The sequence below is a fragment of the Nocardioides sp. OK12 genome (assembly GCF_024341885.1).
In the GTDB taxonomy this organism is placed as follows: Bacteria; Actinomycetota; Actinomycetes; order Propionibacteriales; family Nocardioidaceae; genus Nocardioides; species Nocardioides marinisabuli.
Genome location: NZ_BNET01000001.1, coordinates 256,827 through 311,825, shown reverse-complemented (window position 1 = coordinate 311,825; position 54,999 = coordinate 256,827). Strand labels below are relative to the sequence as shown.

The window sequence follows — 54,999 nt, the reverse complement described above, 5'->3', positions numbered from 1 at the left end:
CACCTCCGGCACGTCGGCGAGCTGGGCGAGCAGCAGCGCGTTGTTGGCCGCGTCGTCCTTGCCCGGCCCGGCCCAGCGCGCCGAGAGCACACCCGGCATGCCGTTGAGGGCGTCGACGCACAGCCCCGAGTCGTCGGCCAGCGTCGGCAGGCCGGTGGCCTCGTGGCCGGCCCGGGCCTTGAGGAGCGCGTTGCCGACGAAGGTGGGCTGGTCCTCGACCGGCTCGTCGTACGCCGCCACGTCGTCGAGGCCGACGACCTCGAGGTCGGGCGCGTGCTCGCGCAGGATGCGCTGCATCTCGGCGATCTTCTTGGCGTTGCGCGAGGCGAGGTGGACCCGCTGCCGGCCGGCGCTCATCGAGCCAGCGCCTCCTGCTGCAGGCGGGTCAGGTCGACGCAGCCCTGGGCCGCCAGGTCGAGCAGGGCGTCGAGCTCGGCGCGGTCGAAGGCCGCCCCCTCGGCGGTGCCCTGCACCTCGACGAACGAGCCGGCGCCGGTCATCACGACGTTCATGTCGGTCTCGGCGCGCACGTCCTCGACGTAGGGCAGGTCCAGGCGCGGGGTGCCGTCGATGATGCCGACCGAGACGGCGGCGACCGACCCGGTCAGCGGCTCGCCCTTGAGCGCGCCGGTCGAGCGCAGGTGGGAGACGGCGTCGGCCAGGGCGACGTAGGCGCCGGTGATCGCGGCGGTGCGGGTGCCGCCGTCGGCCTGCAGCACGTCGCAGTCGAGCTGGATGGTGTTCTCGCCGAGCGCCTCGTAGTCGACGACCGCGCGCAGCGAGCGCCCGATGAGCCGGCTGATCTCGTGGGTGCGTCCGCCGATGCGGCCCTTGACCGACTCGCGGTCGGAGCGGGTGTTGGTCGAGGCCGGGAGCATGGCGTACTCCGCGGTCACCCACCCCAGGCCCGAGCCCTTGCGCCAGCGCGGCACGCCCTCGGAGGCCGAGGCGGCGCACAGCACCTTGGTGCGGCCGAACTCGACCAGCACCGACCCGGCGGCGTGGTCGAGCCAGTGGCGGGTGATGGTGATCGGGCGGAGCTCGTCGTCGGCGCGGCCGTCCTCGCGTGCAGTCATGGCCGCGAGGCTACTTCCCGGCACGCGCGGGCAGCGCCCGGGGCTCGGCGCGCCCGGCGGGCCGGCGGGGGGCGCGGGCCTCGTGCCAGGCCGTGCGCACCGCCCAGGGCCCCAGGTCGCGCGCGCGGCGTCCGATCCACGGCGCCCCCTCGGCCATGCACCAGCGCAGGTCGCTGCGCCACGAGCTCGCCAGCCCGCCCTCGGGCGTGGTCGCGACCGGGGCGAGGGTGAGCCCTTCGGCGAGAAGCAGCCGGGCGAAGCCGTGGGCGAGCACCCGGTGCCCCAGCTCGGAGGGGTGCAGCCGGTCCACCGACCAGAAGGACCGGTCAAGCACCTCCTGCTGCAGCCCCAGGTCGATGCGCAGGCCGCCGAACGTGGCGTGCACCTCGTCGTAGACCTCGTTGACCGCCTCGATGCGCGCCCCCAGCGGCCGCCGCAGCACCGCCGGGAGCCCGAGGACCCGCCCGTGGTCGTGGAAGCGGGCGCTCAGCAGCAGCGCGCCCGTGCCGTGCAGCGCCTCCGCGGTGCCCATCAGGTCCTCGCGCAGCCGCACCGGGTCCCAGGTCGAGCGCATCGTGTCGTTGACCCCGACGATGAGCGAGGCCACGTCGGGGCGGTGCGCCACCGCCTCGTCGAGCTGCCCGGCCACCACGCAGCCGGCGGTGGCGCCGGTGACGGCGAGGTTGCAGAAGCTGACGTCGTACGACGTCGCGAGGGCGTCGGCGAGCAGCCGGGCCCAGCCGCGCCAGCCGGTCGGCGAGACCGAGGTCGCGACGGGGTCGCCGAGCCCGACGGTGGTGCTGTCGCCGAGGGCGGCGAAGCGCAGGTAGCGGGTGCCGTGCCGGTCGGAGGACGGGGTGGGGAGCGCCACGGCCCCCACCCTCGCTGCGCGAGGAACGTGGGGGCCGCGGCTGGTCGACGTCGGGGCGACGACCGGGTGAAGACTTACTTCGGCTCGGCGCGCAGCAGGCGCAGCAGGCCCAGCACCAGCGGCAGCACCAGCCAGATCAGCCCGGAGGTGACGAGCTGGGCGGTCTCCTCGCCGGTGGGCACGTAGTCGCCCTCGAAGAGGGTGGCCTGCGCGGTGTTGAACTCGATCCACGGCGCGAGGTCGGCGAACCACTCCTGGAACGCGCCGAGGATGCCCACGGCGATGGGCAGCACCAGCGTGTAGATGAAGTAGGCGACGATCGCGGCCGGGGTGTTCATCAGCAGCATCGCGATCGCGAAGCCGAGCAGGATGCCGATCAGGTTGGCGACCACGAAGCCGTTGACCAGCAGACCGGTCTCGACGCTCCAGTCGGCGCCTGCGACCAGCACGCCGAGGGCGGCGACCACGGCGGCGAGCACGATCAGGCCCGCACCCAGCACCAGCGCGGCCAGGAACTTCGCGGCCACCACGCGCGGACGGTGCGGCTCGAGGGTGAAGGTCACCAGGCCGGTGCGCTGGCTCCACTCGCTGGTGACCATCAAGATGACGAGGATCGGCAGGAAGTAGCCCAGCACGCTGCCCGAGACGAGCAGGAAGTCGCCGTACGTCAGGCCGACCCCGTCGGCGATCAGCGCGAAGATCAGCACGATCGCCAGGCACAGCGCCACGATCGAGCCGGTGAACCAGCGCCCCGCACGGGTGTCGAGGCTCTTGCGCAGCTCGACCGAGACCAGGCGGCCGAGCGGGACCCGCGGGGTGGAGCTGGTGTCGATCATGCCGGGGGTGCCGGGGACGGGTGCGGTGGTGGCGCTCATGCGGGGGCTCCCTGCTGGGTCGGCTGGCTCTGCTGGGTGGCGGCGGCGGGGTGGCCCTCGCGCTGGGTGCCGGCGGTCAGCTCGAGGAACAGGTCCTCGAGCCCGGCCGAGCCGCTGCGCAGGTCGGTCAGGACGATGCCGTGCTCGGCCGCGGCGCGGCCGACGTCGACGGTGGCGCAGTCGGCCCGCAGCCCCTCCCCGGCCGTCGACACCGCGACGCCCTGGGCGCGCAGCACCTCGGCCAGCCGGGCGTTGTCGGTGGCGGTGACCATCGAGCTGGCCGCCTGGCCCTCGAGCAGGGTCTTCTTGTCGCCCTGGGCCACGACGCGGCCCCGCCCGATCAGGATCATCTCGTCGGCGATCTGCTCGACCTCGTGCAGCAGGTGGCTGGAGAGCAGCACCGTGCCGCCGCGGTCGGCGTACCCCTTGAGCAGGCCGCGCATCCAGCGGATGCCGGCGGGGTCGAGGCCGTTGGCGGGCTCGTCGAGGATCAGCACCGACGGGTCGCCGAGCAGCGCGTGGGCGATGCCGAGGCGCTGGCGCATGCCCAGGGAGTAGTTGCGGACCCGGCGCTTGGACTCCGGGCCGGTCAGCGAGACCAGCTCGAGCATCTCGTCGACCCGGCTGTCAGGCAGGCCCATGGTGCGCGCACCGATGGTCAGCACCTCGCGGCCGGTGCGGCCGGCGTGCTGGGCGGAGGCGTCGAGGAGCACCCCGACGTGACGCCCGGGGTTGGGGATGTCGCGGTAGGCGTGCCCACCGATGGTCACCGATCCGCTGGTGGCCGGGGTCAGCCCGACCATGACCCGCATGGTGGTGGTCTTGCCGGCGCCGTTGGGGCCGAGGAAGCCGGTGACCCGGCCCGGCTGCGCGGTGAAGCTGACGTCGTCGACGGCGGTGAAGCCGCCGTACTTCCTGGTGAGGTGATCCACGATGATCATGGCTCTCACCCTGCCCGAACCGGGGCCGGTCGCGCACCTCGACCCGGCGTGGCGCCGTGCATGAATCCCCGGTCGACCGGTGACTCATGCACTTGTCAGGGGTTGCAACACCTGACAAGTACAGGAGTCCCCGGCTGACCGGGGACTCATGCAGCGGCCTCAGAGCTCGTAGACCGCCCCGGGGGTGGCCAGGACGGTGGGGCCGTCGAAGACGGCGGTGGCCTCGGCGAGGGCGTCGGCGGGGTCGAACCAGGGCGGCACGTGGGTGAGCACCAGGCGTCCGACGCCGGCACGCCGGGCGACGTCGCCGCAGTCGGTGCCGGTCAGGTGGATGTGGGGCGGGTTGTCGTCACCCGCGCGGAACGACGCCTCGGCGAGCAGCAGGTCGACACCGTCGGCCACCTCGTCGAGGCCAGCGCAGGGGGCGGTGTCGCCGGAGTAGCCGATGGTGACGTCGCCGACGGTGATCCGCAGCCCGAAGGCGTCGACGGGGTGGTCGACCGGGACCGCACGCACGTGGAAGGGCCCGATCCGCACCGGCTCGCCCCAGACCCGGAAGTCGAACTCCTCGCGCATGCCGGGGTCGACCTCGAGGTCGTAGCCGCGCGCCAGGCGGTCGGCGGTGTCGGCGGGCCCGTGGACCGGGAGCAGGGGCTGCGGGCCGCTCGGGTGGTAGCGGCGCAGCACGTGGTAGCCGCACATGTCCAGGCAGTGGTCGGCGTGCAGGTGGCTCAGCAGCACCGCGTCGATGGCCAGCGGGTCGGCGTAGCGCTGCAGCGCCCCCAGGGCGCCGTTGCCGAGGTCGAGGACGACCCGCCAGGTGCGCGGGCCGCTGCCGTCGTCGTGCTCGGCCTCGAGCAGGTAGCACGAGGCGGGCGAGTCGGGGCCGGGGTAGGAGCCCGAGCAGCCCACGACGGTCAGGCGCACGCTGGGGCGAGGGCTGGGCGGGCCGCTGGGCCGGGTGCTCACGCCAGGCTCCCGGCGAGGCTGGTGGCCGCGGCCATCTCGGGGCCCAGGAAGCGCCGCCCGACGGCCGCGAACTCCTCCGGCTCCCCGGTCGTCAGGAAGGTGTGGCGCGGCTCGCCGCCCTCGCGCAGCAGGTCGTTGACCACGAGCATCTTGAAGACGTCCTTGGCGCACTCCTCGGCCGAGCTCACGAGGGTCACGCCGTCGCCCATCACGTAGGAGATGATGCCGGTCAGCAGCGGGTAGTGGGTGCACCCCAGGATCAGGGTGTCGACGCCGGCCTCGCTGAGCGGGTCGAGGTACTCGTGCGCGGCCTCCAGCAGCTCGTCGCCCGCAGTGACGCCGGCCTCGACGAAGTCGACGAAGCGGGGGCAGGCCCGGGTGCTGAGCTCGAGGTGCGGGGCGGCGGCGAACGCGTCGTCGTAGGCCATCGACTCGGCGGTCGCGCGGGTGCAGATCACGCCGATGCGTCCGTTGCGGCTGGCCGCCACCGCCCGACGGGTGGCGGGGTAGATCACCTCGACCACCGGCACGTCGTAGCGCTCGCGGGCGTCGCGCAGCATGGCGGCGCTGGCGGAGTTGCAGGCGATGACCAGGGCCTTGACCCCGGTCTCGACGAGGTGGTCCAGGCACTCCAGCGCGTACTCCCGCACCTGCCCGATCGGCCGGGGGCCGTAGGGCTGGCGGGCGGTGTCGCCGAGGTAGACCACCGACTCGTGGGGCAGCTGGTCGATCACCGAACGGGCCACGGTCAGCCCGCCGAACCCGGAGTCGAAGATCCCGATCGGGGCGTCCTTCGACGGCGGGGCGGACTCTGGCGGCACGGGTGAAGGGTAGGCGCAGATCCTCGCGTCCGCACGCAGGCGCGAGGCAGGTCACGTCGCCCGGCGGTCGCGGGAGACCGCGCACGGAGCCGAGCGGGTGCGCGGCGGGTACGGTCGCCGCGTGCTCGTACGCCGCCTCGTCGCGCCCGCCCTGGCCGTCCTGCTCGCCGTCGCCCCGGCCGCCGCCTGCTCCCGCTCGGACCCCGCGCCGCGCGTCGTCCCGGCCCCGTCGAGCGCCGAGATCCCCGAGCCGCGGGTGCTGGCGATCTCGGTCGACGGCCTGCGCCCCGACGTGGTCGAGCGGCTGGGCCCCGAGGGCACCCCGACGCTGCACCGGCTGCTCGCCGAGGGCGCGGGCACCCTCAACGCCCGCACCGCCCGCGAGCGCACCGAGACGCTGCCCGACCACACCACGCAGCTGACCGGGCGCCGGGTCGACGCCGCGCGCGGCGGCCACGGCGTGACCTGGAACGAGCACCGCCCCGGCAGCACCGTGCGGCGCGCCGCCGGGGGCCCGGTGCGCTCGGTCCTCAGCGAGGTGCACCGCGGCGGCGGCGAGGTGGCGGTCTTCGTCGCCAAGCAGAAGCTCACCCTCTTCGAGCGCTCCTGGTCGCGCGCCGTCGACCGGTTCGTGCTCGAGGCCGACCCGCCCAGGCTGGTGCGCCGGGCCGGGCGCGACCTCGCGCGCCAGGAGCGGGCGTTCACGTTCGTGCACCTGCCCGACCCCGACGCCGCCGGGCACACCCACGGCTTCGGGTCGGCGGCGTACGACGACGCGGTGCGCGAGGCCGACCGGCGGGTGGGCCGGCTGCTGGCCCGGGTGGAGTCGGAGCCGCGGCTGGCGAGCAGCGTGCGGGTGGTGCTGACCTCCGACCACGGCGGCACCGGCCTGCGGCACGCCGACGCCCGGCGGGCGGTGAACTACACGGTGCCGTTCGTGGTCTGGGGGCCGGGCGTGGCGGCGGGCGACCTCTACGACCTCAACCCCGACTACCGCGACCCGGGCGACGGGCGCCCCGGCTACGGCCGGGCCCGCCAGCCGGTGCGCAACGGCGACCTGGCCAACCTCTCGCTCGACCTGCTGGGGCTGGGCCCGGTGCCGGGCTCGCAGATGAACGACGAGCAGGACCTCGACGTCGCTGCCTCCTGAGGCACCACCCGGGACTCAGACCCGGTCGCGCTCGCCCGCCAGCGGCCAGGGGTTGAAGCGGCAGCCGCCCAGGCCCTTCGACTGCTGCTGCATCACCGGCGCCGGCTGCCCGGCGCCGGGGCAGGAGCCGTGCCCGAGGCCGAGCCAGTGGCCGGTCTCGTGGTTGACGACCATGTGGCGGTAGTCGCGCAGGCTGCCGCCGGCGGCGTTCCACGGCGCGGTGGCGGTGCGCCAGCGGTCCTGGTTGATGACGACGTAGCGCCCCACCCGGCAGCTGTACTGCGTCGAGCAGACCGGGTGGAACGACGGCATGGTCGAAGCCTGGGCCAGCACCAGCGTGAAGGCCCCGCCCTCGGCCACCCGCCGGAACCCGACCCCGGCGCCGCGCCAGCCGCGCGGGTCGTCGAAGGTCTGCCGGGCCAGGCGCGCGAAGTCGCGCACCGGCGTGGTGGTGCGCCCGCGGGTCGCGATGCTGTAGGCCACGGTGCGGCGCAGGTCGACGCGGTGGCGCACCGGCGAGGTGACCGGCGAGGTGGCCGTCGCGGGGCGGTGGCCGGGCGCGTCGACGCGCACCTGCACGCGCAGCCGGTGCCCGACGTCGTCGGGGGCGACCGCACGGCTGCGGGCCCGGGCCCCAGCGACGGGCTCGCCGTCGCGCAGCCAGGTCCAGCGCACCCGGGTCGGCCGGGCGCTCCACCGACCGGCGTCGCCGCGCAGCACCTGGCCGAAGCGCTGGGTGCCCAGCACCCGCGGCGCGGAGCGCGGCTCGAGGTCGGCGCGACGCACCGGGCCGGTCTCCTCCGAGACCGCGCGGGCCCGCGCGCCCTGCTCGTCGTGGGCGGTCACCTCGACGGCGAGGCGGTGGCGCAGGTCGTCGAGCCCGGGCCGGTAGGTCTGCTCGCGCGCGCCGCGCACCCGCTCCCCGTCGCGCAGCCAGCGGTAGCTGAAGCGGAGCTCGGCCTCGGGGTCGCTGTGCAGCCAGGTACCGCGCTCGGCCCGCAGCCGCTCGCCGTACGTCGCCTCCCCCACCACCCGCGGCGGGGTCTGGTTGCCCAGCGTCGGGCCGGGCTCGGGCTCCGGGTCGTCGGCGGCGGCGCTGTGGGCGGCCGGCAGCACGACGAGCAGGAGCGCCACCAGCACCGCGACGCCGCGGGGCAGGTCGGGCGCGGGGCTCATCCCGGCAGCGTACGAGCCCCCGCGCGGTCGCGGGTGCTGTCGGACAAATCTGGCCCGAAGGGGCCGCGCGACGGCCCGCGACGGCGCACAGTGGGGGCGATGGCCGCCCACGAGCACCCCACCGAGCCGCTGCAGGAGCAGCTGGCGCAGGAGCGCGCCGCCCGTCGGCTCGCCGAGCAGCAGCTCGCCGACCTGGTGGCCCGGGTCGACAACGCGCAGCGGCTGGCCACGATGGGCGACTACGACTGGCACGTGGCCACCGACACCAACACCTGGTCCGACGAGCTCTACCGCATCTACGGCTACGAGCCGGGCAGCATCGAGCCGTCGTACGCCGTCTTCCTCGAGCACGTGCACCCCGACGACCGCGAACGGGTCACGGAGGTGCATCGCCACGCCTACGCCACCGGCCAGCCCTACGAGATGATCGAGCGGATCGTGCGCCCGGACGGCGAGGTGCGCCACCTCTTCAGCAACGGCCAGGTCGTCTGCGACGCCAGCGGCACCCCGCTGCGCTTCCGGGGCACCTGCATCGACGTCACCGAGCGGGTCCTGGCCGAGCAGGAGCGCGAGGAGGCGGCCCGACGGCTCGGCGAGGTCCAGCAGCGCCGCCGGCAGGCCTCCGAGATCAACGACAACGTGGTGCAGGGCCTGACCGCGGCGCTGTACGCCGGCCAGCTGGGCGACCACGTGCGCGCCGCCGACTACGTGCAGCAGACCCTGGCCGCGGCCTGCCGGATGATGACCGAGCTGATGGACGTCCCGGGCGCCGGCGACCCCACGCTGGTGCGCTCGCAGGCCGCCGACCTGGGTGGCGGGTCGGGGCTGGACCCCTAGGCCCAGAGCTGGCCCTCGAGGGCGTCCTCGGCGTCGTCGACGGTGCCCTCGTAGGCGCCGGTGGACAGGTACTTCCAGCCGCCGTCGCAGACGATGAAGGCGATGTCGGCCGACTCGCCGGCCTTGACGGCCTTGGCGGCCTGACCCAGGGCGGCGTGCAGGATCGCGCCGGTCGAGACGCCGGCGAAGATGCCCTCGAGCTCGAGGAGCTCGCGCACCCGGCGCACGGCGTCGCGCGGGCCGACCGAGAAGCGCGAGTCGATGAGGTCGGCGTCGTAGAGCTCGGGCACGAAACCCTCGTCGAGGTTGCGCAGCCCGTAGACGAGCTCGCCGTAGCGCGGCTCGGCGGCCACGATCCGCACCTCGGGCTTGGCGCGGCGGAAGAACCGGCTGGTGCCCATCAGGGTGCCGGTGGTGCCGAGGCCGGCCACGAAGTGGGTGATCTCGGGCAGGTCGGCGAGCAGCTCGGGGCCGGTGGTGTCCTCGTGCGAGAGCGCGTTGGCGGCGTTGCCGTACTGGTAGAGCATCACCCAGTCGGGGTGCTCCTGGGCGGTCAGCTTGGCCACGCGCACGGCCTCGTTGGAGCCGCCGGCGGCGGGCGAGGAGATGATCTCGGCGCCCCACATCCGCAGCAGCTGGCGCCGCTCCTCGGAGGTGTTCTCGGGCATCACGCACACGATCCGGTAGCCCTTGAGCTTGGCCGCCATGGCCAGCGAGATGCCGGTGTTGCCGCTGGTCGGCTCGAGGATCGTGCAGCCCGGGCGCAGCGTGCCGTCGCGCTCGGCCTCCTCGATCATCCGCAGCGCCGGGCGGTCCTTGATCGAGCCGGTGGGGTTGCGGTCCTCCAGCTTGGCCCACAGGCGCACGTCGGGGCTCGGCGAGAGGCGCGGCAGCCCGATGAGCGGGGTGCCGCCGACGGAGGCGAGCAGGTTGTCGTAGCGCATGGTGTGGCGGAGGCTCCTCAGCGAAGGAAGTAGGCCGGGTCGAACTCCTCGAGCGGGATGATCCGCACCCGCGGCAGCGGGGAGAGGAAGGCGGCGACGTCGTCCTCGAGGTCGTGCACCTCGAGACCCAGGCCGGTCAGGGCGGTGCTCATGAACTCGCGCAGGCCCACGAGGCCCACGCGGTGGCCGGCGTCGAGCAGCGCTCCGGCCTGGGGCGCGAAGTCGCCGTCGTGGCTGCACAGCAGCACGTCGACCGGGTCGTCGTCGCCGCGCTGGGCGATCGCCTCCAGCGTGCGCTGGATGCCGACGTCGACGACCTTCACGTCGTTCCCGCCCGACAGCGGGACCGGGCGGTAGCCCATCGCCAGCAGCGCCTGCACGAACGGCGTGTGCAGCTGGCCGCTGGAGGCGTTGAGGAAGAACAGGCCCTGGGTGGGCTGGCCCCACAGGTGCTCGGCGTACGTCGTCACCCGCTCCCAGCGGGGCCGCTCCTCGGGGGTCGGTCGACGCCCGAGGAGCGAGTTGCCGAGCGTCGCGTCGATGTTCTCGCCGTCGACGATGACGAAGGTGCGACGCCCGGTCACAGCGAGCCGCTCAGCAGCCGCCGGCGACGGCGGGCAGCACGACGACCTGGTCGCCGTCGCTCAGCGGGGCCTCGAGGCCGCCGATGAAGCGCACGTCCTCGTCGTTGACGTAGATGTTGACGAAGCGGCGCAGGTCGTCCTTGCCGTTCTTGTCCTCGACGAGGCGGTCCTTGATGCCGGGGTGGTGGGCCTCGAGGTCGTCGATGAGGGCGCTCAGGCTGGCACCGTCACCGTTCACGGCCTTCTCGCCTCCGGTGTAGGTGCGCAGGATGGTCGGGATACGGACCTCGATGGACACAGGTGCTCCTAGCTCGTTCGGGGATCTGCTTCGGGGGATGGTGCTGCTGGTGGTGAGACTCGTGCGGAATCGTGCTGGGGTGGCTGCCTCAGGGCAGCGCGTCGACGACCGCGACCTCTTCCTCGGTCACCTCGCCGTCCACGATCCTGTAGGACCTGAACTCCACAGGGCCCTCGTTATTCCCGCACTCGCGGGTGCTGACGAGCACGTAGTGGGCGCCGGGCTCGCTGGCCAGGCCGATGTCGGTGCGGCTGGGGTAGGCCTCGGTGGCGGTGTGGGAGTGGTAGATCACCACCGGCTCCTCGTCCTTGTCCCACATCTCCTTGTAGAGCTCGAGCAGCTCGGTGGAGTCGAACTCGTAGAACGTGGGGCTGCCCGCGGCGTTGACCATCTCGACCAGGCGCTCGGGCCGGTCACTGCCCTCGGGGCCGGCGACGATGCCGCACGCCTCGTCGGGATGGTCGCGCCTGGCGTGCGCGACGATCGCGTCGTAGGTCCTCTGGTCGATGCTCAGCACCGGACCAGCCTAGGGGGTCAGGTCCGGAAGGCCGTCGCGGTCTCGCCCGAGAGCCCCGCGTGCACCCGCTCCAGCAGCCACGGGCTCATCTCGGGCAGCGCGTCGACCGGCCACCAGCGCACCTCGGTGTTCTCGTCGTCGCCCACCGCGGCCTCTCCCCCGGTCCAGGCGCAGGCGAAGGTGAGGTCGAGGTAGATGCCGAGGTCGCCGTTGGCGTGCGTGATCGGCGGGCTCACGCTCACCGAGGCGAGGCGCTGGACCTCGATGTCGACGCAGGTCTCCTCGCGGGCCTCGCGCACCGCGGCCACGGCCGGCTCCTCGCCGGGGTCGAGGATGCCGGTGACCGGTGCCCAGCGGCCGTTGTCGGCGCGCAGGGTGAGCAGGACCTCCCGCGTGCCGGCCTGGTCGCGGACGATCACGGCGGTGACGGCGGGCAGCCACAGCTGGTGGGTGCCGACCATGCGGCGCAGCTCGACGACGAAGTCCGGGATGGGCACCACCCCATGGTGGCGCACGCGCCGGCCACTCATCTCCTAGGGTGCGGGCATGGCCTCCCTCGATCCCGTCCTCGACGACCACTACCAGACGGTCCTGGCTCGCAACCCCGGTGAGCGCGAGTTCCACCAGGCGGTCCTCGAGGTCCTCGAGACCCTCTCCCCCGTGGTGCGCCGCCACCCCGAGTACGCCGACCAGTCGGTCATCGAGCGGATCTGCGAGCCGGAGCGCCAGCTGATCTTCCGGGTGCCGTGGGTCGACGACAAGGGCGTCGTGCAGGTCAACCGGGCCTTCCGCGTCGAGTTCAACTCCGCGCTCGGCCCCTACAAGGGCGGGCTGCGCTTCCACCCCTCGGTCTACCTCGGGATCGTGAAGTTCCTCGGCTTCGAGCAGGTCTTCAAGAACGCCCTGACCGGCATGCCGATCGGCGGCGGCAAGGGCGGCTCCGACTTCGACCCCAAGGGTCGCAGCGACGGCGAGGTGATGCGCTTCTGCCAGTCGCTGATGACCGAGCTCTACCGCCACCTGGGCGAGTACACCGACGTCCCGGCCGGCGACATCGGCGTCGGCGAGCGCGAGATCGGCTACCTCTTCGGGCAGTACAAGCGCATCACCAACCGCTACGAGTCGGGCGTGCTGACCGGCAAGGGCCTGGCGTACGGCGGCTCGCAGGTGCGCAAGGAGGCCACCGGCTACGGCACCGTGTTCTTCACCGAGCAGATGCTCGCCGCCGCCGGCAAGGGCATCTCGGGGCGCCGGGTCGTGGTCTCCGGCTCGGGCAACGTGGCGATCTACGCCGCCGCGAAGGCCGCCGAGCTCGGCGCGCAGGTGGTGGCCTGCTCCGACTCCTCGGGCTACGTCGTCGACGAGGCCGGCCTCGACATCGACCTGCTGCGTCGGGTCAAGGAGGTCGACCGGGCCCGCATCTCGGCGTACGCAGACGAGCGCGAGGGCGCCCGCTTCGTGGAGGGCGGCGACGTGTGGGAGGTGGCCTGCGAGGTGGCGCTGCCCTGCGCGACCCAGAACGAGCTCGACGCCGACGCCGCGACCACCCTGGTCGAGAACGGCGTGCTGGCCGTCGCCGAGGGCGCCAACATGCCCTGCACCCCCGACGCCGTCGACGTCTTCCAGAAGGGCGGCGTGCTCTTCGCCCCGGGCAAGGCCGCCAACGCCGGCGGCGTGGCGACCAGCGCGCTGGAGATGCAGCAGAACGCCTCGCGCGACTCCTGGACCGCCGCTCACACCGAGGAGCGCCTGCACCAGATCATGGCCGGCATCCACGAGAGCTGCGCCGGGGCCGCCGAGGAGTACGGCACGCCGGGCGACTACGTGGCCGGTGCCAACATCGCCGGCTTCCGCCGGGTCGCCGACGCGATGCTGGCCCTCGGCGTGGTCTGAGGCGGACGACGTGCGGGCCGAGCACCACGCGTTCGTCGACGGCGACGAGGGCCGCTGCGGCGCCATCCTCCGCCACGTGGCGCCGCGGAGCCTGCGCACCCGCACCGTGTTCCGGATGGGCGCGGGAGCGCCGGTCTACCTCGTGGACCACTCCGTCGAGCACGACGGTGACCTGCACCGGTGGCGGCGGTTCGAGTACGACGCCCCCGGCTCGGGGACCCGGCACACCGGCACGCGCGCCCCCGACGGCAGCGTCCACGTGGACGGGGCGCCCGCGCCGGCGCTGGACCACGCGGTCGGCGCCTACGGCGAGCACCTGGTCCTGGCCCGGATGCTCGAGGACCGGGAGGACGTCGTGTCCTACCTGCAGTTCGACGAGGGCGAGCCCGCGGCGGGGGCGCTCCCGGCGCGGCTGACCAGGCAGGGGCACGAGTCGACCGAGCTGCTGGACGGCTCCGTCGTGCAGGCCGAGCGCGTCCGGCTGGTCGTCGCCGGGCACCCGACCAACACCCACTGGTGCGTCGACGGTGTCGTGGTGAAGTCCGACTGGTGCGGGGCCCGGTCCTTCCTGGTCGACGACCTCGACGACCTGTGCGCGGGGCTCGACGCGGACGTCGCAGCGCTCATCAGGGAGTTCGCAGCGACACGCTGACCGAGCCGCGCACGGGCCCGCCTCAGCGGACCTCGCGGTCGCGCGCGCAGTCGCGGTCGTCGCCGCCGGCGCGCTCGCCGAGGCAGTCGCGCGGCAGCGTGTGCTGGGCGAGCACCACCAGCAGCGAGGGCAGCAGCAGCGCGACGGCCAGCCCCAGCGCGACCGAGCGGCGGGAGCGGGCGGGGCGGCGTACGGACCGCAGCGCCGCGACGAGCCCGGCCGCCAGGGCCACCAGCAGCACGACGACGAGCGCGGGCGGCACCTCTACCTGGCTCATCGAGTCGGGCGCCAGGGTGAACGCGGGCTCGCACATCACCTGCGCGTACGGCGAGGCCGGCGCCACCATCGGCCCCTCGCTCGCGAAGTCCGGGCAGGGGTCGTCGACGACCGTCCAGGCGACGAGCAGCGCGGTGGCGGCGACCGCACCCACGAGCGTGGCCACCGCCGCGGCGATCACACCCGCCCACCTGCTCAGCACGGGCACGTCCCCGCTCAGTGGCTGAGCGCGTCGACGAGGGTCTCCTGCAGGTAGCCGACCCACTCGTAGATGTCGTGGGCCTGCGAGCGCGGGTCGTCCTCGGGCAGCGAGAGCCAGTAGTCCTCGTCGCCGTCCTCGACCTCGAGCCGGGTCGCCAGCGCCAGGCGCACGTCGGCGAAGGAGCGCAGCCAGGCGGTGGCGGTGTCGTGCTCGAGCTCGACGTCGATCATCAGCCCGTCCTCGTCGAGCTCGGGCGGCAGCCCGGCCTCCTCGAGGGTGTCGATGATGGTGCAGGCCGCGGCCGCCTTGCTGTCGCGCAGCGAGCCCTCGGTGAAGCGGCGGAAGTCACCGGCCGCCTCCTCGTCGTCGGTGTAGGCGGTCGGGAAGAGCCGCGCCAGGACCGGGTCCTCGGGGGCCGTGGTGGGGCCCGAGAAGTCCATCATCGCCTCGAGCGGGTCGCGGTCGTCGTCGGGGACGGCCGCCTCGTTGCGCAGCAGCTCGACGAGCTGGGAGGCCAGCGAGCGCAGCAGGTCGGCCTCGAAGCCGGTGAAGGTGGCGATGACCCGCTTGCTGCGGCGGTGGCGTGCGAAGGCGCTCACGGCGTCTCAGTCGTCCTTCTGCATCGTGGCCCACAGGCCGTGCTCGTGCATGGCCTGCACGTCGCGCTCCATCTCCTCGCGGCTGCCCGAGGAGACCACGGAGCGGCCTTCCTCGTGCACCTGCATCATCAGCTTCTCCGCCTTCTTCTTGGAGTAGCCGAAGTAGGTGCGGAAGACGTAGGCGACGTAGCTCATCAGGTTGACCGGGTCGTTCCACACGATCGTCACCCACGGCGTGGCGGGGCTGAGGAGCTCGTCGGGCGTCGTGGTCGGCTCGACCTCGACCGGGCTGGGCGCGGACACACACCCATGCTTGCACAGCACCGGCAGCCGATCCCTAGGGTGGGCACGTGACCGGGTCGACCGCGCTGCTCACCGACCACTACGAGCTGACGATGCTGCAGGCCGCACTGGCCGCCGGCACCGCCGAGAGGCGGTGCGTCTTCGAGCTGTTCTCGCGCTCGCTGCCCGACGGGCGCCGCTACGGCGTGCTCGCCGGCGTCGGGCGGGCGCTCGACGCGCTCGAGTCGTTCCACTTCGACGAGGAGTCGCTGGCCGCGCTCGACGGCGTGGTCGACGACCGCACGCTGACGTGGCTGGCCTCCTACCGCTTCTCCGGCGACGTGCACGGCTACGGCGAGGGCGAGACCTACTTCCCCGGCTCCCCGCTGCTGGTGGTCGAGTCGAGCTTCGCCGAGGCGGTGCTCCTCGAGACCGTGCTGCTCTCGATCTACAACCACGACTCGGCGATCGCCGCCGCGGCCTCGCGGATGACCCGCGCCGCCGGCGCGCGCCCGTGCATCGAGATGGGCTCGCGACGCACCCACGAGGAGGCGGCGGTGGCCGCGGCCCGGGCGGCGTACGTCGCTGGCTTCGAGGCGACCTCGAACCTCGCCGCCCGCCACCGCTGGGGGGTGCCCTCGACCGGCACCTCGGCGCACAGCTTCACGCTGCTGCACGACACCGAGAGCGACGCGTTCCGCGCGCAGGTCGACTCCCTCGGGGTCGGCACCACGCTGCTGGTCGACACCTACGACGTCGCCGAGGCGGTGCGCCTGGGCGTCGAGGTCGCGGGCCCCGGCCTGGGCGCGGTCCGCCTGGACTCCGGCGACCTCGCCGTGCTGGCCCACCAGGTGCGCGCCCAGCTGGACTCGCTCGGTGCGCACGAGACCCGGATCGTGGTGACCAGCGACCTCGACGAGTACGCGATCGCCTCGCTGGCCGCCGCGCCCGTCGACGGCTACGGCGTCGGCACCCAGCTGGTGACCGGCAGCGGGCACCCGACCTGCGGGATGGTCTACAAGCTCGTGGCGCGCGAGGGCGGCGACGGACGGCTCGAGCCGGTGGCCAAGCGCAGCAGCAAGAAGGCGTCGTACGGCGGGCGCAAGTGGGCGCACCGCCGGATCGGGGCCGACGGCCTGGCCGAGGCCGAGGTCGTGGGCACCGGCGAGGCCCCCGCGCCGGGCGAGGGGGCGCGCGACCTGCTGCGCGAGCTGGTGCGCAGCGGTGAGGTCGTGGGGCGCGAGCCGCTGGCCGACGCGCGGGCCCGCCACCACGCCTCGCGCGAGGAGCTGCCGCTGGCCGCGCAGTCGCTGGGCCGGGGCGGCCCGGTCCTGCCCACCGAGCGGGTGGACGCGGCCTCGACGGTGCGTGGCTAGGGTCGGGCCCATGGTGCGAGCACTCATCGTCGTCGACGTCCAGAACGACTTCTGCGAGGGCGGGTCGCTGCCCGTCACCGGGGGCGCGCAGGTGGCCCGCGACGTCGACGCCCTCGTCCAGCGGTGGGCCGCCGGTGGCCCCGACGCCCCCGCCTGGGACCACGTGGTGGCCACCAAGGACCACCACGTCGACCCCGGCGCGCACTGGTCGAGCGACCCCGACTACGCCACGTCCTGGCCGGTGCACTGCGAGGTCGGCACCGACGGCGAGGCGTTCCACCCCGACCTCGACCCGACGCCGTTCGAGGCCGTCTTCCTCAAGGGCCGCCACGAGGCGGCGTACTCGGGCTTCGAGGGCCACGACGCCGACGGCGCCTCCCTCACCGACTGGCTGCGCGGGCGCGGGGTGACCGAGGTCGAGGTCTGCGGCCTGGCCACCGACCACTGCGTGCGCGCCACCGCCCTGGACGCCGTGCGCGCCGGGTTCGGCACCCGGCTGCTGACCGGCCTGTGCGCCGGGGTGGCCCCCGAGACGACCACGGCGGCCCTCGCCGAGCTGGAGGCCCACGGTGTCGACGTCGCCTGACCGGACGGCCCCCGAGCAGGGCGTGCCGGGGCTGGCCGTCGACCTGGCCGACGGCGTGCTCACCGCCCGCTTCGACCGGCCCGAGGTCTTCAACGCCGTCTCCGGCGAGATGATGCTGGCGCTGGCCGACCTGCTCGAGGCCGTGCCGGCGCGCGACGACGTGCGGGTGGTGGTGCTGACCGGCACCGGCGCCGCCTTCTGCACCGGCGCCGACATCAGCGGCGAGGCCGCCCACGAGCGCTTCGACGTGCGCGCCATGGACGTCACCAACCGGGTCGTGCGCGCGGTCGTGGCCTGCGACCGCCCGGTGCTCGCGGCGGTCAACGGCATCGCCGCGGGGGTGGGCTGCTCGATCGCCCTGGCCGCCGACCTCACGGTCGCGGCCGCCTCGTCGTCGTACCTGCTGGCCTTCACCCGCATCGGCTTCATGCCCGACGGCGGCGCCTCGGCCACCGTCGCCGCCGCGGTCGGGCGGGCGCGCGCGATGCGGATGGCGCTGCTGGCCGAGCCGCTCTCGGCCCAGGAGGCCTACGACGCCGGCCTGGTCAGCCACCTGGCCGCCGACGACGACTTCGCCGACCTGGTCGCCACCCTGGCCCGTCGCCTGGCCGCCGGCCCCCCGCTGGCCCTGGCCGCCACCAAGAAGGCGGTCAACGCCGCCACCCTGCTCCCCCTCGAGGACGCCCTCGAGCGCGAGCGCACCGGCCAGAGCGTGCTGATGCGCACCAGCGACGTCGCCGAGGGCATGGCCGCCTTCTCCCAGCGCCGCCGCCCCGTCTTCCGCGGCGAGTAGGGCCCGGCCGGCCGAGCAGTCACTTCTGAACCATCCACCGGTCACTTTCGCACCCCGTCGCGGGTCGGAAGTGACTGCTCGAGGGTTCACAAGTGACTGCTCGGCCCGCGACCCCCCAAGAACTGCTTGACAGTCATCGGGTGGCGGGCGTCTACTACTGTCCAACACTTCTTGGAGGGTCGGTATGACGGGCGACGAGATCACGGCGATGCGGGCGCTGGCGCACCCGATGCGGCTGCGCATCCTCTCGCTGCTGACGGGTACGGCGATGAGCGCGGCGGAGGTGGCGCGCGAGCTGGGGCTGACCCACGCGAACGCCAGCTACCACCTGCGGCTGCTGGCCGACGCCGACGAGCTGGTCGTCGACGGCGAGGAGAAGATCCGCGGGGGCGTGGCCAAGCGCTACCGCTACCCCCACGAGCGCGACCTGACGCCCCCCGAGGCCGGCGCCCCCGCGCGTACCGGCGCCCCCACGGGCTACCTGCGGGCGCTCGGCAAGGACCTGGAGCGGCGCAGCCGGTCGCGGGTGCCGGCCAGCCAGGGCCTGAGCAGCGACCTCGAGGGCTGGGTCGACGAGGCGACCTGGGAGGAGGCGCTCGAGCTCGTCACCCGCGCCGCCCGGCTGCTGCACGAGCGCAACCGGCCGCCGCGCACCGAGGGCACGGTGCACGTCAGCGCGACCACGCTCGCCTTCCGCATGCACGACGGGGGCGACGGGGCCGACGGGACCAGGCGATGAGCACCACCGGCGCCCTCGCCCCACTGCGCGAGCGCAACTTCCGCCTCTACTTCTCCTCGCGCATCGTCAACCTGCTCGGCGCCCTGATGGCGCCGGTGGCGCTCGCCTTCGCGGTGCTGCAGATCAGCGACTCCCCCACCGCGCTCGGGGTGGTGCTGGCCGCGCACAGCATCCCGATGGTGGTCTTCCTGCTGGCCGGCGGCGTGCTGGCCGACCGCTTCGGGCGCACGCTGGTGATCCAGACCTCCAACGTGGTCGCGGGCCTCAGCCAGGGCGGGATCGCGGTCCTGGTCATCACCGACCGGGCCGAGATCTGGCACGTCGTCGTCCTCACCGCCGTCAACGGCGTCGCGGCCGCGGCGGCCCTGCCCGCCCTGGCCGGGGTGCTGCCCCAGCTGGTGCCTCGGGCCCAGCTGCAGCAGGCCAACGTGCTCGTCTCGATGGCCGGGGGCGGGCTGGCGGTCGCCGGGCCGACCGTGTCGAGCCTGCTGGTGGTCGGGGTCGGGCCCGGCTGGGCGCTGGCGGTCGACGCGGTGACCTACCTCGGCGCGGCCGCCCTGCTCTCGCGCATCCGCCTGCCCCGCCCGGTGCGCGCGGCGGGCTCGTCAGCCCTCGCCGACCTGCGCGAGGGCTGGACCTACTTCCGCACCACGCCCTGGCTGTGGATCGTCGTGCTGGCCTTCTCCATGATCTGCGCGGTGCACCAGGGCGGGTTCTTCACCCTGGGCCCGGCCCTCGCCAAGGGCTCCGCCCTGGGCGAGCGCGGCTGGGGGCTGATCCTGTCGGCCGAGGCGCTCGGCCTGCTGGTGGCCGGCCTGGTGCTGCTGCGGGTGCGTCTGGAGCGCCCGCTCTTCTGGGGCATGCTCGGCACGGCCGTCTACGGCGCCCCGCTGGTCGCGCTCGGCCTGACCGACGACCTCGGCATCGCACTGCTCGCTGCACTCGGCGCGGGCGCGGGCATCGGCGTCTTCGAGCTCGCCTGGAACCTGGCCATGCAGGAGAACGTGCCGCCGGACATGCTCTCGCGCGCGTTCTCGTACGACGCCCTGGGCTCGTTCGCGGCGATCCCGCTGGGTCAGCTGCTGGCCGGCCCGCTGGCCGTGGCCTTCGGGCTGCAGCGGGTCATGCTGGTCGCCGGTCTGCTGCTGTCCGCGGTGGCGCTGCTGACCCTGCTCTCGCCGAGCGTACGACGCCTCCAGCGCGCCCCTGCGGACGCGCCGGCCCCCGCCCCGGCGTGACGAGGGCCGGAGAGCTCAGGCGAGGGCCGCGATCTCCCGGGGCCGCTCCGGCACGCCGTCCGCGAGCACCCGGGCCAGGTGGACGGCCAGGTCCCTGGGGCTGAAGGCCACCTCCCCGGCGGCCACCTCCTGGGGCGAGAACCAGCGCAGGCCGTGGACGTTCTCGGCGGCGAGGTCGACCTGCGGCCGGGGCACGAAGCGGGGCGCGCGGACGAGGTAGGTGACATCGGTCTGCCCGTCGAAGTCCGCCATAGTCATCATCCGCGTGAGGCGCCAGACCGGGCCGCGCACGTCGGGGTCGACCAGGCCCAGCTCCTCGACCAGCTCGCGCCTCAGCGCCGCCTCGGCGTCCTCGTCCGGCTCGATCCCGCCCCCGGGGCAGGCCCAGAAGCCGTCCGGGAGCGCCAGCCCCTCCCACCGGAAGTGCACCAGCAGGACGTGGTCGTCGTCGTCCACGACCAGGGCGCGCACTGCCTGTCTCAACCGTGGCTTCGTCACGACGGGCGATCCCATCACGCCCGCCTGGTCGCAGCGTCAGCGGCACCACCGCTCGACCATCGTGCGTACGACGGTCGGGTTGCGGGTGGTCGCGACGGTGCCGAGCACCTTCTCGACGAGGGCGTTGCCCAGCCGGGTGCCGTGCACGCCGTCGGCGCCGACCAGCAGGTGCACGGCGCGACCGCCGAGGACCACGCGCTCCCCCGGCCCGGCCCGTTCCTGCAGGGCGGCGAGCGCCTGGGGGTCGGGGAGGTCGCGCAGCAGGGTGACGTAGTGGTGCCCGTCGTGGTCCAGGGCGGCGGCCGCCGCGTCGACCTCGCGCAGCTCCTCGGGGGTCAGCACGAGGGTCGGCACCTCGAAGCCCCGGTCGGCCAGGAAGGCGGCCTCGAGCGCCGCCTCGATGCGCGGGGTGGAGCGCATCGACGTCGTGAATCGGACGTTGCCGGTGTTGAGGTAGGTCTCGACGTCGGAGAACCCGGCAGCGGTCACCGCGGCCACGACGTCGTCGCGGGGGAACTTCCGTTTGGCGCCGAGGTTGATGGCGCGCAGGAGGGCGATCCGGGTGCTCATGGGCGAGATCCTGCCGCCGGCGCGGGTGGCGCGCCAGCAGCAGGCCTCAGTCGGGCCTCAGGCGGGCCTCAGGCGGAGGTCGTGTTGACGGTGATCTTGGCGATGCCCACGAGCAGCTGGTCGGTGACGGCCTTGGTGCCGTAGGTGTCGTTGAGCAGGCCGGCGGCGACGTCGGAGATGAAGACCTTGGTGCCCTCGAGCACCGCGAAGCGGCCGTCCTTGATGGTCGTGAGGTCCTGCAGGGTGCGCCCGTCGAGACGGAAGAGGTAGGCGCTGGTGACGGCCGTCTGGCCGTTGACCGCCACGTCGCCGTAGACGCGCGAGACGCCCGGGTCGACGTTGAAGTTGCTCAGCCGCACGGTCGTGCCGCCGGCGGTGAGGGTCAGGCCCGAGCCCTCGTGCTGCAGCTGGCCGATGACGTACGGCGACACCTCGCCGGGGGTGAAGACCGAGACGTTGCCGCCGCTGATCGGGAAGACCAGCGAGCCCTTGACCAGGCGCGCGCCGCCGGTGACGCCCGGGGTCAGGCCGAGGCTGCCGAGCGCCTCGACGAAGCCCTCGTCGAGCTTGATCGCGGTGGTCTTTCCCTTGACGGCCTCGATCTCGGCGACCGGCTGCGGCGCGCCGCCGCCGGAGGCGTCGGCGTCGTCGCCACAGGCCGACAGGGGCAGGGCGAGGGCGAGCACGGCGGCGCCGGCGGCGAGCCGGCGCAGGTGACGGGAGGACGGGCGCAGAGCCATGGGGAGATCCGTTCGGAGGGAGCAGAAGGGGGACGGTGACTGTTCGTCACCGTCCCCCCTCGCGGATGGGTCGTGCCTCAGGCGGGCAGGTCGACCGTGATCTCCGCGACGCCGACGAGCAGGCCGGGCTTGACCGCGTCGGTGCCGAAGGTGTCGTTGAGCAGACCGGCGGCGGGCTCCGAGATCTTGACCTCGGTGCCCTCCAGGACCGCCTGGCCGTCCTCGACCTGGAGCGGGTTCAGCGTGCGCCCGTCGAGCTGGAAGAGGAACGCGCTCTCGACGGCGGTCTTGCCGTTGACAGACACGTCGCCGTAGACGCGCGAGACGCCCGGGTCGACGTTGAGGTTCTCGAGCTGCACGGTGGTGTCGCCGGCGCTGAGCGAGAGCCCGGAGCTGACGTGCTGCAGCTGGCCGATGACGTACGGCGAGACGGTGCCGGGCTCGAATACCGTCACGTTGCCGCCGGTGATCGGGAACGAGAGCTCGGCGCCCTCGAGGGTGGCCTCGCCGATGGTGCCGGGGGTCAGCTTGAGCTGGCCCAGCGCGTCGAGGAAGCCCTGGTCGAGGGTGATCTGGGTGTCCTCGCCGGTCAGCGCGTCGATGGCCGCGACGGGCTCGGGGGCGCTCTGGCTGGACTCCGAGGTGGACGCGGCCTCAGCGGTGTCGTTCTCGGTGCCGCAGGCGCTGAGGGGCAGGGCGACCAGCGCGGTGGCCGCGACGCCTCCGAGGATGCGACGGGCGCGGTGGGTGGTGCGGAAGGTGCTGGTGGTCGAGCGCATGGGTGCTCTCCCTGTCTGTGTCGAGGCTGTGGCGTCGTACACAGGTGGTTCGCGTGGCACCCCACGACCGGATGGGGCCTGCGTCCGTGATGCGGGTCACGGACGCAGGCCCGAGGCTCACAGGTTGCCGCGCAGCTCCTGCTCGCGCTCGATGGCCTCGAAGAGCGCCTTGAAGTTGCCCTTGCCGAAGCCCAGCGAGCCGTGCCGCTCGATGAGCTCGTAGAAGACCGTGGGCCGGTCGCCGATCGGCTTGGTGAAGATCTGCAGGAGGTAGCCGTCCTCGTCGCGGTCGACGAGGATGCCGCGCTTCTTCAGCTCCTCGATCGGCACCCGGACCTCGCCGATGCGCTCGCGCAGCGCGGGGTCGTCGTAGTAGGAGTCGGGGGTGTCGAGGAAGGCGATGCCGTTGGCGCGCAGGATGTCGACCGAGCGCAGGATGTCGTTGGTCGCCAGTGCGATGTGCTGGCAGCCGGCACCGTCGTAGAACTCCAGGTACTCGTCGATCTGCGACTTCTTCTTCGCGATCGCCGGCTCGTTGAGCGGGAACTTCACCCGGTGGTTGCCGCTCGCGACGACCTTCGACATCAGCGCCGAGTAGTCGGTGGCGATGTCGTCGCCGATGAACTCGGCCATGTTCGTGAAGCCCATGACCTTGTTGTAGAAGGTGACCCACTCGTCCATCCGGCCGAGCTCGACGTTGCCGACGCAGTGGTCGACGGCCTGGAAGAGCCGGCGCGGGTGGCCCTCGGGGCGGGTCACGGTGGTGCTGCGCGCCTCGAAGCCGGGCAGGTAGGGCCCGTGGTAGCGCGAGCGGTCGACCAGGGTGTGGCGGGTCTCGCCGTACGTCGCGATGGCGGCCATCCGCACCGTCCCGTGCTCGTCGGTGACGTCGTGGGGCTCGTCGAGGATGGTGGCGCCCACCGAGCGGGCGTGCTCGATGCAGCGGTCGACGTCGGGCACCTCGAGCGCCAGGTCGACGACGCCGTCGCCGTGCTTGCGGTGGTGCTCGAGCAGCGGGCTGTCGGGGGTGACGCCGCCGGCGAAGACGAAGCGGGCGCTGCCCGAGCGCAGCACGTAGACCTTGGCGTCGCGCAGCCCGTTCTCGGGGCCGCGGTACGCCTCGAGGTCCATCCCGAAGGCCAGCTGGTAGAAGGTCGCGGTCTGGGTGGCGTTGCCGACCACGAAGCAGACGGCGTCCATCGCGGTGACCGGGAACGGGTCGCTGCTGGCGTCGTACTCGACCAGTCCGACGAGCTGGCGCAGCTGCTCGAGGGTCAGGTCGGCCTTCAGCTCGTCCTCGGTGAGGGCGCCGCCGGTGGTGGGGGTCTCGTGCGTGGTGGTCATGGGTGCAGCGTGGCCGGGCAGGGCAGAGTGTGCAACAGTACGCCGACACGCTGGTCAGGTTGCACAGTCAGGAGGCGCCACGTGGACGACCTGGACGTCAGGTTGATCGACCTCTTCAGCAACGAGCCGCGCATCGGCGTGCTCGAGGCGTCGCGTCGGCTCGGCGTGGCGCGCGGCACCGTGCAGGCGCGCCTCGACAAGCTGGTCGAGCGGGGCGTCGTCACCGGCTGGGGCCCGGACCTCTCCCCCGCCGCGCTGGGCTACCCGGTCACCGCGTTCCTGACCCTCGAGATCCGCCAGGACGTGGGCACGCCCGACGCCGGCGAGGACCCCGGCGCCAGCGGCCACGACCTGGTCGGCGAGCACCTGGCGCGCATCCCCGAGGTGCTGGAGGTGCACACCATCACCGGCGCCGGCGACCTCTTCGCGCGGGTGGTGGCCGGCTCCAACGCCGACCTGCAGCGCGTCATCGACCGGGTGCTGGCCCACCCCGCGATCACCCGCTCCTCCACCGTCATCGCGCTCGCGACCCAGGTGGGCTACCGGACCCTGCCGCTGGCCCGGGCCGCCGCCGGGCGCTGAGCCGAGCCGGTGGCGGGGTCAGCCCTCGCGCCCCGAGAGCAGCGCCGCGACCTCGTCGGCGGCGGCGATGACGGCCTGGCTGACCAGCCGCTCGTCGAGGGTGCCGAGGGTGACGATCCCGACGCTGGCCTCGAGGCCGTCGACGTCGCGCACGGGCGCGGCGAGGCCGCGGGCACCGGTCTGCAGCTCGCCCTCGGTCACCGAGTACGCCGCCCCCGCGCGCCCGCGGCGCGCCAGCAGCACGGCCCGGCCCGCGGCGCCCTGGGCCAGCGGGTGGCGGGTCCCGACCCGGTAGCCGACGTGGAAGTCGGTCCACGACGGCTCGACCACCGCGACCGCGAGCGCCTCGGCGCCCTCGGCGACGGTCAGGTGGGCGGTGCAGCCGACGGTCTCGGCGAGGCGGCGCAGCACCGGGCCGGCGAGGTCGCGCAGCACCGGCTGCACCGCCGAGGCCAGGTGCAGCACGCCGAGCCCGACGTGCAGGCGGCCGCGGGCGTCGCGGCGTACGAGCGTGTGCTGCTCGAGGGTGGCGACCAGCCGGTAGACCACGGTGCGGTTGACCTCGAGCCGCGCGGCGAGCTCGGTGACGGTCAGGCCGCCGGCGGAGCCGGCGAGCGTCTCGAGGACCAGCAGCCCACGGTCGAGGGTCTGGGAGGTCTCGGCCGGCACGGGGTGGAGTCTAGGGCGCTCAGCCCGACTTGCGCGCCGCCCACTCGCGCACCCGGTCGATGCGGGCGCGCAGCTGCTCGGCGTTGGCGATGGCCGCGGCCGGCCCGCCGCACTCCTTGCGCAGCGCGGCGTGGGTGATGCCGTGCGCCTGGCCGGTGCGGTGGAACCAGGCCGCCACCAGGCCGTTGAGCTCGCGGCGCAGCACGGCGAGCTGCTCGTGGGTGGAGACCTGCTCGACGCTGGGCACCGCCGGGGCGGCCGCCGCGGCCGCGGGCTTCTGCTTGCGGGCCCGGTCGGACTGGCGCTGGCGCAGCAGGTCGCGCATCTGCCCGGGCTCGAGGAGGCCGGGGATGCCCAGGAAGTCCATCTCCTCCTCGGAGCCCACCTGCACCTCGCCCTCGTGGCCGAAGGTCGCGCCGTCGTAGAGCACGTGGTCGAAGCGGGCCTCGGAGCCGATCGCCTCGAAGGAGAGCGACTGCTCCTCGGAGGAGGCCGACTCGCTGGCGTTGGCCTGGGCCAGCAGGTCGTCCTCGGCGGCGAAGATGTCGTCCTCGTCGGTGACCTTGCGGCCCAGCACGTGGTCGCGCTCGACCTCCATCTCGGAGGCGAAGGAGAGCAGCCGCGGCACCGAGGGCAGGAAGATCGAGGCGATCTCGCCGCGGGTCCGGGCGCGCACGAAGCGCCCGACCGCCTGGGCGAAGAACAGCGGGGTCGAGGTGGTCGTGGCCCACACACCGACGGCCAGCCGGGGCACGTCGACGCCCTCGGAGACCATCCGCACCGCGACCATCCAGCGCGACTCGTCGGCGGCGAACGCGCTGATCTTCTTCGACGCGGCCTTCTCGTCGGAGAGCACCACGGTGGCGGACTCGCCGGTGATCTTGCGCAGCGTCTTGGCGTAGGAGCGGGCGCTGTCCTGGTCGGTGGCGATGACGAGCCCGCCCGCGTCGGGGACGTGGCGGCGTACCTCGGAGAGCCGCTTGTCGGCCGCGGCCAGCACCGAGGGGATCCACGAGCCCTCCGGGTCGAGGGCGGTGCGCAGCGCCTGGTTGGTCAGGTCCTTGGTCAGCGGCTCGCCCAGGCGGGCGGCCACCTCGTCGCCGGCGCGGGTGCGCCAGCTCATCTCGCCGGAGTAGGCCAGGAAGAGCACCGGGCGGACGACGTGGTCGGCCAGCGCGTGGGAGTAGCCGTAGGTGTAGTCGGCGGCCGAGCGCGGGATGCCGTCAGGGCCCGGGGCGTAGGAGACGAACGGGATCGGGTTGACGTCGGAGCGGAACGGCGTGCCGGTCAGCGCCAGGCGCCGGGTCGCGGGCTCGAAGGCCTCGCGCACGCCCTCGCCCCACGACAGCGCGTCACCGGCGTGGTGCACCTCGTCGAGGATCACCAGGGTCTTGAACCGCTCGGTGCGGATGCGCATCGCCAGCGGGTTGACCGCCACCCCGGCGTACGTCACCGCGATGCCGACGTAGTCCTGCGAGGTGCGGCCCTTGCCGGCGGCGTACGTCGGGTCGATCGGGATACCGGCACGCTCGGCGGCCTGCGCCCACTGGGTCTTGAGGTGCTCGGTGGGGGCCACGACCGTGACCCGGTCGATGATCCGGCGACCCAGCAGCTCGGCGGCCACCGACAGCGCGAAGGTCGTCTTGCCGGCGCCGGGCGTCGCCACCGCCAGGAAGTCGCGCGGCTGCTCGGTGAAGTACTTCTCCATCGCCGCCTGCTGCCAGGCGCGCAGCGAGGGCGCGGTGCCCCAGGCGGCGCGCTCGGGCCAGGCGGGGGGCAGTGCGGGCGTCAGCGAGGGGCCGGACCCATCCTCGAGGAAGAGGTCCGGCTGGTCGGAGCCCGTCACGCGTCGGAACCGCCCTGGCCGCCGGGACCACCGGAGCCGCCCGAGGAGCCGCCCGAGGAGCCGCCGTCGTTGAACGACTCCCAGACCTCCTTGCAGTCGGGGCAGACCGGGAACTTCTCCGGGGAGCGGCTGGGCACCCACACCTTGCCGCACAGGGCGATGACGGGCGTGCCCATCACCATCGCCTCGGTCAGCTTGTCCTTGTCGACGTAGTGCGAGAAGCGCTCGTGGTCGCCCTCGTCGGTCGGGACCGTCTGGCGGTCCTGCCGGAGGTCCTCCTCGACGGCGGTACCGGTCCCGAATCCGAAGCTGCTCACGAGAGACCACCCTACGCGAGAAGCGCGTTCAGTTCAGGTCGGGATCGGCCGGGCGGGTGGAGTGCCAGGCCAGCTCGCCCGGCTGGCGGCGCATCACCTCGCGACGCAGCTCGGTGGTCTCCTCGCGGAACACGTCGGCGTCGTGGGCGGGCACGACGTACCAGCTGCCCTCGGCGATCTCGTCGTCGAGCTGGCCGGCACCCCACCCGGCGTACCCGGCGAAGATCCGCAGCGCGTCGAGGTGCTCGGCCAGCAGCTCCACGGGGGTGTCGAGGTCGACCAGGCCCAGGCTCGCGGTGACGGCCCGGTAGCCCAGCGGCTCCTCCCCCGCCCCCGCCGCCAGGTGCGCGACGGCCAGGGCACCCTCGGTGCTGACCGGCCCGCCCTGGAAGAGCACCTCGGGCTCGGCGACCACCGGGCTCCAGTCGGCCAGCACCTCCGCGACCGGCACCGGCGTGGGCCGGTTGAGCACCACCCCCAGCGCACCGTCGTCGTCGGCGTCCAGCAGCAGGATCACCGTGTCCGCGAAGTTGGGGTCGAGCAGGGCCGGGCTCGCCACCAGCAGCATCCCCGCACGCGCCTCCCTCGCCATGGCCCCATCATGGCCGAGCAGTCACTTTTGAACCATCGACCGGTCACTTGCGCACCCTTGTTCGGCTGCGTGGACGCGCCGCGAGCCGGCCGGTTCGAACGAGCCGGCTCGGCGCGCCGGGGGGTGAGCACCGTCGAACTCCCGGTGCCCCCCCCATGGCGTACGGCGAGGTCGGCGCGGTTCTTGCGGGGTCTCGACGACGCGCGTCGCTGGCGCTCCTTGCTGCTCGACCAACGGACCGTCGTACGGCGGGAGCCGGCGTCGGCAGGGCGGACGACGACGGCCCCCGTCCGCCGCGGCAAGGAGGGAGGGAGCCGCGGCGGCGGGGGCCGTCTGCGACCCGGAGGGAGGGGCCGGGTCGGTCAGGGGGCGGGTCAGGCGGCGAGCGCCGCCCGGAGCCGGTGCAGCAGGGTCGGGCGCTCGAGCTCCGCACCCACGGGAGCGGGGGCCCAGCCCTCGCGGGCGGTGGCCTCGAGGCGGGCGCCGACGCCGGCCGCGCCGGCGTCGTAGGCGCTGGCGCGGCCGGCCATCACCGCGAGGAAGGCCCGCTCCTTGGTCTCGGCGCGCGCCATCGCGGCGGCCATCTCGTCGTCGAGCGGGTGGACGCGGTGGGCGTCGACGATCGCGCGCACGCCGGGCAGCTCGTCGGCGGTGGCGCGCCAGGCGGCGACGACGGCGCGCTCGAGGTCCATCGGGTCGTTCATCAGCTCGCGCTCGATGCGGCCGGCGAGGCGGGTGTGCCAGCGCAGCTGCAGGGCGCCGAGGAGGTCGAGCTCGGAGCCGAAGGCGTCCTCGACGCCGTCGACGTCCATCGGCAGGCGGCCGTCGCGTCGGAGATCGGCGCTGGCGATCACACGACGGAGGGTCTCCCCGCGGTGGCGATACGAGTTCCAGGTCATGAGGTGTCTCCTGTGTCGGTCAAGGTTCACATACCTTGAGTACGTACCGAGAGTACGGAGTCATACCGACGGTATGCAACGGCCGGAGGGGTGGTCCGGGCGTGATGCTGACCACCGGGACCCGAGGCGGGTCCGGGCCCGCCGTCAGGGCGTCGTGACGCCCGGCACACCGCACTCCTTAGGGTGGACCCATGCCGAAGCCCTCCGTCCACAAGCTGGTGCCCAAGGTGCCGGGCGTGCCCGGGGTCGGGGGCACCCGCCGACAGCAGTACTCCGCCTCGACCAAGCGCGGTCTGGTGGACGTCGCCGAGCAGCTCTTCACCCAGCACGGCTACGCCGGCACCTCCCTCGACGCCATCGTGGGCGGCGCCGAGGTGACCAAGGGCGCGCTCTACCACCACTTCTCGGGCAAGCAGGCGCTCTTCGAGGCCGTCTTCGAGCGCGTCGAGGCCGAGGCCTCGCGCGCCATCCAGAAGTCGCTCAAGGAGAACCCCGACCCGTGGACGAAGGCCCGGGCGGGCCTCGAGGCCTTCCTCGTGGTCGTCCAGGACCCGACGTACCGGCGCATCGTGATCCAGGAAGGCCCTTCGGTGCTCGGCTACGAGCGCTTCCGCGAGCAGGAGGAGCGCTCCACCTTCGCCAACGTGCTCGACATCGTGCGCGCCGTGCTCGAGGCCGGCCCGTGGGACCTCGACGAGGACATGCAGCAGACCTTCGCCCGGATCTTCTTCGGGGCGATGTCGTCGGCGGGCGAGGCCGTGGCCGGCTCCGACGACGCGGTCGCCGCCGCCGCTCGGGTCGAGACCGCGATCGGCTTCATCATCAGCGGCTTCCAGGCGCTGGCCGACGCGGGCGTCGAGCTGCCCGAGTCGCCCGAGCAGCCCCGGTGACCTACGGCGAGTAGCTCACCGCGCCGGACGCGGCGGGCACGAGCTCGACCCACGTACGACCCGCGGGCACCGTCAGCTTCTTGCCGCGCACGCTGAGCGCGAGCGGCGCCTCGAGCGTCGCCTTCGACCACTGCCCGCTCACCACGCGGCCGTCGTGGAAGAGCAGCGCCTGGCCCTTGCCCTCGAGCTTCGTCTCGGGCACCGGGTTGCCGGCCGGGTCGCGGTAGCCGGCGTCGCCGACCTGCACGCGCAGCACCAGCACCGTGTCGGCCGGGAACCGGTCGTCGGCGGCGGCGAAGGAGTTGGTGTTGGTCCAGCCCTTCGGCCCGTGGCTCCAGGTGGTGGTCTGGCTGCCGAAGTCGGCCGCCAGCGAGGTCGCCGGCTTGCCCTTCGGCAGGTCCTCGGCCTCGCCCCACGGCAGGTAGTCGTCGGGGCGCGCCTCCTCGCCCTCGACCAGGGTGGTGGTGGCGGCGAGGTCGGTGAAGAGGTTGTACGGCGCCGCGCGGCTGTTGTCGCGGAAGAAGCCCTTGGCGCCCTCGGAGAAGAACGTGATGCCGGCCCCGCGCACCCGCTGCAGGGTGACCGGGGCGGCGCCGCTGGTCACGACGGCCGCGTCGGCCGGCGCCACGATGCCGATGTCACTGGCCCGCATCGACCGCACCGGGCCGACGGTGCCGGGGATGTCGGAGTAGTAGAACGCCGCGAGCCGGGTGACCCCGCCCTCGACGAGCTCCTCGACCACGAGGTCGGCCGAGCCCAGCCCGCGCTGCGGGGCGCTGGAGGGGGTGTTGTCCATCTTGACCACCATCACCGGGTGGTCCTGGGCGGCCGACTCCGAGCCGGTCACCGACAGCCCGGTCAGCGGCCAGGTCGCGTCGATGGTGGCGCCCTTGCTGACCTTCTGGCTCCCGGGGCCCTCGGCGGCGGGCTCGTCGCCCCCACCCTCGTCGGAGGAGCAGGCGGCCAGTCCCAGGCAGGCGACGGCGACCACCGCCGCCGCCCGCAGGGGGCGGTGCGGTCGGCGGCGCAGGGCCGGTCGGGTGCGGGCAGTGCGCACGGTGGCTCCGATCAGGGGTGGCGACAGGGGGTGGGGGCGACGGGTGGTGCGGTGGGGCGGGCTCAGCCGAGCTTGGCGCCGCCGTCGACGTACAGCGTCTGGCCGGTGATGTACGACGCCTCGTCGCTGGCCAGGAACGCCACGGCCGCGGCGATGTCCTCGGGGAAGCCGACCCGCTTGACCGGGTTGGCCTCGGCCGAGAGGGCGCGGAACTCGTCGACGTCCATCTTGAGGCGGGCGGCGGTGGCGTCGGTCATCTCGGTGGCGATGAAGCCGGGCGCGACGGCGTTGGCGTTGATGCCGAAGGGGCCCAGCTCGATGCCCAGGGTGCGGGTGAAGCCCTGGATGCCCATCTTGGCCGCGGAGTAGTTGGCCTGGCCGCGGTTGCCCAGCGCCGAGACGCTGGAGATGTTCACGATCTTGCCGTACTTCTGCTCCACGAAGTGCTTCTGGGCGGCCTTGGTCATCAGGAACGCGCCCTTGAGGTGCACGTTCATGACGAGGTCCCAGTCGTCCTCGCTCATCTTGAAGAGCAGGTTGTCGCGGGTGATGCCGGCGTTGTTGACCACCACGTGGATGCCGCCGAGCTCCTCGACGACGCGGGTGACCGCGGCCTCGACGGAGTCGCCGTTGCTCACGTCGGCGCCGATGCCGGCGGCCTTGGCCCCGTCGACGAGGGGCAGGCGGCCCGCGGCCTCGGAGGCGGCGGCCTCGTCGAGGTCGACGATGGCGACCGAGGCGCCCTCCTCGGCGAAACGGGTGGCGGTGCCGAAGCCGATGCCTCGTGCGCCTCCGGTGACCACGACGACGCGTCCGTCGAAACGACCCATCTGCTGTCCAACTCCTTCAAGTCTGCGGCGGCGCGCCCGCGGCGCGCTCGCGCGGTGGGCTCACCGCGCCGTCTGCACGATAGCCGCGACTCAGTCGAGGGCTGCGCGCAGTCTCGCGGCGTACGCCGCCCGCTCGCCGTCGGCGTACTTCTGGCGCGGCCAGAAGAAGCCGCGCAGGCCGTCGCCCTTGGTGCGGGGCACCACGTGCAGGTGCAGGTGGGGCACCGACTGGCTGACGGTGTTGTTGATCGCCACGAAGCTGCCCTGCGCCCCGAGCTCGTCGACGACGGCGCCGGCGATGCGCTGCGCCGCGGCCAGGAACGGGTCCCGCAGGGCCGCCGGCAGGTCGGGCAGGGTCACCACGTGCCGGCGCGGCACCAGCAGCACGTGGCCCTTGAAGACGGGCCGCTGGTCGAGGAAGCCGACCAGGTCCTCGGTCTCGAGGACGAGGTCGGCCTCCGTGTCGCCGGCGACGATGCTGCAGAAGACGCAGTCGGTCATGCCCCGCAGGCTAGCCGCGGCCGCGCACCCACTCGTCGCGGGCGAAGACGCCGGAGTCGGGGTGGTCGGCGAAGAGGCCGTCGATGCCGGCGTCGAGCAGGTCCGTGATCTCGGCGAAGACGTCGCCCTTGGCGTCGGGGTCGACCCCGCGGCGGTAGGTCGTGGGCATGAACTGGTTCTCGTCCCGCACGGTGTAGACGACCACCCGCAGGCCCGCGGCGTGGGCGTCGTCGACCAGGGCGGTGGGCTCGCCGGCCGCCCCGTCGGCGGTGCGGGGCACGACCATCGACTTCTCGGGGCCGATCCAGTCGGCGTACGTCGCGACCTCGGCGAGGCCCGCGGGCGTCGCGAGGTCGGCGTACGTCGTGTCGTCGCCGGCGGCCACGAGGTCGTAGGGGGCGCCCGAGCCGCTCATCAGCTGCTCGACGGGGGCCTTGGTCAGCGCGGCGATCTCGCGCAGGTTGGTGGTCTCGAAGGACTGGATGAGGACCTTGCTGCGCTTCTGGTCCAGGTCGAAGCGCTCCAGGGCCGCCAGCAGCGGCTCCTCCAGGCTGAGCCCGGCGGAGTCGAAGTAGGTGGGGTGCTTGGTCTCGGGCGCGACGCCGATCGTGCGTCCGGTGCGCTTGGACTCCCGGCGTACCAGCCGCAGCACCTCGGTGAAGGTGGGCACCGTGAAGCGGCCGTCGTAGCGGGTGTTGTCGGGGCGCACGCCAGGCAGCCGCTCGACCGCACGCAGGGTGCGCAGCTCGGCGAGGGTGAAGTCCTCGGTGAACCAGCCGGTGGTCTCGCGGCCGTCGATGGTGCGGGTCGTGCGCCGGTCGGCGAACTCCGGGTGGTCGGCGACGTCGGTGGTGCCCGAGATCTCGTTCTCGTGGCGGGCCACCAGCACACCGTCGCGGGTCGAGACGAGGTCGGGCTCGATGTAGTCGGCGCCGAGCCGGATCGCGAGGCGGTAGGCGGCGAGGGTGTGCTCGGGCCGGTAGCCCGAGGCGCCGCGGTGGGCCACGACGACGGGCGTGGCCAGCTGCTCGACGGCACGGGTGCGCTGGTCGGGGGCGGCCGCGGCACCGGGAGCCAGCAGCAGGGAGCCGGCCAGGACGGCGCTCAGACCGCCGAGCAGGCCGGTGGTCAGGCCGGTGGCCAGGCGGGTGGTCAGGGCGGTGGAGGGCAGGGGGAACCGAGATGTCCGAGAGGTCATGGGCAGACCTTCGGGCCTCCGGCCGCACGTCGGGTGACCGTGCGGCGGGCGGCGCGTGAACGTGAGCGGTCGGAGCGGTGGTCGCGCCGGACGATCAGTGGCAGACCACGTGGTCGCACTCGGGCGGCAGGTCGGGCCGGTCCCCGCGACCGGCGGTCCGGCCGGCGGCGCGCGCGTCGAAGTGGTGGGCGTCGGCGGTGCCGTAGGTCCAGCGCAGCGTGTGGGTGCGCAGCAGCGCCACGACGGCGTGCGAGCCCGAGCGCCAGGCGACCTCGGGGTGGTCGCGCCCGACCCACCAGCCGGTGGGCAGCCAGCCGCCGGAGGTCCGGTAGGGGTTCTCCCACGGGTTGAGGTCGAGCGAGCGGCCCCACGAGTGCGGCGAGCGCACCCCGGGCCGACCCACGACCTGGCGGCAGTTGAAGGCCGAGGTGTTGCCGGCGGCCATCGAGGCGTGGTCGTCGGCGCCCTGCAGCCGCTTCGACCAGCCGAAGCGGTCGACGCGGTACATCGAGCGGATCGGCAGCTCGCGGGCGTACATGCCGCTCAGCGCACGGCTCATCCGCCCCACGGCGTCGGCGTGGGCGACGAGCTCGCCGCGGTGGCGGTAGCCGTCGTAGCCCCAGTAGTTGATGCGCAGCAGCCGCAGCGAGTCGCGCCCCACGGGGCACCCGGCGTGCCAGCTGCGGCCGGTCATCTGCTTCCAGACCCCGCCGGGGATCCGCGAGACTTCGGCGTTGGGGCCCTCCCCCACCGCTCGGGCCTGGGCCGGCAGCGAGCGGCGCGGGCTTGGTGCGCCCGCGGGCAGGCGCACCGGGGTGCCCGGCGGGCGGTTGTCGAGGCGGTGGACCGTGCTGGTGCCCCGGGCCAGCCACGGCCGCTGCGCGAGCCTGGCCCGGTAGCGGGTGTCGACGCGCGGGGCGACCTCGGCGTCGGCCCGGCCGCGCTCGTCGAGGCGCAGGGCTCGCTCCTCGACCCAGCGCCTCCCGGCGCGCCGCAGCAGCTGCACCGGCCCCTCGACCGGGTCGCCGGCTCCCGTGGTCACCCGCACCCGCAGCACCACCGACTGCTCGTCGACGACGCTGCCGGGCCCGCGCAGCCGCACGTCGGCGTTGCGGCGGCGCAGCGCCAGGCGCACCAGCCCGGTGCTCGAGCCCTCGTGCGTCTCGTCGCCGTCGTACGTCGCCCGCACCCGGTTGTCCTTCGGCGCCCGCGCCGCCTCGACCTGGGCGGTGGCCGCGCCGCTCTCGTCGGTCGCCGCGACCGGCACCTCGCTCCACGCGCCCCCGACGCGCCGTTCGAGACGCAGCGGCGCGCCGGTGACCGGTGCTCCCGCCGCGTCGGTCAGCACCATTCGCACCGGCACGGCGTCACCGGCGTACCGGGCGGGCGCGGAGGCCTCGAGCACCGTCGCGGACGGTGCGGGCGGCCCGGGTGGCCCGGGTGGCCCTGGTGGCCCTGGTGGCACCGGGTCCTCGACCCCGGCCAGGGCCGGGACGGGCACCGCCAGCAGCGTCGCGGCGGTCGCGAGGACCAGCAGCAGGCGGCGGGGGCGGGGGGTGGGCTGGCGGCAGGGTCGTGCGGCTCCGAGATGCACGCGCACAGTGTGCCCGCCGCGCGCGGCGGGCCGGGCCACCCCGACGCCGGGTCAGTGGGAGATCTGCGCCGGGTCGGTGCGAAGTTCGGGCCGGGTCAGCGCGAGATATGGGCCGGGTCGGCTACCAGCCGAGCTTGGCCAGGCGGTAGCGGCGACCGAAGCCGCGCAGGTCGTCGGTGGTGTAGTCCTGCTGCTCGGCCCGCACCTCGGCGGCGGTGGCCTTGAAGCGGCTGAAGGGCAGGAAGCCGGCCATCACCGCGCGGGCCTGGGTGACGAGCAGGTCGCGGTGCCGCGACTCGTGCAGCTGGCCGTGCCACTGCTCACCCTGCCAGCGGAACGAGAAGATCCAGTAGAAGAGCGACCCGCCGGAGCCCGCGAAGTGCAGGTGGGTCTCGTCGACGCGCAGCTCGTGGCTCAGCACCAGGTTCTCGCGGTCGGCCTCGACCTCCTCGTCGAAGACGAGGTGGCTCAGGTCGGCGGTGAACTCGTGGGACGACCACGTGACCCCGGACGGGTCGGTGGCGGTGATGCTCATGCAGCTCCTCGGAGATGTGGCGTGCGGGGCGCGCGGGGCGTTCGGCGGGGCATGCGGGCGCCTGTCGTCGTCACGGGCCCCCCGGCCCCGCGACGCCGACACCACCAGTTCTAGGCCCTGACCTGCGATTTCCACCAGCGTCAGCAAAGTCCCGAACGAATCCGAACAACCCGGACGCGGCTCCGTACAGTGGGTGGGCACGGACGGCACCCCCGGACCGCCCGGCGCCCGGCTCGAGGAGGACGTGGTCATGACCGACACGCCGACCGAGTCGCGTGACACCGGTGAGTGGGACCCCCTCACCACGCGGCTCCAGCAGCTGCGCGTCCAGGCCGGCGAGCCGTCGTACGGCGAGATCGCGCGGCGCGTCGCGCGCCTGCGCAGCGAGGCCGGGCGCAGCGAGCACGAGGCGCGGGTGGCCCGCACCACCGTCTACGACGCCTTCCGCACCGGCCGGGCGCGGGTCAACCTCGAGCTGGTCCGCGAGATCGCGGCCGTGCTCGGCGGCGACGACCACGACGTCGACACGTGGGTGGCCGAGTGCCGCCGCCGGCCCGAGCCACCTGTCACCCCGACCCCGCACGAGACGACCGCCCCCGAGTCCCCGACCGAGTCCCCGGCCGCGGTGTGGTCACCGCCCTCGCTGCGCCTGGTCCTGGTCCTGATGGCGCTGTGCGTCGTCGCCAACCTCGTCGGGCGCTTCCTGGTCGACCAGCTCACGCTGCCGATCCACCTCGACATGGTCGGCACCGCCACCGCCGCCATCGCGCTGGGCCCCTGGTTCGGCGCGGGCGTGGGCCTGACCAGCAACCTGGCGGGCGCCGCGGTCAGCGGCTCCTCGTCGATCCCGTTCGCGCTGGTCAACGTGGCCGGAGCGCTCACGTGGGGCTACGGCGTGCGCCGCTTCGCCATGGGCCGCTCGTTGCCGCGCTTCCTCGGGCTCAACGTGGTGGTGGCCTTCGTCTGCTCGGCGCTGGCAGTCCCCCTGCTGCTCTGGTACTTCGGCACCGTGGTCCACAGCCAGAACTTCCTCACCGTCACCTTCCTCGAGCTGACCGGGGTGCGCGAGGCCGCCATCGCGCTCGCCAACCTGGTCGTCTCGCTGGGCGACAAGATCATCAGCGGCTTCCTCGCGCTGGTCGCCTGCTCGATGCTGCCGCTGGTGCTGCGTCGACGGACCCCGCTCGTGCTGGTCTCCCCCGACCTCGGGGGCCCGAGCGACTGAGGTCGCCCGGGCCGGCCGGCGTCGTGTCAGACCAGGTCGCGCCCCTCGCGACGCGCCTCGGCCCACTCCCGGGCGAAGGCCCGCCCGATGATGAAGAGGACCGCGGCCACCACCACGGGCCAGATCAGGACGTAGAGGGTCAGGGCGGTGGGGTTCATCGGATCTCCTCGCTGAAGGCGTGCGGGTCGTCGTCGCTGGGGGCGGCCCGGTCGAAGTCACCGGTGGCCTCGGCGATGTGGGCGAAGTCGAAGCGCTCCTCCTGGCCCACCGACATCGCCCAGCACACGACGGTGCTGACCGCGTAGGCCACCAACGAGCCGCTGAGCGTGGCGTAGTCGTGCAGGAAGCCGATCACGAAGGGCGCCGAGACCACCATCGCGAGCACCCCGACGACCTGGGCCGGGCGGGTCCCGAGGAAGCCGAAGACCATCAGCCCCAGCACCACCCCGATGCCCACGACGCTCAGGACGTCGACCAGCAGCCCGGTCGGCCCGGTCATCGGGACCCACCCGAAGCGCACCGGCAGGAAGGCCGCGAGCGCGGCCACGACCGACACGGTGAATGCCTTGTTGGTGACCTTGTCCCAGTAGAAGCTCGCCAGCACCGGGAACACCAGGGCGCCCCACAGCGCGCCGACGAAGACGAGCAGGTCGAGGATGTTCAGCTCGAGGCTGGCGAAGGCGACCGCGGCCGCGGTGGCCACCACCATGGTGGCCCGCCCGATCAGCAGCATCGTGCGCGGGTCCGCGTCGGCCTTGCCGGCCACGTTCTGCCCGTAGACGTCGGTCATCACGATCGACGAGAGCGCCGAGAGGTCGGAGTCGGCGGTCGAGGACAGCGCGCCGATGATCATCACGAAGAACACCGCCAGCAGCACCGGCGGCAGGTACTGCGCCGCCATGCCCGGGATCAGGTTGTTCGAGTCGCCGCCCTCGGGCTCGAAGCCCAGGTAGAGGGCCAGCACGCCCAGCATGCCGACGCCGATGACCATGGCCCCGTAGCCGACGGTCGCAGTGATGAAGGTCGGCTTGATCAGGTCGGAGCGCACCGCGAAGAGCCGCTGGGCGATCGTCTGGTTGCCGATCGCGTAGGCCAGGACCGCCGCGATGTAGGGGGCGCCCTGGTTGAGGAACGCCTCGCTGGAGAAGAAGCTGCCCTGCTGGGGCGTCAGGTTGGCCGCCCCGGTCTCGAAGGCGGCCGGGAAGCCGGCGGCGAGGAAGATGACCGGGACGATGACCGCGACCGCGCCCAGCATGCCGATCACCTGCACGAAGTCGGTGAGCACCGAGGCCCGGAAGCCCGACCACAGCGTGTAGAGCAGGACGCCGGCCGCCACGGTGACCACGCCCTGGATGAAGCCGAACGGCGTCAGCAGGGAGATCAGCACGCCGCCGGCGATGAAGTTCGACATCAGGCTGATCAGGCTGCCGACCACGTTGGAGCCGGCCAGCATCAGCTGGCTGGAGCGGCCGTGGCGGGCGTACATCACCTCGGCGAGGGTGTGCGCCCGCGGCGCGACGGCCCGGATCCGCTTGCCGAAGGGGTAGATGAACAGGATCATCAGCGCCCCCCACAGCCCGTAGTGGATGGGGCCCGAGATGCCGTAGGTGTAGCCCGAGGTCGCCGAGGCGTACATCGACGAGGCCCAGATCCAGGTCGCGGTCATGCTGGCCGCCGAGATCCCGAAGCCGACCCTGTTGCCGGCCGTCATGTAGTCGTCGGCGTTCTCCTGCTTCTTGCCGATCCGCGAGGACACCCAGAAGGTGCCCCCGTAGAAGAAGACGATCAGTCCGATCGCCGTCGCTGCGCCGAACGGAGCCGAGTCGAGCCCGATCATGCGCCACCTCCTCCACGCTGGTCGCAGGGCGCGCGTCGGCACACCCTGCGCATCGCGCTGCCCGTCGCGCCGGCCGGGGGGCGGCTGCGTACAAGGGGGGGGCACAGGGCGTCGACGCGCACCGTTGCGCATCGGTCGACGACTCCTACGAGGAACTGTCCGGGTCGCTCGCGACCCGCGGATGGCTGGACCATAGCAACGCCGCAGGCCGCCCCGGATCCGGGTCCCGACCCGGGTCCCTCCAGCGGCTACGTCGTGCCGGCCCGCTGCTGCAGGTGCCGGGCCAGGTACGGCGCGGTGGCGCTGCCCTCGGCCGCCGCGACGTCGTCGGGGGTGCCGGTGGCCACCACCCGCCCGCCGCCGTCGCCGCCGGCGGGTCCGAGGTCCACGACCCAGTCGGCGCCGGCGACGGTGGCCAGGTCGTGCTCGACCACGACCACGGTGTTGCCGGCGTCGACGAGGCGGTGCAGCTGGGCCACGAGCAGCGCGATGTCGGCCGGGTGCAGCCCCGCGGTCGGCTCGTCGAGGAGGTAGAGGGCGTGCCCGCGGCGCGCGCGCTGCAGCTCGGTGGCGAGCTTGATCCGCTGCGCCTCGCCGCCGCTGAGCTCGGTGGCCGGCTGGCCCAGGCGCAGGTAGCCCAGCCCGACCTCGCGCAGGGTGGCCAGGCTGCGGGCCGCCGCCGGCACGTCGTCCAGCACCTCGGCGGCCTCGTCGACGGAGAGGGCCAGCACGTCGGCGATGCTCAGGCCGCGGTGGCGGACCTCGAGCGTCTCGTCGTTGTAGCGGGCGCCCCCGCAGGCGGGGCACGGGGCGTAGGTGCCGGGCATGAAGAGCAGCTCGACCGAGACGAACCCCTCGCCCTGGCAGGTCTCGCAGCGGCCCTCGGCGACGTTGAAGGAGAACCGGCCGGCGCCGTAGCCGCGCTCGCGCGCCTCCGGGGTGGCGGCGTACAGCTTGCGGACCGCGTCGAAGAGCCCGGTGTAGGTGGCCAGGTTCGAGCGCGGGGTCCGGCCGATGGGTCGCTGGTCGACGCGCACCAGCCGGTCGAAGGACTCCAGCCCGGTGGCGTCGTCGACGTCGATCTCGAGGGCGTCGTCCTCGGCGTCGTCCGGGGCCTGGCCCAGGTGGCGGCGCACCAGCTCGGCGAGGACCTGGGTGACCAGCGTCGACTTGCCCGACCCCGAGACCCCGGTGACGGCGGTGAGGGCGCACAGCGGCAGGTCGACCGAGAGGTCGTCGAGGTTGTGGCGGCTGATGCCGCGCAGGTGCAGCCAGCCGTGCGGCGTGCGGCGCTGGCGCTGCTCGGGCTCGACCCGGCCGAAGAGGTGGGCGCCGGTGACCGACTCCTCGACGTGCTCGAGGCCGGCGACCGGCCCGGAGTAGAGCACCTGCCCGCCGCCCTCGCCGGCGCCGGGCCCGATGTCGACGACCCAGTCGGCGCGGCGCACGACGTCGAGGTCGTGCTCGACGACGAAGAGCGAGTTGCCGGCCTCCTTGAGCCGGTCGAGCACGTCGAGCAGCGGCTCCGCGTCGGCCGGGTGCAGCCCCGCCGACGGCTCGTCGAGCACGTAGACGACCCCGAAGAGGCCCGAGCGCAGCTGGGTGGCGATCCGTAGCCGCTGCGCCTCGCCCGGCGACAGGGTGGTCGAGCTGCGCCCCAGCGAGAGGTAGCCCAGGCCGAGGTCGAGCAGCACCTCGACCCGCGAGACGAGGTCGGCGCACAGCCGCACGGCCACCTCGGTGGCCTCCCCCGAGTCGGCCGACGAGGTCGCGGCGCCGGCCTCGTCAAGCTCGGCGATCGGCCGCAGCAGCGCCACGAGCTCGAGGAAGGAGAGCGCGTTGACCTCGGCGATCGAGTGCCCGCGGAAGGTGACGGCCAGCGAGGCCGGCTGCAGACCGGTGCCCGCGCAGGTCGCGCAGCTGACGGCGCGCACGAAGCGCATCGCCTTGTCGCGCATCATCTGGCTCTTGGTGTCGGCCAGCACGTGGCGCACGTGCTTGCGGGCGCTCCAGAAGGTGCCGTGGTAGTCGCGGCCGGTGGAGTCGTCGGGCTCGCCGCGCCGGTCGACCAGGACCCGGGGCTGCTCGTCGGTGTAGAGCAGCCAGTCGCGGTCCTTCTCGGCCAGCGTGTGCCAGGGTGCGTCGACGTCGATGCCGACCGCCTTGACGACCCGCAGCAGGTTCTTGCCCTGCCACGCGCCGGGCCAGGCGGCGATCGCGCCGTCACGGATGCTCAGCGACGGGTCGGGCACGAGCAGGTCCTCGGCGACGTCGTGGACCTCCCCCAGACCGTGGCACTCGGGGCAGGCGCCGGCGGCGGTGTTGGGCGAGAACGCCTCGGCCCCCAGCCGCGCCGCGCCCCCGGGGTAGGTGCCGGCGCGCGAGTAGAGCATCCGCAGCAGGTTGGACAGCGTGGTCAGGGTGCCGACGCTGGAGCGCGAGCTGGGCGCGCCGCGGCGCTGCTGCAGCGCCACCGCCGGCGGCAGGCCGGTGATCTCCTGCACGTGCGGCGCCCCGACCTGCTGCAGCAGGCGGCGGGCGTACGGCGCGACCGACTCGAAATAGCGGCGCTGCGCCTCGGCGTAGATCGTGCCGAAGGCCAGCGACGACTTGCCCGAGCCGGAGACCCCGGTGAAGGCGACCATCGCGTCGCGCGGCACGTCGACGTCGACGTGCCGCAGGTTGTGCTCGCTGGCGCCGCGGACGTGGACGAAGTGGTCGCTCGGGTCGTGGGGCACGCCCCAGTCCTACCCGCTCGCGCCCCGCCCGGGACCATCCCGGCGGCTGCCGCGCCCTGCGACCTCGTCGCGGGACTAGGCTCGCGCCATGGCGACGATGCACGAGGAGGTCCTCTCGAGCCTGGGCCCACGCATCGTCGACGGCTCCCTGGCCGAGGGCTCGACGATCACGTTGGAGTGGCTGGGCTGCGAGTACGCCGTCTCGCGCACCGTGGCGCGCGAGGTCGTGCAGGTGCTGGCGTCGATGAACCTCGTCGAGAGCCGGCGCCGCACCGGCATCCGCATCCGGCCCCGCACGGAGTGGCACTCCTACGACCCCGCAGTGGTGCGCTGGCGCCTCGAGGGGACGCAGCGCAGCGCCCACCTGCAGGAGCTCTCGCAGCTGCGGGCCGCGGTCGAGCCGGCCTCGGCCGCGCTGGCGGCCGAGCGCGCCGGCACCGAGGACGGCGAGGAGCTGCTGCGCCTGGCCCGAGAGATGGAGACGACCGGGGCCGCCGGCGACCTGCTGGCCTTCCTCGAGCACGACGTCGAGTTCCACCGGCGGCTGCTGCACCTGTCGGGCAACCAGATGTTCGCGGGGCTCTGCGACGTGGTCGAGGAGGTGCTGCGCGGGCGCACCGACCACGACCTGATGCCGGCGCACCCCAAGCCCGAGGCCCGGCGGCTGCACCTGCTGGTGGCGCAGGCGGTCGCCGCCGGGGAGCCCGAGTCGGCCCGGGAGGCGATGACCGCGATCTGCACCGAGGTGCTGCGGGCCACCGGCGCCACGGGGCCTGGACCTCAGAGCTCGTCGGCCGAACCGATCGTGTAGCTCACCGACAGCTCCTCGTCGTCGGACCCGGCCACGTTCAACGACACGGTCGTGCTGCCGTCGGTGAACTGCAGCTGGACGTAGTGGTTGCCGTCCAGGTCCTGCCGCAGGTTGCCGGTCTGCTCGTAGCCGGCCTCCTCGAACCCGGCCTCGAGGTGCTCCACCGTGCCGGCGACGTCGCCCCCCGGCACGAGCAGCGCGGCCATGATCATCTCCTCGTCGCCGCCGAGCTCCATGGCCGAGACGACCTGGTAGGCCTGGTCGGGCAGGGGCACGTCCTCGGGGAAGGACTCGGGCAGCTCGCCGCCCCCGACGGAGAGCGACCCGTCCTCGCCCTCGATCGTCACCGTCCCGGCGTCGGAGTCGACGTCCACGACCGCGTCGCCCCCGGACCCGGCCTCCATCGCCTTCTCCATGCCCTTCTCGGCGAGCGTGTCGGTCGAGCAGCCGCCGAGGAGGCCGGCGCCGAGCAGGACGGCGGTGAGAACCAGGCCGATGGCGGTCCTGGGTGTGGGGCCGGCCACCGGTCCCCCGTCGGGGGGCGCCGCACCCCACCTGCTCGCTCGTGTCGTCATGCTGTCGGGCTCCTCTCGTCCACGTCCTCGCGTCCTCGCCCCGAGGTCCGGCCCTCATCCGAGCAGGCGGCGCTCACCGAGCCCTCACAAAACGCTCACAGGGGTGCGCCGGGGGCGCTACGGTCGAGGACCCGACGTCGTCATCCCAGGTGCCATGCTCCAAGTCCTTGTCCTCGGTCCTGTCGAAGCCCGCGTCGGCGTCGAGCACCTGCGCATCGGCGGACGCAAGCAGCAGACGATGCTCGCCCGGCTCGCGACCAGCGAGGGCCACCCGGTGTCGCCCGACCACCTCGTCGACGACCTCTGGGGCCAGCACCCGCCACGCGACCCGGTCCATGCCCTGCAGGCCCACGTCTCGCGCCTGCGCGCCACCCTGCCGGTCGACGTCGAGGCGTCGAGCGGCGGCTACCGTCTCGCGCCGGGTGCCTCCACCCTAGATGCGACAGAGTTCGCCGCGCTGGCCGAGAGGGGCCGTGCCGAGCTCGCAGCGGGCACGCCGGAGCGCGCCGCAGCCACGCTGCGGGCCGCGGAGGGGTGCTGGCGCGGGCCCGCTTTCGGGGACCTGTCCGACGTCAGCGGACTGCGTCCGGTGGCGGCGGGGCTGGAGAGCCGGCGCACCCGGGTGCTGGCCGACCGCATCGAGGCCGAGATCGCGTGCGGCGACCAGGCCGCAGTCCTCGGCGAGCTGCGGTCCCTGGTGACCCGGCACCCGCTCCAGGAGCAGTGGTGGGCCCTGCTGGTGCGTGCCCTGCACCAGGACGGCCAGCGCGGCGACTCGCTCGCGGCGTACCAGGAGGCGCGCACGGTGATCGTCGAGGAGCTGGGACTCGAGCCCGGTCAGCAGCTCGTGCAGGCGCACCGAGCCGTGCTGCAGGACGACAGCGGCACCACGCGGACCCCGTCGGTCGTCCCGGTGCGCCGAGCGCCAGCGCGTGACGGGCGTCGCACCCTGCCCGAGGAGGTCTCGCGACGCGTGCAGGCGCCGTTCAGCGGACGGTTGCCGGAGCTGGCGGAGCTCGAGGCCGCCTGGCGGCGCCGGGACCGGGGGCCCGGGCTGGTGGCGTTGAGCGGCGAACCCGGCATCGGCAAGACCCGGCTCGCCGCCGAGTTCGCGGCCCGCTGCGGCGCACGTGGGGCCCGGGTGCTGTTCGGACGCTGCGACGAGACGATCGCCGTGCCCTACCAGCCGCTGATGGAGATGCTGCAGGACTACGTCGACTCGTGCGCGCCGGCCGACCTCCCCTCGTGCCTGGGACGCTCGCCCGGGCCTCTCGTGCGGCTGCTCCCCCGCCTGTCGACCCTCCTGGCCGCCGAGGTCGTCCCTGGTCCGGCGTCGGACCCCGAGACGGAGCGTTACCGCCTCTTCGAGGCCGTCGCCGAGTGGCTGGCCCACGCGTGCGAGACGGAGCCGCTCCTCGTCGTCATCGACGACCTGCAGTGGGCCGACGAGGCCACCCTGCTCCTCCTGCGCCGTCTGCTGCGGAGCCCGACCCCGCTGCCGATGGTGATCGTCACGACGCACCGTGACCGCGAGCACCAGCCCGCCCATGCCACCACCGCCGCCATCGCCGACCTCGTGCGCCATTCCGAGCAGGTCTCCCGGGTCCCCCTCGCCGGGCTGTCGCGCGCCGACCTCGAAGAGCTGCTCGCGGACCGCATCGAGACCGGCTCGGACACCGGTCCCACGCCGGGCGACCTCGCCGTGTCGATCGAGGCGGCCAGCGGCGGCAACCCCCTGTTCGCCCTGGAGCTGGCCCGGCAGACGGTCGACACCCGCGGTCCGGCGGGCGCCCCCGCCACGGGCCTGCCGCAGGGCCTGCGCGAGCTCGTCGAGCAGCGGGTGGGCCGGTTGCCCCCACCGGTGCAGGAGCTCCTGACCTGCGCGGCCGTGATCGGGCGGAGCTTCGACCCGACCCTGGCCCAGGAGGTGCTCGGCCTCGAGGCGTCCGACCTCGACGCCCGCCTCGACGCGGCCGCGTACACGTTGCTGATCGAGGCGTCGACGGGTCCCCGGTTGGAGTACGTGTTCTCCCACGACGTCGTGCGGGCCGCCCTGTACGACGCCGTGCCCCCGCTGCGCCGGGCGGAGCTGCACCGCCTGGTCGCCACCTCGCTCGAGCGTCGTCACCTGGTCGACCTGGCGTCGCACTACCACCAGCTGGCCCACCACTTCGCGGCCGCCGCCGTGGTCGGACCGACGACCGAGGCGATCCACTACCTGGTCCTGGCCGGGCGCTCCGCGCTCGAGCAACGGGCCCCGGCGGTGGCGGTCGACCACTACACCCGGGCACTGGGCCTCAGCCCCGGATCGCTCCCCCCGGCCCGCGAGTCCGACCTGCTCGCCGAGCTGGGGATCGCCCAGCTCCAGGCCGGCCGCCCCGAGTACCGCACCACGCTGCTGCGCTCGGCCGAGCTCGCCCGGGCCGAGGGCGACACCGCGAGGCTGGCCGCCGCCGCCGTGGCGAACAGTCGTGGCTGGTGGTCGAGCACCGCAGAGATCGACGACGAACGGGTCGCCGTGCTCGAAGCCGCCCTCGCAGCCGACACCGAAGCGGACCCCGCCACCCGTTCGCGCCTGCTCGCCGGGTGGTCGTTGGAGACCGTGCGCGACCCGGAGCGCCGCCTCGAGTCCGTCCGGCGCAGCACCGAGGCGCTGCAGCTGGCGCGCCGGTGCGGCGACGACCTCATGCTGGGCCGGACGCTCGCCGACCACTACGCCGTCACCTACGCCTCGTTCAGCGATCCTCGCGGCTGCGCGAGGATCAGTGCCGAGCTGCTCGAGGTCGCGACCCGGAGCGGCGATGACGGCCTGCAGATGATGGCGGCCGTCGGCCACACCCAGGCCACGTTGATGCTCGGTGACCTGGAGACCTCCGACGACTTCCTCGAGCGTGCCGACCGGAGCGCGACCGCACTGAGCCACCACTCCCGGCTGTGGATGGTGCGCACCTGGCAGGCGGGGCGACTGGTGCTGCGCGGCCACCTCGTGGAGGCGGAGGACACCGCCGCCGCCGCGCTCGACCTCGGAGTGGCCACCGACCAGCCCGACGCGATGACCTGGTTCGCCGGTCAGCTGTTCACGATCCGCTGGATGCAGGGCCGGTTGCACGAGCTGATCGACGAGATCGAGACGCAGGTCGCCACCCAGGCCGACGGCATCCCGGCCTGGCGGGCCGCTCATGCGTTGGCACTCGCCGAGGTGGGGCGCGCAGCCGATGCCGAGAAGATCCTCGACGAGTTCGTGAGCACCGACCTCCACTCGCTGCCCTACGACATGCTGTGGCTGCAGGGCGTCGCCTACCTGTGCTCGGCGTGCCGGGCCGTCGGACGCACCGACATGGCCAGGGTCCTGTACGACGCGCTCACGCCCTACGCGGGCCTGCTCGCCGACAACGCCACGATCGGTGCCGGCCCGGTCGACCTCCACCTGGGCCAGATGGCCCGGCTTCTCGGCGAGGACACCCTCGCCGAGCGGCACCGGGCCGCGGCCGTCCGGACCTGTGCCCGCATCGACGCACCGTTGTGGTTGCGCCGGGCGCGCGACGTCTGAGCGGGCCGGGCCCGGCGTGGGTCAGATCAGCAGGCCGCTGAGCGGCCACAGCACGACCGCGGCGGCGAAGGCGGTGAGGCCCAGCGTGGTCTCCATGACGGTCCAGGTCTTCAGGGTGGTCTTCTCGTCCATCCCGAAGAAGCGGCTGACCAGCCAGAACCCGGAGTCGTTGACGTGCGAGAGCACGGTGGCCCCGGCAGCCACGGCGACGACCAGCAGGGCGATGCGCACGTCGTGCAGGCCCTCGGCCTGCGAGGCGATCAGCCCCGACGCGGTCGTGAGCGCGACCGTCGCCGAGCCCTGCGCGACGCGCAGCGCGGTGGCGATCAGGAACGCCTGGAGCAGCAGCGGCATGCCCAGGCCGGACAGCGAGCCGGTCAGCGCCTCGCCGATGCCGCTGGCGCGCAGCACGCCACCGAACATGCCGCCGGCGCCGGTGATCAGGATGATCGAGCAGATCGGGCCCAGCGCGTCGTCGAGCAGCTGGGTGGTCTCGGAGAGGGTGCGGCCGTGGCGGCCGAGGGTGGCGATGGCCAGCAGCAGGGTGATCAGCAGCGCGACCGGCGTCTGGCCGACCAGCTGGAGCGCCTCGACGAGACCGTTGCCCTCCCCGATGACCTCCGAGGTGACCAGGGTGGTGAGCACGGTGTTGAGCGCGATCAGCACCAGCGGCACCAGCAGCAGCCCCAGGACGGTGGAGAACGCCGGCGGGGCCAGGCGGGTCTCGGTCGTCGTGGCGGTGCCGGCACCGGTGCCGGTGGAGCCGTCGACGTCGGTCGGCGCGTCGGTGCTGCCGCCGCCGTTGACCGGGCCGAGCAGCAGGTCGGGCAGCGCGACGTAGATGCGGGCGCCGAGCTGGCGCGAGACGAGGTAGACACCGACGTACCAGCTCACCAGGGCGACGGGCAGGCCGACCAGCAGCACGACCCCGATGTCGCCACCGAGCACGGTGCCGGCCGCGACCGGGCCCGGGTGCGGCGGCACGATCGCGTGCATCGCGGCGAAGGCACCGGCCGCGGGCAGCGCGTAGTAGAGCACCGAGCCGCCGAAGCGGCGGGCCACGGTGAGGATGATCGGCAGGAAGACCACGAGGCCGGCGTCGAAGAAGATCGGGAAGCCGAAGAGCAGCGCCGCGACGCCGAGCGCGAAGGGTGCCCGCGCCTCGCCGAAGCGGCCGATGAGGGTGTCGGCGAGCACCTGGGCGCCGCCGGTGACCTCGAGCAGGCGCCCGAGCATCACGCCGAAGCCGACCAGCAGCGCGACCGAGGCCAGGGTGCTGCCGAAGCCACTGGTCAGGGCGGTGGGCACCAGCGCCAGCGGGATGCCGGCGGCGACCGCGGTCAGCAGGCTGACCAGCACCAGCGAGATGAAGGCGTGCAGGCGCACCTTCATGATCAGGAACAGCAGGACGGCGACCGCGGCGGCTGCGATGAGCAGCAGGGTGGCGGTGCCGTGGGCGGGAGCGATCGCTTCCATCGGGTCTCCAGGCGGCGTGAGCAGTGTGGGGTCGGTCACGACGAGGGTGCACCAAAGGTACTATCTTTTGCAAGACCCGCCGCCAGGCCACCGTGACCCGGCGAAAATCTCACGCTGACCCGGCGCAGATCTCACACTGACCCGGCTCAGATGTCGCGCCGACCCGGCCCGGACCTACGTCGCGAGTCCGCCCGCGGTCGCCGGCTCCGCATCGGCGGTGTGGGTGTGCATGCGCATCCCGGCGTCGTTGAAGATGCTCAGCACCTGGGCCGGGCGGGAACCGACGGCCGACAGGCTGTGCGGGGTGCGGGTGTCGAACTCCGCCGCCTCGCCCCGGGTCAGCACCAGGTCCTGCTCCCCCAGCAGCAGCCGCAGCCGACCCGACAGCACGTAGAGCCACTCGTACCCGTCGTGCACGCGCAGCGCGGGCGGGTCGTTCGTGGGCGGGAAGCTGACCTTGTACGTCGAGATGGGCGAGCCCTCCGGCGCGAGCGGGAGGATCAGCATGCCCTCGCGGCGGATGGGCGGGCGCCGCACGCGCGGGTCGGGCGTCTCCGCCGCGACCAGGTCGTCGAGCCGGATGCCGAGCAGGCGGGTCAGCGGCACCAGCAGCTCCAGGCTCGCCTGGCGCTTGCCCGACTCGAGGCGCGAGAGCGTGCTGGGTGACATGCCGGCCCGCTCGGCCAGCTCGTCGAGGGTCCAGCCGCGGTCGTTGCGGGCCGCGCGCAACCGCGCTCCCACCTGGGCGAGCTCGTCGACCACCAGCGCTCCTCCTCCGTGTCGTCCTTCTCGACGCATCTTGCCATATCCGCAGGAAGCATTGCGACATCAGCAGCGGCCGGGTCAACTGGTCGCATGACGATGAACGAGTGGGACGAGAGCTGGGACGTGGTCGTGGTCGGCGGTGGGGCCGCGGGCCTGTCCGCCGCACTGATGCTGGGCCGGGCCCGGCGCCGGGTGCTGGTGGTCGACGCGGGCGAGCCGCGCAACAGGTACGCCGCGCACGTGCACGGGGTGCTGGGCCACGACGGCCTCGAGCCCGCGGCCCTGGTGGCCCGCGGACGCGAGGAGCTGGCGGCGTACGACGTCGAGGTGCGCGCGGGCCGGGTCGAGGCGGTCGAGGACCTCGCCGCGGACAGCGGCGCCCTGCTGGTGCGGCTGGCCACCGGCGCCTCGCTGCGCACCCGGGCGCTGGTGGTGGCGACCGGCATCACCGACGTGCTGCCGGAGGTGCCGGGGCTGGCCGAGCGGTGGGGCTCCAGCGTGCTGCACTGCCCCTACTGCCACGGCTGGGAGGTGCGCGGGCGTCGGATCGGGATCCTCGCGACGGGCCCGTGGGGTCTGCACCAGGCGCAGCTGCTGCGGCAGTGGAGCGACGACGTCGTGCTCCTCAGCGCCGCGATGGAGCCGCTCGAGGAGGCGGTCGTGCAACGGCTGGCCAGCCGCGGCGTGCGCGTGGTCCCCGACGAGGTCGTCGAGGTCCTGGGCGACGGCGCCGCCCTGACGGGCGTGCGCACCGCCGCCGACGAGGTGGTCGAGGTCGATGCCCTCTTCACGTTCGGGCACCCGGCCCCCCACGACGGCTTCCTGGACGGCCTGGCGCTCGGGCGCGAGGAGGGCCAGTTCGGCCGCTTCCTGACCGTCGACCCGACCGGGCGCACCATCCACGAGCGGGTCTGGGCGGTCGGCAACGTGGTCGAGCCGATGGCCGCCGTGCCGATGGTGATGTCGGCCGGCGCCAAGGCCGGCGCGTTCGTCAACGCCGTGCTGGTGGAGGAGGACTTCGATGCGGCCCAGGTGGCCGCGCACCAGGTCGCCGAGCACTGGGAGGGCTTCTACGCCGACACGCCCCGCAAGTGGTCGGGGCGCGTCAACGCCACGACCGCCGACGTCGTGGCCACCCTGCCGGTCGGCGACGTGCTCGACCTCGGCTGTGGCGAGGGCGGCGACGCGGTCTGGCTGGCCGAGCAGGGCTGGCGGGTGACCGCGGTCGACATCTCCGACACCGCCACCGCCCGGGGCGCCGAGGGCGCGGCGGCCCGCGGGGTGGCCGACCGGGTCGAGTGGCACGCCCACGACCTCGCCACCTGGCGCACCGAGGAGACCTTCGACCTCGTGACCGCGTCGTTCCTGCACTCCGAGGTGGCCCTGCCCCGCACCGAGGTCCTGCGCCGCGCGGCCTCGCGGCTGCGGCCCGGCGGCCACCTGCTGCTGGTCTCCCACGTCTTCGAGTCCGAGGCCGACCTCCCGCCGTGGGCGCCACGGAAGGAGGACGGGCACGACCACGGGAAGCACTCCTCGCCGATGCCCGAGCTGCTGACGCCGGTCGAGGAGGTCGCCGAGCTCGCCCTCGACCCCGACGCCTGGTCGGTGGTGCTGTGCGAGATCCGGGAGCGCGAGGCGACCGGCCCCGACGGCCGGCAGACGGCGACCATGAAGGACGGCGTGGTCCTCCTGCAGCGCCGCTGACCCGTCGCAAATCTCGCGCCGACCCGGCCCATATCTCGTGCCGACCCGGCCCGAACCTCCCGACGGCGGTACCCGGGAGTGCCACAGTGCACCCGTGGACATCGTGAGCGACCTCGCCCCCATCGGCACCCTGCGCGCCTCGATCAACCTCGGCAACCCGGTGCTCGCGCAGGGCACCGCCGAGCAGCCGCGGGGTGTCACCGTCGACCTCGCCCGTGAGCTCGGCGCCCGGCTCGGGGTCCCGGTCGAGCTCACCTGCTGCGGCGCGGCCCGCGAGTCCTTCGAGGCGATGGTCCAGGGACGGGCCGACGTCTGCTTCCTGGCCGTCGACCCGGCCCGGGAGGCGAGCGTCGCGTTCACCGCGCCGTACGTCGTGATCGAGGGCGTGTACGTCGTCGCGGAGACGTCCCCGCTCGGCTCGGCGGCCGAGGTCGACCGGGAGGGTGTGCGGGTCGGGGTCAAGGACGGGTCGGCCTACGACCTCTTCCTCTCCCGCACCCTGCGGCACGCGGAGGTGGTGCGCGGCGCCGAGGGCACCACGGTCTTCGCCGACCGGCACCTCGAGGTGGGGGCGGGCATCCGGCAGCCGGTGCTGGACTTCGTCGCCGCGCACCCCGGGCACCGCGTCCTCGAGCCGGCGTTCATGGAGATCGCGCAGGCCGTCGGCACCACCCGCGACCGCAGCGCCGCGACGCTCGCCTTCCTGCGTGACGTCGTCGAGGACCTCAAGGCGGAGGGGTTCGTGGCTGACGCGCTGGCCCGCTCCGGCAGGAACGACGCGAGGGTCGCCCCGCCCGGGCCCCGCACCTGAGGCGTCCGCCGGCGTCGGCGGCTCACCGTCCGGCGCGCTCGAACCGACGACCGATGGCCGTGCAGTGCTCGGCGAGCTCCGGCGGCTCGAGCACCTCGAAGTCGTGCCCGGCCACGCCGAGGTAGACCGCGACCATGGCGAGGTCCTCGCCGCCGGTGCGCAGCAGGCAGGTGGTCTCCGTCTCGGTCTCGACGCTGACCGCGGCGACCGGGTAGACCGCCCGCACCGCCTCGGCCGCGGCGTGGAAGCGCACCAGCACCCGGTGGGGGTACGGCGCCGAGGTGACGGCCCGGTGCACGTAGGTCACCGGGTCCTCGTGCTCGCGGGCCGTGAACCGCCACGTGCTGACCCGCACCTCGCGGAGCCGGTCGAGACGGAAGGTGCGCCAGTCCTCACGGTCGAGGTCGTAGGCCATCAGGTACCACCGCCGACCGGTCGCCACGAGCCCGTAGGGCTCGACCCGCCGCCGGCTGCTCGTGCCGGAGCGGTCGGCGTACGCGAACTCCAGGCGGACCAGGTCGCGGCAGGCACCGGCGATCTCGACCAGGGCGTCGGCGTCGACGGTCTCCGCGGGCGCCGCTCCGGCCAGGATCGAGATCGAGCCGTGGATGCCGTGGACCCGGTGGCGCAGCCTCGACGGGAGGACCTGGTCGAGCTTGGTCAGGGCGCGCAGCGCCGCCTCGCTGGCGCCCGCGACCGTCCCGCCGGCCGCGAGCCGGAGCGACACCGCGACCGCGACCGCCTCGGCGTCGTCGAGCAGCAGCGGCGGCAGGGCGCGCCCCGCCCCGAGGCGGTACCCACCGGCGACCCCCTGCGTGGCGTTGACCGGGTAGCCCAGCTCGCGCAGGCGGTCGACGTCGCGCCGGACCGTGCGCGTCGTCGTGCCCAGGCGCTCGGCCAGCTCGCTGCCGCTCCAGGCCTGCCGCTGCTGCAGCAGGGCCAGCAGCCGCAGGACGCGCTCGGTGGGACCGGACGAGGAGGTGGCCATGCCGACAACCTGCCACAGGCTGCGGACAGGACCTGTCCTAGTTCGGGTGCAGCGTGGGCAGTGACAGCAGTTCACGACCGAGGAGGACCCCGATGCCGTTCCTGGCCCCACCCGCCCCCACCGAGCAGGACAACCTGGCCGGATACCTGTCCATGCAGCTCGACGCCTTCCGGGCCCTGGCCCACGGCCTGTCCGACGCGCAGGCCGCCGCCACCCCGAGCGCGAGCGCCTTCTCGATCGGCGGCCTGGTCCGCCACGTCACCGTCGTGACGGCCAACTGGGTCGACTCGGTGGAGCACGCGCCGGCGCTCGCCCCGGTGGCGGAGATCGAGCGACGTGTGGCTGAGTTCGAGCGCGGCTTCGTCGCCGGCGACTCCCTGGCCACCGCGCTGGAGCAGTACGACGACGTCGCCGACCGAGCGCTCGACGCGGCCCGGCGGGTCGACCTCGAGACCCCCGTCCCGGTGCCGGACGCGCCGTGGTTCCCGAAGGACGTCGAGCACTGGTCGGTGCGGTGGGTCTGGGGCCACCTGGTCCAGGAGCTGGCCCGGCACGCCGGCCACGGCGACATCATCCGCGAGACCCTCGACGGCGCCACGATGTACCCGCTGGTCGCCGCCGCGGAGGGGATGGGCGACCTGGGCTTCCTGCAGCCGTGGACGCCCTCGGACCCCGGCTTCACGACCGGGGTCAGCACGGTCGTCTACTTCGCCGCCGACCCCGCCGCGGCCCGGGCCTGGTACACCGAGCTCCTCGGCGCCGAGCCCTACTTCGCCCAGGGGCCGTACGTCGAGTGGCGGGTCGGCCCGCACGAGCGCGAGCTCGGCCTGCTGGACGCCGCGTTCGCACCTGAGCACCGCGCCGACGGCACCGGGTCCGTCATCGCCTACTGGCAGGTCGAGGACGCCACGGCGGCGTACGAACGGCTCCTCGCGATGGGCGCCACGACCCAGTGGGCCCCGCGGGACTTCGGGTCGGGGTACGTCGGCGCCAGCGTCGTCGACCCGTTCGGCAACGTCCTCGGCGTGATGCAGCGTCCCGCCGGCTGAGCACGGGGACGGCTGACGAGGTCAGCCCAGCCCGAGCCGCGCGATCGGCTCGACGAGCACCTGTTCCTCGTAGGACAGGTGCGACAGGAGGGTGTCGGAGAGCAGGTCGACCGCGCGGCGCAGGTCCTCCATCCCGTCCTCGACGGAGACGAAGGCCACCAGCGCGCGGTCCACCTCCTCGAGGACCTCGTGGATCTGCTCGTGCTCGACCTGCAGCTGGTCCACCACGGGCCCCAGCCGAGGGTCCCGACGCCGCAGGTGCGGGAAGATCCCCTCGTCCTCCAGCGTGTGGTGGGTCGTCACCACGCGGCAGTAGCTCTCGCAGTATCCGCCGAGGACCCACTTGTTCTGGCGCAGCGTCATAGCGTGGATGTGCGACCGGGCCGCCGCGGCACCGAGCATCCCGGTGGCCACCTGCTCGATGAGGTCGTGGAGCTGGTCGAGCTCGGCGCGCAGGTGGTCGTGGATGTCGACGAGGTGCTGGCCGGTGGCCTGCTCGTGCGGGGTGTAGCGCCGGTCGGGGTCGGGGGTGGGACCGACGGGACGCGCCGCCTCGTCCAGGACCGACGCCTCACCCCGCGGGGCCGGCGCCGGCGTCGCACGCACAGCGAGGGCCGTCCTCGTCAGCGGCACCGCAGCCGCGGGGCGCGGGGTGCTGACGGCCCCGGCCCGGGCCGCTCCGACGAGCTCGCGGACCGCCGGCGCCACCTCCTCGGCGAAGATCCGCAGCTGTCGCGGGTCGTCGCTGGCGAGGATGAACGTGCTGACGCCCTCGGTGAGGGTCAGCTGCGCCAGCTCGGCGGCCCAGTGTGCGGGCGGCCCGTCCAGCTGTGCGCGTGCCGTGGTGGAGAAGGTGCCGGCCACGTTGAGCAGGCGCCGCACCTGTCCGGGGTCGCGGCCCGCCTCGGTCGCGGCCTCGTCGATGACGGCGTTGCCGCGGGCGAGGTCGCCCGGCTGCAGGTAGAACAGCGACGGCAGCCAGCCGTCCGCGCTGCGACCGATCAGTCGCAGCATCCGGGGCTTGAGGGCGCCGACCCACAGACCGATGTCGTGGCTCGGCGCCGGACCACGCTTGGCCCCCAGCACCTGGTGGTGGACGCCGTCCACCCGCACACCCCCGCGCGCGTCGGCGTCCCAGGTCTGGCGCACCACCTCGATCGCCTCCTCCAGCGCGACCACGCTCTCCCCCGGGCTCAGGCGCGGCACGCCCATCGCGACGATCGCGTCCCAGAACGCGCCGGCCCCGAGGGCCAGCTCGACCCGACCACCCGAGAGCAGGTCGAGCGAGGCCGCGCTGCGCGCCAGGACCGCCGGTGGTCGCAGCGGCACGTTGGCGACGTTGGGCGAGAGCCGCACCGTCGACGTACGGGCCGCGACGTAGGACAGCAGCGTCCAGGTGTCGAGGAAGCCCGGCTGGTAGGGGTGGTCCTGGAAGGTCACCAGGTCCAGGCCGACCTGCTCGCTCAGCACGGCGAGCGCCACGGCGTCGTCGGGGTTGCCGGCGGACGGGGTCAGGAACGAGCCGAACTGGAGGTCGTGCAGGTAGTCGGTCATGTGGGGGGTCCTCAGGCTCAGAAGACGCTGTGGCCGCTGACGGTCTCGGCGGCGGCGACCACGGGCTGCAGGACGTCCCAGTGCTCGAGCGCCACCCCGTCGGCGTCCATCTTCCAGATGTCGACACCGGCGATCCCGAGGTCGTCGGGGTCGTCGCTGTAGAGGTTGAGGAAGTTCACGTGCGCCCACACCCAGTCGCCCACCGCGATGATGCGGTGGATCTCGACCCGGGCGAGCGGGTGGGCCTCGACGACGGCGGCGAACGTCTCGCCCAGCATCGCCCCACCGTCGGGGAGCAGCGGGTTGTGCTGGACGTAGTCGTCCGCGACGAGCGCCGCAGCGGCCTCGCGCGGCTGCTTGTCGTTGATGGCGCGGCGGTAGAAGGCGATCAGGTTGTCCTTGTTGCGCACGGCCTGGGCGTCGGTGGTGTCCACGATCTCGATCATGATGTTGTCTCCTGTCGTTGGTGATGCGGTGGTTGGAAGGGTCGGGCTCAGACGAGACCGCCGAGCTGCAGTCGCAGCGCGTCGAGCTCGTCGTCGGTCATGGTCTTGGAGGCGTGCAGCAGCGCGGCGGCGTCGGCTCCGACGGTCCGTCGGCTCGGGGCCGGCTGCTCCTCAGCCGCCTCTCTGACCTGGGTGGCCGCGTCGGTCGCGGTGATCCCCTCGCCCTGCTTGGCGTTGAACTGCTCCGCGAACCGCTCGAAGGGCGCCCCGTAGAGCTCACGTCCCTCGGGGGTCATGGCGGAGAGGAGCCGCTCGAACGCCGCGGCCGACTTCG

The 54,999-nt window shown here is 73.8% G+C and carries 59 protein-coding genes (2 of these 59 running past the window's edge); 17 read left to right on the top strand and 42 right to left on the bottom strand.

All coding sequences use genetic code 11. The features are described from left to right. The 7 genes from rdgB to murI all read right to left on the bottom strand — a co-directional run. Window positions 1-357, bottom strand: the 5' portion of a protein-coding gene (gene rdgB / locus OCU29_RS01570; RefSeq protein WP_261818551.1) for an RdgB/HAM1 family non-canonical purine NTP pyrophosphatase. It extends 273 nt beyond the left edge of the window; only the first 357 of its 630 coding nucleotides appear in the window; its start codon is at window positions 355-357; the stop codon falls past the left edge of the window. After that, window positions 354-1,076, bottom strand: coding sequence for a ribonuclease PH (rph, locus tag OCU29_RS01565; RefSeq protein WP_179615774.1), 723 nt, complete (start codon window positions 1,074-1,076; stop codon window positions 354-356). The genes rdgB and rph overlap by 4 nt, the downstream gene beginning before the upstream one ends. 10 nt (window positions 1,077-1,086) lie before the next feature. Next, entirely contained in the window at window positions 1,087-1,947 is an 861-nt protein-coding gene (locus OCU29_RS01560; protein ID WP_261818550.1) for an SGNH/GDSL hydrolase family protein, read from the bottom strand. A 74-nt stretch (window positions 1,948-2,021) separates the two neighbouring features. Beyond that, entirely contained in the window at window positions 2,022-2,822 is an 801-nt protein-coding gene (locus OCU29_RS01555; protein WP_261818549.1) for an ABC transporter permease, read from the bottom strand. Next, window positions 2,819-3,763 carry an ABC transporter ATP-binding protein gene (locus OCU29_RS01550; protein WP_261818548.1) on the bottom strand — a complete coding sequence of 315 codons (945 nt, stop codon included), beginning with the start codon at window positions 3,761-3,763 and terminating at the stop codon, window positions 2,819-2,821. Before OCU29_RS01550 ends, OCU29_RS01555 begins: the two co-directional genes overlap by 4 nt. 159 nt (window positions 3,764-3,922) lie before the next feature. Then, window positions 3,923-4,732 carry an MBL fold metallo-hydrolase gene (locus OCU29_RS01545; RefSeq protein ID WP_261818547.1) on the bottom strand — a complete coding sequence of 270 codons (810 nt, stop codon included), beginning with the start codon at window positions 4,730-4,732 and terminating at the stop codon, window positions 3,923-3,925. Next, the gene (gene murI, locus OCU29_RS01540; protein WP_179615770.1) at window positions 4,729-5,553 is read right to left on the bottom strand and encodes a glutamate racemase; all 825 of its coding nucleotides are present in this window, start codon (window positions 5,551-5,553) and stop codon (window positions 4,729-4,731) included. Before murI ends, OCU29_RS01545 begins: the two co-directional genes overlap by 4 nt. A gap of 121 nt (window positions 5,554-5,674) precedes the next feature. On the opposite strand from murI, the gene OCU29_RS01535 reads away from it, so the two are divergent. Continuing rightward, entirely contained in the window at window positions 5,675-6,703 is a 1,029-nt protein-coding gene (locus OCU29_RS01535) for an alkaline phosphatase family protein (protein ID WP_261818546.1), read from the top strand. Between the two features lie 15 nt (window positions 6,704-6,718). On the opposite strand, the gene OCU29_RS01530 is transcribed toward OCU29_RS01535, so the two are convergent. After that, the gene (locus tag OCU29_RS01530; protein ID WP_261818545.1) at window positions 6,719-7,879 is read right to left on the bottom strand and encodes a DUF3152 domain-containing protein; all 1,161 of its coding nucleotides are present in this window, start codon (window positions 7,877-7,879) and stop codon (window positions 6,719-6,721) included. A gap of 99 nt (window positions 7,880-7,978) precedes the next feature. On the opposite strand from OCU29_RS01530, the gene OCU29_RS01525 reads away from it, so the two are divergent. Continuing rightward, window positions 7,979-8,716, top strand: coding sequence for a PAS domain-containing protein (locus OCU29_RS01525; RefSeq protein ID WP_261818544.1), 738 nt, complete (start codon window positions 7,979-7,981; stop codon window positions 8,714-8,716). On the opposite strand, the gene OCU29_RS01520 is transcribed toward OCU29_RS01525, so the two are convergent. The 5 genes from OCU29_RS01520 to OCU29_RS01500 form a co-directional block, all read right to left on the bottom strand. Next, a complete protein-coding gene (locus OCU29_RS01520; protein WP_179615766.1) occupies window positions 8,713-9,660 on the bottom strand; it encodes a PLP-dependent cysteine synthase family protein in 948 nt (315 codons plus the stop codon). The genes OCU29_RS01525 and OCU29_RS01520 overlap by 4 nt on opposite strands. A gap of 17 nt (window positions 9,661-9,677) precedes the next feature. Continuing rightward, window positions 9,678-10,244, bottom strand: coding sequence for an NYN domain-containing protein (locus OCU29_RS01515; protein WP_179615765.1), 567 nt, complete (start codon window positions 10,242-10,244; stop codon window positions 9,678-9,680). 10 nt (window positions 10,245-10,254) lie between these two features. Continuing rightward, complete coding sequence (locus tag OCU29_RS01510) at window positions 10,255-10,542, bottom strand: MoaD/ThiS family protein (RefSeq protein ID WP_179615764.1); 288 nt, start codon at window positions 10,540-10,542, stop codon at window positions 10,255-10,257. 88 nt (window positions 10,543-10,630) lie between these two features. Further along, window positions 10,631-11,059, bottom strand: a complete 429-nt coding sequence (locus OCU29_RS01505) for a Mov34/MPN/PAD-1 family protein (protein WP_179615763.1) — start codon at window positions 11,057-11,059, stop codon at window positions 10,631-10,633. A gap of 17 nt (window positions 11,060-11,076) precedes the next feature. Then, window positions 11,077-11,556 (bottom strand): NUDIX domain-containing protein, encoded by a 480-nt coding sequence (locus OCU29_RS01500; RefSeq protein WP_261818543.1) that lies wholly within the window; start codon window positions 11,554-11,556, stop codon window positions 11,077-11,079. 49 nt (window positions 11,557-11,605) lie between these two features. Here OCU29_RS01500 and gdhA point away from each other — a divergent pair, with 49 nt between their 5' ends. Continuing rightward, window positions 11,606-12,952 (top strand): NADP-specific glutamate dehydrogenase, encoded by a 1,347-nt coding sequence (gene gdhA, locus OCU29_RS01495; RefSeq protein WP_179615761.1) that lies wholly within the window; start codon window positions 11,606-11,608, stop codon window positions 12,950-12,952. Window positions 12,953-12,962: 10 nt separating this feature from the next. Further along, window positions 12,963-13,604, top strand: a complete 642-nt coding sequence (locus OCU29_RS01490; protein WP_261818542.1) for a hypothetical protein — start codon at window positions 12,963-12,965, stop codon at window positions 13,602-13,604. A gap of 22 nt (window positions 13,605-13,626) precedes the next feature. On the opposite strand, the gene OCU29_RS01485 is transcribed toward OCU29_RS01490, so the two are convergent. The 3 genes from OCU29_RS01485 to clpS are packed head-to-tail and all read right to left on the bottom strand — an operon-like array spanning window position 13,627 to window position 14,984. Then, window positions 13,627-14,061: a hypothetical protein gene (locus tag OCU29_RS01485; protein WP_261818541.1), complete on the bottom strand. Its 435-nt coding sequence runs from the start codon at window positions 14,059-14,061 to the stop codon at window positions 13,627-13,629. A 35-nt stretch (window positions 14,062-14,096) separates the two neighbouring features. Next, the gene (locus tag OCU29_RS01480; protein ID WP_179615758.1) at window positions 14,097-14,681 is read right to left on the bottom strand and encodes a DUF2017 domain-containing protein; all 585 of its coding nucleotides are present in this window, start codon (window positions 14,679-14,681) and stop codon (window positions 14,097-14,099) included. Between the two features lie 6 nt (window positions 14,682-14,687). Further along, complete coding sequence (gene clpS, locus OCU29_RS01475; protein ID WP_258016901.1) at window positions 14,688-14,984, bottom strand: ATP-dependent Clp protease adapter ClpS; 297 nt, start codon at window positions 14,982-14,984, stop codon at window positions 14,688-14,690. A gap of 47 nt (window positions 14,985-15,031) precedes the next feature. Between clpS and OCU29_RS01470 the strand changes: the two genes are divergently transcribed. From OCU29_RS01470 to OCU29_RS01450, 5 genes are all read left to right on the top strand, one after another. Further along, a complete protein-coding gene (locus OCU29_RS01470) occupies window positions 15,032-16,339 on the top strand; it encodes a nicotinate phosphoribosyltransferase (RefSeq protein ID WP_261818540.1) in 1,308 nt (435 codons plus the stop codon). A 10-nt stretch (window positions 16,340-16,349) separates the two neighbouring features. Continuing rightward, the gene (locus OCU29_RS01465) at window positions 16,350-16,925 is read left to right on the top strand and encodes an isochorismatase family protein (RefSeq protein ID WP_306798997.1); all 576 of its coding nucleotides are present in this window, start codon (window positions 16,350-16,352) and stop codon (window positions 16,923-16,925) included. Next, a complete protein-coding gene (locus OCU29_RS01460; protein ID WP_258016900.1) occupies window positions 16,909-17,718 on the top strand; it encodes an enoyl-CoA hydratase-related protein in 810 nt (269 codons plus the stop codon). Before OCU29_RS01465 ends, OCU29_RS01460 begins: the two co-directional genes overlap by 17 nt. 184 nt (window positions 17,719-17,902) lie before the next feature. Further along, on the top strand, window positions 17,903-18,457 hold the full coding sequence (locus tag OCU29_RS01455) for a transcriptional regulator (protein ID WP_261818539.1): 555 nt from the start codon (window positions 17,903-17,905) through the stop codon (window positions 18,455-18,457). Next, window positions 18,454-19,695, top strand: coding sequence for an MFS transporter (locus OCU29_RS01450; RefSeq protein ID WP_261818538.1), 1,242 nt, complete (start codon window positions 18,454-18,456; stop codon window positions 19,693-19,695). The genes OCU29_RS01455 and OCU29_RS01450 overlap by 4 nt, the downstream gene beginning before the upstream one ends. 15 nt (window positions 19,696-19,710) lie before the next feature. Here the strand turns inward: OCU29_RS01450 and OCU29_RS01445 are convergent, their stop codons facing one another. The 5 genes from OCU29_RS01445 to hppD form a co-directional block, all read right to left on the bottom strand. Further along, on the bottom strand, window positions 19,711-20,178 hold the full coding sequence (locus OCU29_RS01445; RefSeq protein WP_261818537.1) for an NUDIX domain-containing protein: 468 nt from the start codon (window positions 20,176-20,178) through the stop codon (window positions 19,711-19,713). A 51-nt stretch (window positions 20,179-20,229) separates the two neighbouring features. Next, a complete protein-coding gene (locus tag OCU29_RS01440) occupies window positions 20,230-20,763 on the bottom strand; it encodes a DUF1697 domain-containing protein (RefSeq protein ID WP_261818536.1) in 534 nt (177 codons plus the stop codon). Between the two features lie 68 nt (window positions 20,764-20,831). After that, window positions 20,832-21,503, bottom strand: coding sequence for a hypothetical protein (locus tag OCU29_RS01435; RefSeq protein ID WP_261818535.1), 672 nt, complete (start codon window positions 21,501-21,503; stop codon window positions 20,832-20,834). A 77-nt stretch (window positions 21,504-21,580) separates the two neighbouring features. Then, window positions 21,581-22,282, bottom strand: coding sequence for a hypothetical protein (locus tag OCU29_RS01430; RefSeq protein WP_218876320.1), 702 nt, complete (start codon window positions 22,280-22,282; stop codon window positions 21,581-21,583). Window positions 22,283-22,399: 117 nt separating this feature from the next. Continuing rightward, window positions 22,400-23,626: a 4-hydroxyphenylpyruvate dioxygenase gene (gene hppD / locus OCU29_RS01425; protein ID WP_261818534.1), complete on the bottom strand. Its 1,227-nt coding sequence runs from the start codon at window positions 23,624-23,626 to the stop codon at window positions 22,400-22,402. Between the two features lie 81 nt (window positions 23,627-23,707). On the opposite strand from hppD, the gene OCU29_RS01420 reads away from it, so the two are divergent. Beyond that, window positions 23,708-24,208, top strand: a complete 501-nt coding sequence (locus tag OCU29_RS01420; RefSeq protein ID WP_179615751.1) for an Lrp/AsnC family transcriptional regulator — start codon at window positions 23,708-23,710, stop codon at window positions 24,206-24,208. 18 nt (window positions 24,209-24,226) lie between these two features. On the opposite strand, the gene OCU29_RS01415 is transcribed toward OCU29_RS01420, so the two are convergent. From OCU29_RS01415 to OCU29_RS01395, 5 genes are all read right to left on the bottom strand, one after another. Beyond that, a complete protein-coding gene (locus OCU29_RS01415) occupies window positions 24,227-24,877 on the bottom strand; it encodes an IclR family transcriptional regulator (protein ID WP_179615750.1) in 651 nt (216 codons plus the stop codon). Window positions 24,878-24,896: 19 nt separating this feature from the next. Beyond that, window positions 24,897-26,585, bottom strand: a complete 1,689-nt coding sequence (locus OCU29_RS01410; RefSeq protein ID WP_370463648.1) for a DEAD/DEAH box helicase — start codon at window positions 26,583-26,585, stop codon at window positions 24,897-24,899. A gap of 134 nt (window positions 26,586-26,719) precedes the next feature. Then, window positions 26,720-27,040 carry a DUF3039 domain-containing protein gene (locus OCU29_RS01405; protein WP_261818533.1) on the bottom strand — a complete coding sequence of 107 codons (321 nt, stop codon included), beginning with the start codon at window positions 27,038-27,040 and terminating at the stop codon, window positions 26,720-26,722. A 28-nt stretch (window positions 27,041-27,068) separates the two neighbouring features. Next, a complete protein-coding gene (locus tag OCU29_RS01400) occupies window positions 27,069-27,632 on the bottom strand; it encodes a YqgE/AlgH family protein (RefSeq protein WP_261818532.1) in 564 nt (187 codons plus the stop codon). Window positions 27,633-28,006: 374 nt separating this feature from the next. Continuing rightward, the gene (locus tag OCU29_RS01395; RefSeq protein ID WP_261818531.1) at window positions 28,007-28,486 is read right to left on the bottom strand and encodes a hypothetical protein; all 480 of its coding nucleotides are present in this window, start codon (window positions 28,484-28,486) and stop codon (window positions 28,007-28,009) included. Between the two features lie 236 nt (window positions 28,487-28,722). On the opposite strand from OCU29_RS01395, the gene OCU29_RS01390 reads away from it, so the two are divergent. Next, a complete protein-coding gene (locus OCU29_RS01390; RefSeq protein WP_179615746.1) occupies window positions 28,723-29,421 on the top strand; it encodes a TetR/AcrR family transcriptional regulator in 699 nt (232 codons plus the stop codon). A gap of 1 nt (window position 29,422) precedes the next feature. On the opposite strand, the gene OCU29_RS01385 is transcribed toward OCU29_RS01390, so the two are convergent. The 6 genes from OCU29_RS01385 to OCU29_RS01360 all read right to left on the bottom strand — a co-directional run bounded on the left by OCU29_RS01385 (window position 29,423) and on the right by OCU29_RS01360 (window position 35,136). Beyond that, window positions 29,423-30,478 carry a DUF3048 domain-containing protein gene (locus OCU29_RS01385; protein ID WP_261818530.1) on the bottom strand — a complete coding sequence of 352 codons (1,056 nt, stop codon included), beginning with the start codon at window positions 30,476-30,478 and terminating at the stop codon, window positions 29,423-29,425. A gap of 62 nt (window positions 30,479-30,540) precedes the next feature. Beyond that, window positions 30,541-31,308 (bottom strand): SDR family NAD(P)-dependent oxidoreductase, encoded by a 768-nt coding sequence (locus OCU29_RS01380; RefSeq protein WP_261818529.1) that lies wholly within the window; start codon window positions 31,306-31,308, stop codon window positions 30,541-30,543. A gap of 90 nt (window positions 31,309-31,398) precedes the next feature. Further along, entirely contained in the window at window positions 31,399-31,809 is a 411-nt protein-coding gene (locus OCU29_RS01375; RefSeq protein ID WP_179615743.1) for an HIT family protein, read from the bottom strand. A 10-nt stretch (window positions 31,810-31,819) separates the two neighbouring features. Further along, on the bottom strand, window positions 31,820-33,007 hold the full coding sequence (locus OCU29_RS01370) for a glycerophosphodiester phosphodiesterase (protein WP_261818528.1): 1,188 nt from the start codon (window positions 33,005-33,007) through the stop codon (window positions 31,820-31,822). A 94-nt stretch (window positions 33,008-33,101) separates the two neighbouring features. Continuing rightward, complete coding sequence (locus tag OCU29_RS01365; protein ID WP_261818527.1) at window positions 33,102-34,601, bottom strand: M15 family metallopeptidase; 1,500 nt, start codon at window positions 34,599-34,601, stop codon at window positions 33,102-33,104. Window positions 34,602-34,722: 121 nt separating this feature from the next. Continuing rightward, a complete protein-coding gene (locus OCU29_RS01360) occupies window positions 34,723-35,136 on the bottom strand; it encodes a hypothetical protein (RefSeq protein WP_261818526.1) in 414 nt (137 codons plus the stop codon). A gap of 250 nt (window positions 35,137-35,386) precedes the next feature. On the opposite strand from OCU29_RS01360, the gene OCU29_RS01355 reads away from it, so the two are divergent. Then, window positions 35,387-36,361 (top strand): hypothetical protein, encoded by a 975-nt coding sequence (locus tag OCU29_RS01355; protein ID WP_261818525.1) that lies wholly within the window; start codon window positions 35,387-35,389, stop codon window positions 36,359-36,361. A 26-nt stretch (window positions 36,362-36,387) separates the two neighbouring features. Here OCU29_RS01355 and OCU29_RS01350 read toward each other — a convergent pair whose 3' ends face one another. The 3 genes from OCU29_RS01350 to uvrA form a co-directional block, all read right to left on the bottom strand. Beyond that, complete coding sequence (locus OCU29_RS01350; RefSeq protein ID WP_261818524.1) at window positions 36,388-36,519, bottom strand: putative transporter small subunit; 132 nt, start codon at window positions 36,517-36,519, stop codon at window positions 36,388-36,390. Next, window positions 36,516-38,198: a sodium:solute symporter family protein gene (locus OCU29_RS01345; RefSeq protein WP_261818523.1), complete on the bottom strand. Its 1,683-nt coding sequence runs from the start codon at window positions 38,196-38,198 to the stop codon at window positions 36,516-36,518. Before OCU29_RS01345 ends, OCU29_RS01350 begins: the two co-directional genes overlap by 4 nt. 248 nt (window positions 38,199-38,446) lie before the next feature. Further along, a complete protein-coding gene (gene uvrA, locus OCU29_RS01340) occupies window positions 38,447-40,936 on the bottom strand; it encodes an excinuclease ABC subunit UvrA (RefSeq protein ID WP_261818522.1) in 2,490 nt (829 codons plus the stop codon). Between the two features lie 88 nt (window positions 40,937-41,024). Between uvrA and OCU29_RS01335 the strand changes: the two genes are divergently transcribed. Further along, on the top strand, window positions 41,025-41,747 hold the full coding sequence (locus tag OCU29_RS01335; protein ID WP_179615736.1) for a FadR/GntR family transcriptional regulator: 723 nt from the start codon (window positions 41,025-41,027) through the stop codon (window positions 41,745-41,747). Here OCU29_RS01335 and OCU29_RS01330 read toward each other — a convergent pair. Next, the gene (locus tag OCU29_RS01330) at window positions 41,717-42,322 is read right to left on the bottom strand and encodes a hypothetical protein (RefSeq protein ID WP_261818521.1); all 606 of its coding nucleotides are present in this window, start codon (window positions 42,320-42,322) and stop codon (window positions 41,717-41,719) included. The genes OCU29_RS01335 and OCU29_RS01330 overlap by 31 nt on opposite strands. A 154-nt stretch (window positions 42,323-42,476) precedes the next feature. On the opposite strand from OCU29_RS01330, the gene OCU29_RS01325 reads away from it, so the two are divergent. Then, window positions 42,477-45,872, top strand: coding sequence for an AfsR/SARP family transcriptional regulator (locus OCU29_RS01325; protein WP_261818520.1), 3,396 nt, complete (start codon window positions 42,477-42,479; stop codon window positions 45,870-45,872). 21 nt (window positions 45,873-45,893) lie between these two features. Here OCU29_RS01325 and OCU29_RS01320 read toward each other — a convergent pair whose 3' ends face one another. Together OCU29_RS01320 and OCU29_RS01315 are read right to left on the bottom strand one after the other, a co-directional pair. Next, window positions 45,894-47,348: a GntP family permease gene (locus OCU29_RS01320; RefSeq protein ID WP_261818519.1), complete on the bottom strand. Its 1,455-nt coding sequence runs from the start codon at window positions 47,346-47,348 to the stop codon at window positions 45,894-45,896. Between the two features lie 174 nt (window positions 47,349-47,522). Next, window positions 47,523-48,110, bottom strand: a complete 588-nt coding sequence (locus OCU29_RS01315) for a helix-turn-helix domain-containing protein (RefSeq protein ID WP_261818518.1) — start codon at window positions 48,108-48,110, stop codon at window positions 47,523-47,525. A 93-nt stretch (window positions 48,111-48,203) separates the two neighbouring features. Between OCU29_RS01315 and OCU29_RS01310 the strand changes: the two genes are divergently transcribed. Beyond that, window positions 48,204-49,817: a bifunctional NAD(P)/FAD-dependent oxidoreductase/class I SAM-dependent methyltransferase gene (locus OCU29_RS01310; protein WP_261818517.1), complete on the top strand. Its 1,614-nt coding sequence runs from the start codon at window positions 48,204-48,206 to the stop codon at window positions 49,815-49,817. 94 nt (window positions 49,818-49,911) lie between these two features. Then, entirely contained in the window at window positions 49,912-50,628 is a 717-nt protein-coding gene (locus OCU29_RS01305) for a transporter substrate-binding domain-containing protein (protein WP_261818516.1), read from the top strand. 22 nt (window positions 50,629-50,650) lie between these two features. Here OCU29_RS01305 and OCU29_RS01300 read toward each other — a convergent pair whose 3' ends face one another. After that, a complete protein-coding gene (locus tag OCU29_RS01300; RefSeq protein ID WP_261818515.1) occupies window positions 50,651-51,616 on the bottom strand; it encodes a YafY family protein in 966 nt (321 codons plus the stop codon). A 92-nt stretch (window positions 51,617-51,708) separates the two neighbouring features. Here OCU29_RS01300 and OCU29_RS01295 point away from each other — a divergent pair, with 92 nt between their 5' ends. Then, entirely contained in the window at window positions 51,709-52,665 is a 957-nt protein-coding gene (locus OCU29_RS01295; RefSeq protein WP_261818514.1) for a DUF664 domain-containing protein, read from the top strand. A gap of 21 nt (window positions 52,666-52,686) precedes the next feature. On the opposite strand, the gene OCU29_RS01290 is transcribed toward OCU29_RS01295, so the two are convergent. The 3 genes in view from OCU29_RS01290 to OCU29_RS01280 are tightly spaced (at most 47 nt apart) and all read right to left on the bottom strand, a layout consistent with a single transcriptional unit that may run on beyond the window. Next, window positions 52,687-54,219 carry an LLM class flavin-dependent oxidoreductase gene (locus tag OCU29_RS01290; RefSeq protein WP_261818513.1) on the bottom strand — a complete coding sequence of 511 codons (1,533 nt, stop codon included), beginning with the start codon at window positions 54,217-54,219 and terminating at the stop codon, window positions 52,687-52,689. Between the two features lie 17 nt (window positions 54,220-54,236). Beyond that, entirely contained in the window at window positions 54,237-54,665 is a 429-nt protein-coding gene (locus OCU29_RS01285; protein ID WP_179615727.1) for a nuclear transport factor 2 family protein, read from the bottom strand. Window positions 54,666-54,712: 47 nt separating this feature from the next. Continuing rightward, window positions 54,713-54,999, bottom strand: the final stretch of a protein-coding gene (locus OCU29_RS01280; RefSeq protein ID WP_261818512.1) for an SDR family NAD(P)-dependent oxidoreductase. 583 nt of this gene lie beyond the right edge of the window; the window shows 287 of its 870 coding nt (coding positions 584-870); its start codon lies off the right edge, out of view; the stop codon is at window positions 54,713-54,715.

Bases quoted from the DNA above. Each gene is read 5' to 3' on its own strand.
- rph (WP_179615774.1), bottom strand. From the start codon at position 1,076: ATGACTGCACGCGAGGACGGCCGCGCCGACGACGAGCTCCGCCCGATC.
- OCU29_RS01555 (WP_261818549.1), bottom strand. From the start codon at position 2,822: ATGAGCGCCACCACCGCACCCGTCCCCGGCACCCCCGGCATGATCGAC.
- OCU29_RS01550 (WP_261818548.1), bottom strand. From the start codon at position 3,763: ATGATCATCGTGGATCACCTCACCAGGAAGTACGGCGGCTTCACCGCC.
- OCU29_RS01530 (WP_261818545.1), bottom strand. From the start codon at position 7,879: ATGAGCCCCGCGCCCGACCTGCCCCGCGGCGTCGCGGTGCTGGTGGCG.
- OCU29_RS01525 (WP_261818544.1), top strand. From the start codon at position 7,979: ATGGCCGCCCACGAGCACCCCACCGAGCCGCTGCAGGAGCAGCTGGCG.
- OCU29_RS01520 (WP_179615766.1), bottom strand. From the start codon at position 9,660: ATGCGCTACGACAACCTGCTCGCCTCCGTCGGCGGCACCCCGCTCATC.
- gdhA (WP_179615761.1), top strand. From the start codon at position 11,606: ATGGCCTCCCTCGATCCCGTCCTCGACGACCACTACCAGACGGTCCTG.
- OCU29_RS01465 (WP_306798997.1), top strand. From the start codon at position 16,350: ATGGTGCGAGCACTCATCGTCGTCGACGTCCAGAACGACTTCTGCGAG.
- OCU29_RS01455 (WP_261818539.1), top strand. From the start codon at position 17,903: ATGACGGGCGACGAGATCACGGCGATGCGGGCGCTGGCGCACCCGATG.
- OCU29_RS01450 (WP_261818538.1), top strand. From the start codon at position 18,454: ATGAGCACCACCGGCGCCCTCGCCCCACTGCGCGAGCGCAACTTCCGC.
- OCU29_RS01440 (WP_261818536.1), bottom strand. From the start codon at position 20,763: ATGAGCACCCGGATCGCCCTCCTGCGCGCCATCAACCTCGGCGCCAAA.
- OCU29_RS01435 (WP_261818535.1), bottom strand. From the start codon at position 21,503: ATGGCTCTGCGCCCGTCCTCCCGTCACCTGCGCCGGCTCGCCGCCGGC.
- OCU29_RS01430 (WP_218876320.1), bottom strand. From the start codon at position 22,282: ATGCGCTCGACCACCAGCACCTTCCGCACCACCCACCGCGCCCGTCGC.
- hppD (WP_261818534.1), bottom strand. From the start codon at position 23,626: ATGACCACCACGCACGAGACCCCCACCACCGGCGGCGCCCTCACCGAG.
- OCU29_RS01410 (WP_370463648.1), bottom strand. From the start codon at position 26,585: ATGGAGAAGTACTTCACCGAGCAGCCGCGCGACTTCCTGGCGGTGGCG.
- OCU29_RS01400 (WP_261818532.1), bottom strand. From the start codon at position 27,632: ATGGCGAGGGAGGCGCGTGCGGGGATGCTGCTGGTGGCGAGCCCGGCC.
- OCU29_RS01390 (WP_179615746.1), top strand. From the start codon at position 28,723: ATGCCGAAGCCCTCCGTCCACAAGCTGGTGCCCAAGGTGCCGGGCGTG.
- OCU29_RS01380 (WP_261818529.1), bottom strand. From the start codon at position 31,308: ATGGGTCGTTTCGACGGACGCGTCGTCGTGGTCACCGGAGGCGCACGA.
- OCU29_RS01375 (WP_179615743.1), bottom strand. From the start codon at position 31,809: ATGACCGACTGCGTCTTCTGCAGCATCGTCGCCGGCGACACGGAGGCC.
- OCU29_RS01370 (WP_261818528.1), bottom strand. From the start codon at position 33,007: ATGACCTCTCGGACATCTCGGTTCCCCCTGCCCTCCACCGCCCTGACC.
- OCU29_RS01360 (WP_261818526.1), bottom strand. From the start codon at position 35,136: ATGAGCATCACCGCCACCGACCCGTCCGGGGTCACGTGGTCGTCCCAC.
- OCU29_RS01355 (WP_261818525.1), top strand. From the start codon at position 35,387: ATGACCGACACGCCGACCGAGTCGCGTGACACCGGTGAGTGGGACCCC.
- OCU29_RS01350 (WP_261818524.1), bottom strand. From the start codon at position 36,519: ATGAACCCCACCGCCCTGACCCTCTACGTCCTGATCTGGCCCGTGGTG.
- OCU29_RS01345 (WP_261818523.1), bottom strand. From the start codon at position 38,198: ATGATCGGGCTCGACTCGGCTCCGTTCGGCGCAGCGACGGCGATCGGA.
- OCU29_RS01335 (WP_179615736.1), top strand. From the start codon at position 41,025: ATGGCGACGATGCACGAGGAGGTCCTCTCGAGCCTGGGCCCACGCATC.
- OCU29_RS01330 (WP_261818521.1), bottom strand. From the start codon at position 42,322: ATGACGACACGAGCGAGCAGGTGGGGTGCGGCGCCCCCCGACGGGGGA.
- OCU29_RS01325 (WP_261818520.1), top strand. From the start codon at position 42,477: ATGCTCCAAGTCCTTGTCCTCGGTCCTGTCGAAGCCCGCGTCGGCGTC.
- OCU29_RS01320 (WP_261818519.1), bottom strand. From the start codon at position 47,348: ATGGAAGCGATCGCTCCCGCCCACGGCACCGCCACCCTGCTGCTCATC.
- OCU29_RS01310 (WP_261818517.1), top strand. From the start codon at position 48,204: ATGACGATGAACGAGTGGGACGAGAGCTGGGACGTGGTCGTGGTCGGC.
- OCU29_RS01300 (WP_261818515.1), bottom strand. From the start codon at position 51,616: ATGGCCACCTCCTCGTCCGGTCCCACCGAGCGCGTCCTGCGGCTGCTG.
- OCU29_RS01295 (WP_261818514.1), top strand. From the start codon at position 51,709: ATGCCGTTCCTGGCCCCACCCGCCCCCACCGAGCAGGACAACCTGGCC.
- OCU29_RS01290 (WP_261818513.1), bottom strand. From the start codon at position 54,219: ATGACCGACTACCTGCACGACCTCCAGTTCGGCTCGTTCCTGACCCCG.
- OCU29_RS01285 (WP_179615727.1), bottom strand. From the start codon at position 54,665: ATGATCGAGATCGTGGACACCACCGACGCCCAGGCCGTGCGCAACAAG.